General features: G+C 30.9%; 62 protein-coding genes and 1 pseudogene (2 of these 63 cut by a window edge). 12 read left to right on the plus strand and 51 right to left on the minus strand.

Features of this window, described 5'->3' with window-relative positions; all coding sequences use genetic code 11:
* The 19 genes in view from FVF61_RS13415 to FVF61_RS13505 are tightly spaced (at most 44 nt apart) and all read right to left on the minus strand, a layout consistent with a single transcriptional unit that may run on beyond the window.
* Positions 1 to 227, minus strand: the 5' portion of a protein-coding gene (locus FVF61_RS13415) for a phosphopantetheine-binding protein (RefSeq protein WP_148457259.1). 31 nt of this gene lie to the left of the window's left edge; only the first 227 of its 258 coding nucleotides appear in the window; it begins with the start codon at positions 225 to 227; its stop codon lies beyond the left edge, outside the window.
* A 1-nt stretch (position 228) separates the two neighbouring features.
* Complete coding sequence (locus FVF61_RS13420) at positions 229 to 846, minus strand: 3-oxoacyl-ACP synthase (protein WP_148457262.1); 618 nt, start codon at positions 844 to 846, stop codon at positions 229 to 231.
* A gap of 1 nt (position 847) precedes the next feature.
* Entirely contained in the window at positions 848 to 1,915 is a 1,068-nt protein-coding gene (locus FVF61_RS13425) for a methyltransferase (RefSeq protein WP_148457264.1), read from the minus strand.
* Positions 1,908 to 3,068, minus strand: coding sequence for a beta-ketoacyl-[acyl-carrier-protein] synthase family protein (locus FVF61_RS13430; protein WP_148457266.1), 1,161 nt, complete (start codon positions 3,066 to 3,068; stop codon positions 1,908 to 1,910). The genes FVF61_RS13425 and FVF61_RS13430 overlap by 8 nt, the downstream gene beginning before the upstream one ends.
* Positions 3,061 to 3,513 carry an acyl-CoA thioesterase gene (locus FVF61_RS13435; RefSeq protein ID WP_148457268.1) on the minus strand — a complete coding sequence of 151 codons (453 nt, stop codon included), beginning with the start codon at positions 3,511 to 3,513 and terminating at the stop codon, positions 3,061 to 3,063. Before FVF61_RS13435 ends, FVF61_RS13430 begins: the two co-directional genes overlap by 8 nt.
* Positions 3,491 to 4,756, minus strand: coding sequence for an ABC transporter permease (locus FVF61_RS13440; protein WP_148457269.1), 1,266 nt, complete (start codon positions 4,754 to 4,756; stop codon positions 3,491 to 3,493). Before FVF61_RS13440 ends, FVF61_RS13435 begins: the two co-directional genes overlap by 23 nt.
* Complete coding sequence (locus tag FVF61_RS13445) at positions 4,749 to 5,492, minus strand: ABC transporter ATP-binding protein (RefSeq protein ID WP_148457271.1); 744 nt, start codon at positions 5,490 to 5,492, stop codon at positions 4,749 to 4,751. Before FVF61_RS13445 ends, FVF61_RS13440 begins: the two co-directional genes overlap by 8 nt.
* Position 5,493: 1 nt before the next feature.
* Positions 5,494 to 6,492 (minus strand): BtrH N-terminal domain-containing protein, encoded by a 999-nt coding sequence (locus FVF61_RS13450; protein ID WP_148457273.1) that lies wholly within the window; start codon positions 6,490 to 6,492, stop codon positions 5,494 to 5,496.
* Complete coding sequence (locus FVF61_RS13455; RefSeq protein ID WP_148457275.1) at positions 6,482 to 6,892, minus strand: hypothetical protein; 411 nt, start codon at positions 6,890 to 6,892, stop codon at positions 6,482 to 6,484. The genes FVF61_RS13450 and FVF61_RS13455 overlap by 11 nt, the downstream gene beginning before the upstream one ends.
* Positions 6,893 to 6,898: 6 nt before the next feature.
* Positions 6,899 to 7,354, minus strand: coding sequence for an ABC transporter permease (locus FVF61_RS13460; RefSeq protein WP_148457277.1), 456 nt, complete (start codon positions 7,352 to 7,354; stop codon positions 6,899 to 6,901).
* On the minus strand, positions 7,354 to 7,785 hold the full coding sequence (locus FVF61_RS13465; RefSeq protein WP_148457279.1) for a hypothetical protein: 432 nt from the start codon (positions 7,783 to 7,785) through the stop codon (positions 7,354 to 7,356). The genes FVF61_RS13460 and FVF61_RS13465 overlap by 1 nt, the downstream gene beginning before the upstream one ends.
* A gap of 1 nt (position 7,786) precedes the next feature.
* Positions 7,787 to 8,920: a beta-ketoacyl-ACP synthase III gene (locus FVF61_RS13470; RefSeq protein ID WP_148457281.1), complete on the minus strand. Its 1,134-nt coding sequence runs from the start codon at positions 8,918 to 8,920 to the stop codon at positions 7,787 to 7,789.
* Between the two features lie 13 nt (positions 8,921 to 8,933).
* Positions 8,934 to 9,854, minus strand: coding sequence for a dialkylrecorsinol condensing enzyme DarA (locus tag FVF61_RS13475; RefSeq protein WP_148457283.1), 921 nt, complete (start codon positions 9,852 to 9,854; stop codon positions 8,934 to 8,936).
* Between the two features lie 4 nt (positions 9,855 to 9,858).
* A complete protein-coding gene (locus FVF61_RS13480) occupies positions 9,859 to 10,740 on the minus strand; it encodes an LpxL/LpxP family acyltransferase (RefSeq protein ID WP_148457285.1) in 882 nt (293 codons plus the stop codon).
* 20 nt (positions 10,741 to 10,760) lie between these two features.
* Positions 10,761 to 11,003, minus strand: coding sequence for an acyl carrier protein (locus tag FVF61_RS13485; RefSeq protein ID WP_148457287.1), 243 nt, complete (start codon positions 11,001 to 11,003; stop codon positions 10,761 to 10,763).
* A 7-nt stretch (positions 11,004 to 11,010) separates the two neighbouring features.
* A complete protein-coding gene (locus FVF61_RS13490; protein WP_148457289.1) occupies positions 11,011 to 12,228 on the minus strand; it encodes a beta-ketoacyl-[acyl-carrier-protein] synthase family protein in 1,218 nt (405 codons plus the stop codon).
* A 13-nt stretch (positions 12,229 to 12,241) separates the two neighbouring features.
* A complete protein-coding gene (fabG, locus tag FVF61_RS13495; RefSeq protein ID WP_148457291.1) occupies positions 12,242 to 12,973 on the minus strand; it encodes a 3-oxoacyl-ACP reductase FabG in 732 nt (243 codons plus the stop codon).
* A 44-nt stretch (positions 12,974 to 13,017) separates the two neighbouring features.
* Positions 13,018 to 14,145 carry a WG repeat-containing protein gene (locus FVF61_RS13500; protein WP_148457293.1) on the minus strand — a complete coding sequence of 376 codons (1,128 nt, stop codon included), beginning with the start codon at positions 14,143 to 14,145 and terminating at the stop codon, positions 13,018 to 13,020.
* Positions 14,146 to 14,157: 12 nt separating this feature from the next.
* Entirely contained in the window at positions 14,158 to 15,678 is a 1,521-nt protein-coding gene (locus FVF61_RS13505) for an HAL/PAL/TAL family ammonia-lyase (RefSeq protein ID WP_148457295.1), read from the minus strand.
* 108 nt (positions 15,679 to 15,786) lie between these two features.
* Between FVF61_RS13505 and FVF61_RS13510 the strand changes: the two genes are divergently transcribed.
* On the plus strand, positions 15,787 to 17,031 hold the full coding sequence (locus FVF61_RS13510; RefSeq protein WP_148457297.1) for an NAD(P)/FAD-dependent oxidoreductase: 1,245 nt from the start codon (positions 15,787 to 15,789) through the stop codon (positions 17,029 to 17,031).
* Positions 17,032 to 17,071: 40 nt separating this feature from the next.
* Here the strand turns inward: FVF61_RS13510 and FVF61_RS13515 are convergent, their stop codons facing one another.
* On the minus strand, positions 17,072 to 17,674 hold the full coding sequence (locus FVF61_RS13515) for a hypothetical protein (protein WP_148457299.1): 603 nt from the start codon (positions 17,672 to 17,674) through the stop codon (positions 17,072 to 17,074).
* Between the two features lie 139 nt (positions 17,675 to 17,813).
* The gene (locus tag FVF61_RS13520) at positions 17,814 to 18,773 is read right to left on the minus strand and encodes an NAD-dependent epimerase/dehydratase family protein (protein WP_148457301.1); all 960 of its coding nucleotides are present in this window, start codon (positions 18,771 to 18,773) and stop codon (positions 17,814 to 17,816) included.
* 157 nt (positions 18,774 to 18,930) lie between these two features.
* Here FVF61_RS13520 and FVF61_RS13525 point away from each other — a divergent pair, with 157 nt between their 5' ends.
* Both FVF61_RS13525 and FVF61_RS13530 read left to right on the plus strand, forming a co-directional pair.
* Complete coding sequence (locus tag FVF61_RS13525) at positions 18,931 to 19,437, plus strand: hypothetical protein (protein ID WP_148457302.1); 507 nt, start codon at positions 18,931 to 18,933, stop codon at positions 19,435 to 19,437.
* Between the two features lie 94 nt (positions 19,438 to 19,531).
* Complete coding sequence (locus tag FVF61_RS13530) at positions 19,532 to 21,628, plus strand: M13 family metallopeptidase (RefSeq protein WP_148457304.1); 2,097 nt, start codon at positions 19,532 to 19,534, stop codon at positions 21,626 to 21,628.
* Positions 21,629 to 21,697: 69 nt separating this feature from the next.
* Here FVF61_RS13530 and FVF61_RS13535 read toward each other — a convergent pair whose 3' ends face one another.
* Both FVF61_RS13535 and FVF61_RS13540 read right to left on the minus strand, forming a co-directional pair.
* Positions 21,698 to 22,396, minus strand: coding sequence for a tetratricopeptide repeat protein (locus FVF61_RS13535; protein ID WP_148457306.1), 699 nt, complete (start codon positions 22,394 to 22,396; stop codon positions 21,698 to 21,700).
* An 81-nt stretch (positions 22,397 to 22,477) separates the two neighbouring features.
* Entirely contained in the window at positions 22,478 to 24,775 is a 2,298-nt protein-coding gene (locus tag FVF61_RS13540; RefSeq protein ID WP_148457308.1) for a M28 family peptidase, read from the minus strand.
* Positions 24,776 to 24,889: 114 nt separating this feature from the next.
* Here FVF61_RS13540 and FVF61_RS13545 point away from each other — a divergent pair, with 114 nt between their 5' ends.
* Entirely contained in the window at positions 24,890 to 25,357 is a 468-nt protein-coding gene (locus FVF61_RS13545) for a CBS domain-containing protein (RefSeq protein ID WP_148457310.1), read from the plus strand.
* A gap of 4 nt (positions 25,358 to 25,361) precedes the next feature.
* Here the strand turns inward: FVF61_RS13545 and nadB are convergent, their stop codons facing one another.
* Together nadB and nadA are read right to left on the minus strand one after the other, a co-directional pair.
* Complete coding sequence (gene nadB, locus FVF61_RS13550) at positions 25,362 to 26,909, minus strand: L-aspartate oxidase (RefSeq protein ID WP_148457312.1); 1,548 nt, start codon at positions 26,907 to 26,909, stop codon at positions 25,362 to 25,364.
* A 4-nt stretch (positions 26,910 to 26,913) separates the two neighbouring features.
* On the minus strand, positions 26,914 to 27,873 hold the full coding sequence (gene nadA / locus FVF61_RS13555; protein WP_233586854.1) for a quinolinate synthase NadA: 960 nt from the start codon (positions 27,871 to 27,873) through the stop codon (positions 26,914 to 26,916).
* A gap of 94 nt (positions 27,874 to 27,967) precedes the next feature.
* On the opposite strand from nadA, the gene FVF61_RS13560 reads away from it, so the two are divergent.
* Entirely contained in the window at positions 27,968 to 28,450 is a 483-nt protein-coding gene (locus FVF61_RS13560; RefSeq protein ID WP_233586855.1) for an RrF2 family transcriptional regulator, read from the plus strand.
* Here FVF61_RS13560 and FVF61_RS13565 read toward each other — a convergent pair.
* The 13 genes and pseudogenes from FVF61_RS13565 to FVF61_RS13615 form a co-directional block, all read right to left on the minus strand.
* Complete coding sequence (locus FVF61_RS13565; RefSeq protein ID WP_148457313.1) at positions 28,439 to 29,764, minus strand: cbb3-type cytochrome c oxidase subunit I; 1,326 nt, start codon at positions 29,762 to 29,764, stop codon at positions 28,439 to 28,441. The genes FVF61_RS13560 and FVF61_RS13565 overlap by 12 nt on opposite strands.
* Positions 29,754 to 30,185, minus strand: coding sequence for a c-type cytochrome (locus FVF61_RS13570; protein ID WP_148457314.1), 432 nt, complete (start codon positions 30,183 to 30,185; stop codon positions 29,754 to 29,756). The genes FVF61_RS13565 and FVF61_RS13570 overlap by 11 nt, the downstream gene beginning before the upstream one ends.
* 1 nt (position 30,186) lies before the next feature.
* Entirely contained in the window at positions 30,187 to 30,423 is a 237-nt protein-coding gene (locus FVF61_RS13575; protein ID WP_148457315.1) for a cytochrome C oxidase subunit IV family protein, read from the minus strand.
* 1 nt (position 30,424) lies between these two features.
* Positions 30,425 to 31,012 carry a cytochrome c oxidase subunit 3 gene (locus FVF61_RS13580; protein WP_148457316.1) on the minus strand — a complete coding sequence of 196 codons (588 nt, stop codon included), beginning with the start codon at positions 31,010 to 31,012 and terminating at the stop codon, positions 30,425 to 30,427.
* Positions 31,012 to 32,781, minus strand: a complete 1,770-nt coding sequence (locus tag FVF61_RS13585; protein ID WP_199757315.1) for a nitric oxide reductase activation protein NorD — start codon at positions 32,779 to 32,781, stop codon at positions 31,012 to 31,014. Before FVF61_RS13585 ends, FVF61_RS13580 begins: the two co-directional genes overlap by 1 nt.
* Before the next feature lie 10 nt (positions 32,782 to 32,791).
* Positions 32,792 to 33,634 (minus strand): CbbQ/NirQ/NorQ/GpvN family protein, encoded by an 843-nt coding sequence (locus FVF61_RS13590; protein ID WP_233586856.1) that lies wholly within the window; start codon positions 33,632 to 33,634, stop codon positions 32,792 to 32,794.
* A gap of 123 nt (positions 33,635 to 33,757) precedes the next feature.
* Positions 33,758 to 35,101: a cbb3-type cytochrome c oxidase subunit I gene (locus FVF61_RS13595; RefSeq protein ID WP_148457319.1), complete on the minus strand. Its 1,344-nt coding sequence runs from the start codon at positions 35,099 to 35,101 to the stop codon at positions 33,758 to 33,760.
* Between the two features lie 7 nt (positions 35,102 to 35,108).
* Entirely contained in the window at positions 35,109 to 35,561 is a 453-nt protein-coding gene (locus FVF61_RS13600; protein ID WP_148457321.1) for a c-type cytochrome, read from the minus strand.
* Positions 35,562 to 35,860: 299 nt separating this feature from the next.
* Positions 35,861 to 36,109, minus strand: a pseudogene (locus FVF61_RS14440) (DUF302 domain-containing protein); the annotation flags it as partial.
* Between the two features lie 15 nt (positions 36,110 to 36,124).
* Positions 36,125 to 36,253, minus strand: a complete 129-nt coding sequence (locus tag FVF61_RS14445; RefSeq protein WP_317131669.1) for a hypothetical protein — start codon at positions 36,251 to 36,253, stop codon at positions 36,125 to 36,127.
* 94 nt (positions 36,254 to 36,347) lie between these two features.
* Positions 36,348 to 36,698 (minus strand): hypothetical protein, encoded by a 351-nt coding sequence (locus FVF61_RS13610; RefSeq protein WP_148457323.1) that lies wholly within the window; start codon positions 36,696 to 36,698, stop codon positions 36,348 to 36,350.
* A gap of 22 nt (positions 36,699 to 36,720) precedes the next feature.
* A complete protein-coding gene (locus tag FVF61_RS14200; RefSeq protein ID WP_158635218.1) occupies positions 36,721 to 36,873 on the minus strand; it encodes a hypothetical protein in 153 nt (50 codons plus the stop codon).
* Positions 36,874 to 36,883: 10 nt separating this feature from the next.
* A complete protein-coding gene (locus FVF61_RS13615; protein ID WP_148457325.1) occupies positions 36,884 to 37,162 on the minus strand; it encodes a GNAT family N-acetyltransferase in 279 nt (92 codons plus the stop codon).
* 165 nt (positions 37,163 to 37,327) lie between these two features.
* Between FVF61_RS13615 and FVF61_RS13620 the strand changes: the two genes are divergently transcribed.
* A complete protein-coding gene (locus FVF61_RS13620) occupies positions 37,328 to 37,660 on the plus strand; it encodes a single-stranded DNA-binding protein (RefSeq protein ID WP_148457327.1) in 333 nt (110 codons plus the stop codon).
* Between the two features lie 46 nt (positions 37,661 to 37,706).
* Here the strand turns inward: FVF61_RS13620 and FVF61_RS13625 are convergent, their stop codons facing one another.
* From FVF61_RS13625 to metG, 5 genes are all read right to left on the minus strand, one after another.
* Positions 37,707 to 39,830 (minus strand): Tex family protein, encoded by a 2,124-nt coding sequence (locus FVF61_RS13625; RefSeq protein WP_148457329.1) that lies wholly within the window; start codon positions 39,828 to 39,830, stop codon positions 37,707 to 37,709.
* Positions 39,830 to 40,462, minus strand: coding sequence for a class I SAM-dependent methyltransferase (locus tag FVF61_RS13630; protein ID WP_148457331.1), 633 nt, complete (start codon positions 40,460 to 40,462; stop codon positions 39,830 to 39,832). The genes FVF61_RS13625 and FVF61_RS13630 overlap by 1 nt, the downstream gene beginning before the upstream one ends.
* A gap of 82 nt (positions 40,463 to 40,544) precedes the next feature.
* Positions 40,545 to 41,246 (minus strand): OmpA family protein, encoded by a 702-nt coding sequence (locus FVF61_RS13635; RefSeq protein WP_148457333.1) that lies wholly within the window; start codon positions 41,244 to 41,246, stop codon positions 40,545 to 40,547.
* 4 nt (positions 41,247 to 41,250) lie between these two features.
* Positions 41,251 to 41,721, minus strand: coding sequence for a lipocalin family protein (locus tag FVF61_RS13640; protein WP_148457335.1), 471 nt, complete (start codon positions 41,719 to 41,721; stop codon positions 41,251 to 41,253).
* Between the two features lie 181 nt (positions 41,722 to 41,902).
* A complete protein-coding gene (metG, locus tag FVF61_RS13645) occupies positions 41,903 to 43,951 on the minus strand; it encodes a methionine--tRNA ligase (RefSeq protein WP_148457337.1) in 2,049 nt (682 codons plus the stop codon).
* Positions 43,952 to 44,024: 73 nt separating this feature from the next.
* Here metG and FVF61_RS13650 point away from each other — a divergent pair, with 73 nt between their 5' ends.
* On the plus strand, positions 44,025 to 45,041 hold the full coding sequence (locus FVF61_RS13650) for a S66 peptidase family protein (RefSeq protein ID WP_148457339.1): 1,017 nt from the start codon (positions 44,025 to 44,027) through the stop codon (positions 45,039 to 45,041).
* On the opposite strand, the gene FVF61_RS13655 is transcribed toward FVF61_RS13650, so the two are convergent.
* Positions 45,019 to 45,624, minus strand: coding sequence for a hypothetical protein (locus FVF61_RS13655; RefSeq protein WP_148457341.1), 606 nt, complete (start codon positions 45,622 to 45,624; stop codon positions 45,019 to 45,021). The genes FVF61_RS13650 and FVF61_RS13655 overlap by 23 nt on opposite strands.
* A gap of 11 nt (positions 45,625 to 45,635) precedes the next feature.
* Positions 45,636 to 46,196, minus strand: a complete 561-nt coding sequence (locus tag FVF61_RS13660; RefSeq protein ID WP_148457343.1) for a YceI family protein — start codon at positions 46,194 to 46,196, stop codon at positions 45,636 to 45,638.
* Between the two features lie 340 nt (positions 46,197 to 46,536).
* On the opposite strand from FVF61_RS13660, the gene FVF61_RS13665 reads away from it, so the two are divergent.
* Positions 46,537 to 46,902 (plus strand): YraN family protein, encoded by a 366-nt coding sequence (locus FVF61_RS13665; protein WP_148457345.1) that lies wholly within the window; start codon positions 46,537 to 46,539, stop codon positions 46,900 to 46,902.
* Here the strand turns inward: FVF61_RS13665 and mfd are convergent.
* Positions 46,899 to 50,255 carry a transcription-repair coupling factor gene (mfd, locus tag FVF61_RS13670; protein ID WP_148457347.1) on the minus strand — a complete coding sequence of 1,119 codons (3,357 nt, stop codon included), beginning with the start codon at positions 50,253 to 50,255 and terminating at the stop codon, positions 46,899 to 46,901. The two genes, FVF61_RS13665 and mfd, sit on opposite strands and share 4 nt — an antisense overlap.
* A 181-nt stretch (positions 50,256 to 50,436) precedes the next feature.
* Here mfd and FVF61_RS13675 point away from each other — a divergent pair, with 181 nt between their 5' ends.
* The gene (locus FVF61_RS13675) at positions 50,437 to 50,868 is read left to right on the plus strand and encodes a TerB family tellurite resistance protein (protein ID WP_148457349.1); all 432 of its coding nucleotides are present in this window, start codon (positions 50,437 to 50,439) and stop codon (positions 50,866 to 50,868) included.
* 69 nt (positions 50,869 to 50,937) lie between these two features.
* On the opposite strand, the gene fbp is transcribed toward FVF61_RS13675, so the two are convergent.
* A complete protein-coding gene (gene fbp, locus FVF61_RS13680; protein WP_148457351.1) occupies positions 50,938 to 51,945 on the minus strand; it encodes a class 1 fructose-bisphosphatase in 1,008 nt (335 codons plus the stop codon).
* A 122-nt stretch (positions 51,946 to 52,067) separates the two neighbouring features.
* Between fbp and FVF61_RS13685 the strand changes: the two genes are divergently transcribed.
* Genes FVF61_RS13685 through FVF61_RS13695 form a run of 3 tightly spaced genes read left to right on the plus strand, consistent with a single transcriptional unit; the run spans position 52,068 to position 55,653 of the window.
* On the plus strand, positions 52,068 to 52,547 hold the full coding sequence (locus FVF61_RS13685) for a GNAT family N-acetyltransferase (protein WP_148457353.1): 480 nt from the start codon (positions 52,068 to 52,070) through the stop codon (positions 52,545 to 52,547).
* A complete protein-coding gene (locus tag FVF61_RS13690) occupies positions 52,547 to 53,797 on the plus strand; it encodes an aspartate kinase (protein ID WP_148457355.1) in 1,251 nt (416 codons plus the stop codon). The genes FVF61_RS13685 and FVF61_RS13690 overlap by 1 nt, the downstream gene beginning before the upstream one ends.
* A gap of 23 nt (positions 53,798 to 53,820) precedes the next feature.
* Entirely contained in the window at positions 53,821 to 55,653 is a 1,833-nt protein-coding gene (locus FVF61_RS13695; protein WP_148457357.1) for a GNAT family N-acyltransferase, read from the plus strand.
* Positions 55,654 to 55,660: 7 nt separating this feature from the next.
* Here FVF61_RS13695 and FVF61_RS13700 read toward each other — a convergent pair whose 3' ends face one another.
* From FVF61_RS13700 to FVF61_RS13715, 4 genes are all read right to left on the minus strand, one after another.
* Positions 55,661 to 56,023 carry a DUF4870 domain-containing protein gene (locus tag FVF61_RS13700; protein ID WP_148457359.1) on the minus strand — a complete coding sequence of 121 codons (363 nt, stop codon included), beginning with the start codon at positions 56,021 to 56,023 and terminating at the stop codon, positions 55,661 to 55,663.
* Positions 56,024 to 56,086: 63 nt separating this feature from the next.
* A complete protein-coding gene (locus tag FVF61_RS13705; protein ID WP_148457361.1) occupies positions 56,087 to 56,473 on the minus strand; it encodes a VOC family protein in 387 nt (128 codons plus the stop codon).
* Between the two features lie 42 nt (positions 56,474 to 56,515).
* Entirely contained in the window at positions 56,516 to 56,971 is a 456-nt protein-coding gene (locus FVF61_RS13710; protein ID WP_148457363.1) for a DUF1801 domain-containing protein, read from the minus strand.
* 54 nt (positions 56,972 to 57,025) lie between these two features.
* A protein-coding gene (locus FVF61_RS13715) for a 2-hydroxyacid dehydrogenase (RefSeq protein ID WP_148457365.1) crosses the window boundary here: on the minus strand, positions 57,026 to 57,671 show its 3' portion. Its footprint extends 299 nt past the window's final position; the window shows 646 of its 945 coding nt (coding positions 300–945); its start codon lies beyond the right edge, outside the window; it ends in the stop codon at positions 57,026 to 57,028.

Here is a 57,671-nt window from a genome sequence, read left to right on the forward strand (position 1 = left end):
GCCATTGTATTGATAGATTCAAAAATAGCACGACCTTCTTTTGGGTCTGTTAATTTTATACCATAGTTTTTATCCAGCATAACAATAAGTTCTAAAGCATCAATAGAATCAAGTGCTAAACCATCTCCAAAAAGCATGTCATCATCTGCAATATCTTCTACTGTCATATCTTCAAGGTTTAATTGCTCGATAATGTTTTCTTTTAATTCTTGTTTTAAAGCTTCCATATTATGTATTATATAATGTTATTATGTTCTGTTTATTGTGTTCTAATGTACCTTCTTTTGAAACCAAATATAAAAAGGCTTCATAATTTTCTCCTTCTAATTCTACCCATCCACAAAGCACTGATTCTGCTTTATTTGTGTCTAACAGACTATTTGAATTTGCAATTAGATGTTCTGCATTAAAGTGTTCAAAGATAAAAAAACTATTTTCAGTATATAGTTTATATTTAATACTTATCTCACCAAGACAAATATTAGGTAAGGTATATACAAAAACAGCTGGACTTGGAAAATAATTATCTTTATGCTGTATGGCTTTTTGGTGCGATATATCTGTATCTAAACTTGAAGCTTTATTAGAAAACACCAATGCTATATTATTGTTGTTTTCCACATTTAAGTTTTGTTTTTTGAGTAAAATATCTGCTGCCAAAAAAGCTAACTTACTCAAGTTATCCATTTTAAAAAACTTTGGATATTTTGTATTTTGTGCTTTGTAAGCAGCTTTTATGAAATTTGTAAAAATTGAATGCTCTTCAATAAATATAACAGAACCATTTAAAGAAACTTGATTATTCTTTATATGAATATAAGATGATATGTTATATTTAGAATTCAATTTATAGTTCCTTTTTTTTACAAACTAGAATGGTATGATATTCTCCAACAGCTATATCTTCTTTTAATTCTAATCCAGCTTTATCAATTAACTTCATAAATACTTTTGCTGAATACATTTTAGAATTACCATTTGCCATAACTGTAAAGTAAAGTGATGTAGCTTCAAGAGCAAATTTGGCATTATCAAATCGTTGACGATCTGTAAATGTTTCCATGATTAGAATTTCACCATCATCTTTTATTGCTGCAGCACAAGCTTTTAAGATGGTTAAAATTTCTTCTTCAGAAAAACAATCCAAAAATTGACTCATCCAAATGGTATCTGCACCTTTTGGTAGTTGAGGATTTTCAGACAACCAATCTATTTCATGATGTGTTACTCGATCTTGAAAACCAGCTTCTTTGATATTATTTAAAGCAATTTTTAATTGTCCTGGTAAATCGACCATTTTTATAGAAACAGTATCGTTGTATCTACTACCGCTAATAGCAAATTTTCCAGTGTTTGCACCAACATCGTATATGGTTTTTGGGTTGTTTCTAAAAACGGTTTCTAAGGCTTCTTGAAACACATCGTCAGAATAATGATGATCAAATTCAAACCATGCTTTTTGAACTTCAGGTGTTAGTTGAGATAGACCTTCGTAAACCGTATTCCAATTCCCTAATACTTTTAATCCTGCTGGTTTTCCTGTTTTAATGGCTTCATTTAAATAAAATAAGCCTTGATAACAAACATCTTGAGTGAAGTTAATATTGACATCAACTGTTTTATGATAATTTAAATAATAACCTATAGTTGTTAATTCATAGTTATCATTTTCGTTTTTTGAAACAATATTAGAACTTTCAGAAATTTCTAGTAAAACACCTACTCCATATGCGCTAAGCGATAATTCTTTTGCAATTTCTTCTATAGAAATACCTCCTTTTTTTCTTCTTTCAAAAATTAAATCGAAAATACCAAGTTTACGTAATGAAACAACAGCTTGAAAGACAAATGGAGCAAAAGCAATTTTTTGTGCTTCTTGAATTGCATCTATAGCTTTAATTGAGTTTTTAGACATGATTTTTAGTTTGGTTTGATTTTTTAAATATGATGGCTGTATTGCAACCTCCAAAACCAGAAGCGGTTTTTAAAAAGGTATTCAATTCTTTTGATGTGGTTTTTTTAATAACATTGATTGGTTTTGAAACTCCTAATTTTTTAAATCCTTTCGAAGCGTAAAGCGTGTTGTTGTTTAAAGAGTGCATTCCAACGATGGTTTCCAATAATCCAGATGCACCTAAGGTATGACCGAAATAGCCTTTTAAACTATTTAATGGAACATCTTGTAACTCTAATCTGTTAATAGCAATGGCTTCCATTTCATCGTTGAACATGGTTGCTGTTCCATGAGCAGAAATATAATCGATATCTCTTGCTGTCATGTTTGCTTGAGTTAATGCAGCTATCATGCTTTTGTATAAACCTTCACCTGTTCTTGAAGGACCAGAAATATGGTTGGCATCGTTACAAGAACTTTCGCCAAGAATTTCAACGGCTTCTTTTGAAAGATTAGAACTATTAGTTACTAGAACACTTGCTGCAACTTCGCCAATATTAATTCCTGATCTATTTTTATCGTAAGGTTTACAAGGCTCATTACTTAATGCCTGAAACGAATTGAAACCAGATAGAATAAATTCAGTAACAACATCTCCACTTACAATAAAAACATGGTCATACATGTTTTGTTGAATATATCTTTTTGCAATGGCAACTGATAAAATACCAGAAACACAAGCGTTAGAAACTATAATAGCTTCGTTTTTAAAGCCAAAAAATTCTTTGATATTATTTCCTAATTCACTTAAATAAGCACGTTCTTTTGGAAATGGATTATTGTCATCTAAGGCATCTATATTGCCTTTAGTTGTTGAAATAATTAAGCCAACACGATCGTTTATTTCAATATTGGAAGTTTTGACAACTTCGTTTAAAGACGTTATCATCATCTTTTCTAATCTCGTATAATCTTCTTTAGGTTGAAGTTTTTTAAATGCTTCGTTCAGTTTTTTAGAATCAATTAAAGCTGAGTAGAAAGGTTCTGGAAGAGCTTGTGAATTTTCAATTAACTTTAAACCAGACACTTCGTTATGTACATTTTCAACAACAGTTTTGCTGTCAAAACCTAGTGACGAAATAATGTTGTTATATGATAGATATGTTCTATTCATCCAATAAACCTTCACTTTTTTTCCAATCCATAAAGAAAGAAGGAATGGTTAACCACAAATCACCTTCACCTATTTTATCTACAAACACCTGAATGGTTTCTCCAGTACAAACTAATTGTTCATTCTGATTATAAATTTCATAACGGAATATCATTTTAGCAGCTTGACTATCTACATAAATGGTTTTAATAGTAGCAATATCACCATATCTTAAAGGTAGTTTATGGTCTGTACTTGATTTTACAATAGGAGTTGCAAAGCCATATTTTTTTTGATCTAAATAAGAAATACCATGATGTCTTCCAAAAGCTTCACGACCATCTTCGAAATACTGTATGTAATTGCCATGCCAAACAATTCCCAAAGGATCTGTTTCTACAAAGCGAACACGTACTTGACTTGTATGCGTAATTTCTTTTGGTTTAGGCTGTGTTTTTCTTTTCATTATAAACTATGGCAATTGATGTGGTTGCTATAAAAAACAAGAATAGTAATGTAATTTCTGGTAAAATATCTAATAGAGAACCATGACGCAAAAATACATCGTAAAATGCATTTAAACCCCAATTCATTGGCGAAATATTAGAGAGTGTTTGCATGAATTTTGGCATAATAAATACGGGAACCCAAACACCACCAAGAGCTGCTAATATAACGACAAACGTTGCCCCAAAAGGAGCTGATTGTTCTTGTGTTTTTGCAATGGTTCCTAATAATAATCCTAAGCCAATAGCAGCTAATCCAGCAAAAATGGCTACTATAAAGAGGAGTGGTAATCTCCCAGAAATATCTAATGTTGGTAAGCCAATAGCTGGGAATAAATAGACTCCAACTAACAACATTAACACAAATTGAATAAGGCAAACTACTAGGTAAATAAGTGTTTTTCCACCTAAAACGGCTGCATAAGACACAGGATTTGTACGTAATCTAACAAATGTTCCTTGACTTTTTTCTTTAACAATGTTGATTGAAAGTGGTACTATTATAAAAAAGATGGCAAACAAAGTCCAAGCTGGAACGTTATGTTGAACCGAGTTTGGAATATATTCTTCGTTGTCTTTTTTAGGTAGTATCTCTTTAAATATGATAAAGTTTTCTGTTTCAAATATAGCTTCTGTTGGATCGTCGGTAATTTCTTCTTGAAAGGCTTTATAAATAGACTCTGTTTCTATTTTTGACACCATTTTATCAATGCCATTTTTCACAGAACTTTTAAAAGTCATTTGAGTAGCAGGATCGAAGTAAAGTTTCACTTCTTTACTTTCAATAGTTGCTTTAGGAAGACTATCTGATTCTTCAAGACCAAATTTTTCAATAATACCATCGACATTTTGTGCTACTTTTTGTTCCAATCCAGTCGTTAAGTTTTCAGGAATAATAATAGCTAATTGATATTTTCCTTTAAAGACAAGATCTTTTGCTATATCTTCGGAGTTTTTTATATTTACTTCAAATGTATTCGATTCTTCTAATCCTTTTAAGATGGTTTCTGAGACATTGCCTTGATCATTATTAACAACTAGAATAGGAATTTTAGCATCTGTAACCGTTTTAAACGTACTGTCTTGAATTAAAGTAATGGTTACAATTAAGACTAAAGGCATAACAAATAGGATGGCAATACCTCCAATATCTCTGATGAGTAATAAAAACTCTTTATATGCTGAAGCCATTAATTTATGCATGATCTCTTAAGGCTTTTCCAGTTATACTTATAAAAACATCTTCCAGATTGTGTGAACCTTTGCTAGTTTCAATTAACTCTTTTGGTTTCCCTTTAATAATTAATTTTCCGTGATCTATTATGGCTACTCGTGTACAAAAAGTTTCAGCTTCATTTAAGTGATGCGACGTGTAAATGATTGTAGTTCCATTTTTATTTAATTCTTGAAGGAATTCAATAATCACGTTTTTTGATTGTACATCCACTCCAACCGTTGGTTCATCTAAAAACAACACTTTAGGATTGTGAAGAATGCTTGCAATTAAATTAACACGACGTTTCATGCCTCCAGAAAATGTATCAATTTTCTTATTGGAAAATGATAGAAGTCCTAGATGTTCTAGAGATTTGTTTATTTTTTCGTCAAGAGATTTTCCTTTTAAACCATACATACTTCCAAAATATTTTAAATTTTCGAAAGCTGTTAACGAAGGATACAAAGCATACTCTTGAGGAACAATACCTATAAGTTGCTTCAGTTGGTTTTTATTTTTTTGATAAGTTAAACCATCAATAGAGAAGGAGCCTGATGTTGGTTTAATAAGAGAACATAAAATAGAAATCAATGTGGTTTTTCCGGCTCCATTTGGGCCTAATAAACCAAAAATTTCTTTTTCATGAATGAGCAGGTTTAAATCAGATAACGAGTAATTATCTGCATTTTTATATTTTTTAGATATGTGCTCAATGTTTATCATATTACTTAATTGCCAATTTTAATTTTTTAAAGAAGATTTCTTCTTTATCTGCAATTACTTCTAATTGAAGAGCTACATGGTTGTAAGCATCTTCTTTAGCACTTCGGTTTTTATAAATTCTTGAAGCATCTACAGCAAAATCACGCCATGAATCACCAATCAATGTCATTTCTTTTGACAGCTCAGAAAGGTCTGGCTTGTTTAAAATTTTGCTTGATTCTTGTAAGAATGCTGCAAAAATATATCTGAAACCTCCACCACCAGTTCCAATTTCTTCCTGCATTCTAACTATTTGACCCAAGTAATGATTGGCTTTTTTAACACCTTTCTTCTTTGGCCATTTTCTAATAAGTTTGGCAGTATGTCTAATACCTTTAACACCTAAAACAGGAATTGGAGCAAGCATATCTTTACAAGTATGCTTAATGCCTTTAACTATGGCTTTTTCTAAATCTAATTCTTTAGGGAAATCTACAGGATAATAAATATGTCCTTTAGGAGCAAAAGCACCTTTAGCAAAACGAACTTTTTCTAATTCTTTTTCTGTTAGTGTCGTTACCGTTTCCATAACTGGATCGCTAATTAAGTACGTATCGTTTTCTTTTCCGTAAACCACTAAATTATGCGCATTAAAGTGAAAACGATATTCGTCTGGGAAATATACCAAATTATAAACACCAACCTGAAGACCTACTGGATTGTTATTTTTTAAATTCTCATCTAATCTGGCTTTTGCTTGTTGTGGTTTTTTAAACTTTTCACGTTTAATTTTAATGCCAACACGTTTAGCAAAACGTTTAAAAATTATGCCAGGTAAGGCTCTATAAGTAAATGCTGGTGCATGATTAACCATTAAAAATGGAATGTAGCAAAAAAGTAATCCAGAACCTATACCAAAAGCCATAGGTTCGCTAACATTATAGCCATGATGTTTCATTAAATTAGAAATCACACCGTTTTCGCAATGTGCAGATTGATGATGTGTGAAATTAATTTCCATGAAGATTTATGTCTTTTAATTGTTCTATACTAATGTCGAAAACATCGGCATATTTTATTAATAAGTTGTTTGATAGTTTTTGAAATACTTTAGGTTTGAAATGTCTTTTTACACGCCATTTCCATAAACCAACATAACTAGATAAAATTGGAAGGTCCATTTTATGAAACTCCATATAATATTCGATAGGACTTGTTTTATTGTTTAAAACACGTTGCTTAGCATCTTCAACACGTTCATTGATGTCTTCAATAGCTTTATTTAATGCAATGGTTTTTGGGTCCCAACCAGAACTATTAACGGTTGTATATTCGCCATTTTCATCAACAGCATAGCATAATTCTTTAAAATTAGCCGACTCTAAATTGCTTTTATCTTGAGGGACTTCATCTTTTTTCATGAGAGATTATTTAAGTTCCTGAATAACCAAATTTAATTCGCAAGATAGTAATTCTTCTATATGGTGTATGGTTGTAGAGCATTCAATAGTACATAAACTGTAATTGTCTGTGTCAAATCGAGATTTTAATTTTGCACTAGTGATTATTGTACTACCTACTTTAGGACATGAATTAATTTTTACTTTTTTTATGGCACTAATAAAACCTATAAGTTTCACCCCTTTGCCTTCAAAATCATCTTCTTTAAAAAAGCTTTGTCCAACAATTGATGAACAAGTCTGAGCAGCATTTTCTACTAAGCCAACTTCATTAAAAAATCCATTATCATTGAAGATGCAATCTGGTTTTATAGTAAAAGAAGTTGAGACATGTTCTTTATCAATAGACAATACATTGTCCACCATTAAAAATGGTGACCTGTGTGGTAAGAATTTTGCAATATCTAAATTAGATAAATCCATTAGTTAGCAATAACAGTTTTCATTTCACTGGAAGCAATTTCTTCATTCTCTGTGTTAAATACTTTTACAGCAACCATAGTAACGCCATTGAATTCATGTAGAATATCTACTTTAGTAGTTATGATATCATTTAAAACAGGTAGTTTTAAAATGTCTACTTTTTTAATAGAGCCTATATATCCAGTTGGTGCTATTTCTTTTTTAAGAAAAAAATTGAAACCAGTATGAAGTGCTACAGTTTGTGCCATATTCTCAATCAATCCAGATTCCAATAAAAAATTGTCTTTTAAAAACAAATTATCTTCTTTTATTTTAAATGAAGAAGTTACTTTGTTTTCAGAAAAGCCTAATAAAGTATCCACCATTACAAAAGGTGTTTTTTGAGGAATTAAATGAGAAATATCAATTATTGGAAACTGTGGTAAAGCCATTTTAACAAACGGTTAATAATGCATAAGCATAAGCAAAACGAGCGCTTTCTGGAACAGAAAGTAAAATGTTATCTCCTTTTTTTAATTTCCCTGAAGAAACCAATTCATCTAGCATAATATAAATAGAAGCTGCGCCCACATTTCCTACTTTACTTAAATTCATAAACCAGTTTTTCCATGGAATTTCAACTCCTTGTTTTACCATTTCTTCATATAATTTTTCTTTAAAATAATATGAAGAAATATGAGGTAAATAATAATCTATATCATCTGGTTTCAAACCATGTTTTTCAATAGCCTTTTTTAGACTATCTACTCCCTTTACAAGAATATTTTCGCCTAAAAGCTTAACATCCTGTTTCATTGCGAATAATGATTTTTTACTCCATTGATCTGAAGGATATTCGCTCCAAGGTTTTAAAAATCCACTCTCAAGTTTGTCTGCTCCTGCATACATACAGGCATCTAGTTCATGAGCATAAGAAAAACCTTCCATCCATTCAATTTTTAAAGGAAGTTCTCCATTAGGTTCGTTTTCCAATAAAAAAGCTCCTGCACCATCTGAAAGCATCCAGCGCAAAAAGTCTTTATTAAAAGCTAGTATTGGGTTTTCTTCAAGTGTATTTAGATGTTTTAATTCTTCTTCAAATGTGTCTGACATCATCCAAGAAGATGTACGTTCGGAACCTGTACATACAGCATTTTTTGTTTGTCCAGACTTTACGGCTAAAAATCCATATTTTAAAGCATTCATGCCTGAGCAGCAAGCGCCAGAAGGTGAATTTATTTCAGTATTTCCATTTTTTAAAAATCCATGAACCATGGCTGCATGTGAAGGCAATATTTGGTCCGGACTAGAGGTACCACACGATAATAGTTCAATATCATTTGGTTTTAAGCGATTATCGTAAAGCTTTTCTACAGCTTCTTTTGTTAATTGAGCATTGTTATGGGTAATATTTCCATTATCATCAATAGCATAATATCTGGTTTTTATTTGATTGTTTCTTAAAACAATACGTCTTCCTTTAGAAGATTTTCCATCTATCATTCCCAATTTCTCTTCCATTTCGTCATTGCTAATGGGACGATTTGGTAAAAACTTTGATATTTTAGTAATATAAACTTCCTTCATTTTTAAATACCTTCTATTTTAATGCAACAGATGAGTAATAAATCTTATCCTTTTTTATTTTACCATAAAGAGGTAAATAAGTCAACAAAAATAAGATAAATACTATAGGAGCAATAATCCAAATGGCAAATAAAAGATAATAATTAAACATTTTAACGAATAATTGCCGTTTTGATTCATTTTTATGCCCTTTAGAAACAATTAAATGCGCCCATTTAGAAAATAAAATGTTTGCACGTTTATCTACTGTTATTAAAAAAGGATTGATTTTTACAGCTTCATTGTTTAAAAGTTCGTTTTGTAAGGTAGTATAATTATTATTTATAATATGATTTTTTATAACATGACCAAATTTAACAGATTCGTCTATATCTTTTTGGGAGACTCCTGGTTTTGGGAAGATTCCTAAGAAACGTTCTTTTTTGCCAGAAAACATCCATTGTGCAATGGTTATTACACTTATATGGTTGATGTGTCTATCTGCCAAAACAACATTTCCAACTAAATTAGCTTGAAGTTCCTGAAGTTTTTTCTTCATTTTTTCCTGAGCCATAATCCACATATTTCTACAACCAATAACTGTTATTACAGGTGTGTTTGCAAATATTTTTTTAGCGCTAGGAGAGTTTAAAAATGAAGTTGTTGGTAATGATGGAGTTAAATACCAAACAGAATATCCTAAAATAATTAAATCGAATTTTTTATTTAGTATAGCTTCAGGAATTGGTTTAGTTTTTTTAGGCAATTGTAGAAATGTTTCTGGAAAAACGCCAAAAAATTCTGTTTTATTCCAAGGAAATGGAAATGGATTTACCATTTCAATATTAAGAAATGTTAGTTTTGTTTCGTTAGAATTAATGGGTGAAACAATATTATTTACTATTTCTGTTAATTGACCAGATTGTGAATAATGTATAACAAGTACTTCTTTCATTTTATTATTTCATTACATTCCAAAAGTCGAAATAATTAAACCATTGCAATGGATATTTTTTCAGCATCCAACTTACACTTTCTGTATATTCTTTTAATAAACCCTGTGCGTCTCTATGTTTAGCTTGAGACTTTCTTGCATATAAATGGTAATGTTTTTTTGTTTCTTTCATTACATACACAAATAATACAGGAACATTAAGTCTTGAAGCTAATAAGAAGGGTCCAGCAGGAAATTTTGCTTCTTCACCCATAAGTTTTTCAGTTAGAAATTTAGCTCCTTTTATATAACGATCTCCTGTAATGCAAACTATTTCATTTCTAGCTAAAGCAGCATTTACTTCAAAGATATGGGATAAATCGTCCTTTATTAAAATTAATTTAATATTAGATTTTTTCCTAACACTATCTAAATATTCTTTTATAGCAGTATGTTCAATATCTGTTGTTAGTAAGCTAATAGAGGTGTTTTCTTCAAGTATCCCAAAAAAATATTCAGAAATTTCAAAATTACCAACATGAGCACTTATTAAAATTCCTCCTTTTTTTTCTTTTAAGGTTTCATTTATAAAATGAACACCATCAGATTCGTATGTAAACTTATGACTAAGATTTGATGAAATAGCAATCTTATCTAAAATAGTTTGACCAAAAATATAATAGCTTTTAAAAACGCTAATAAAGCTTTTAGTTTTAGAATATTTTAGTCTGTATCTTAGGTAGTAATAAATAGATTTTGTACTATCTTTTGAAAAGAAACAAAAGTATGTAGCTACAAAATATAAAACAAAATACGCTGCACCTATTCCTACTTTCTTCATAAAAAACACGAAGATTTTGTATCCTAGAACGGTTCCTCTGGATTTACCTTGCCATTCTGCAGCCATATATTATGAAGTCTAGTCTTTTAGACTAGTTTATTTTCGATAAGTGTGTAGAAGTCACTTAATGATTTTACATTGATAAAATCTTCCCCAACTAATTTAACGCCAAAATTAGATTCTACAGCAACAACAAGGTCAACAAAATCTAAACTATCTAATTCAAGAGTTTCTTTCAAGTTAGCATCTGGTGAAATATCTTCACTTTCAACTTCAAATTCATCGATAAGAAAGTCGTTTATTTTTTCAATAATAACCTCTTTATTCATTGCAACGCTATATTTTTTTAATTATTAAGGCTGAATTTGTTCCTCCAAATCCAAAAGAATTGGACAAAAATACATCAAATTTTTTATCTAACGTTTTGTTGACTAAATTTAATTTTGCAGCAGCCTCATCGGGTTCTTCTAAGTTTATGTTTGGTGCTATAAAATTATTTTGCATCATGAGTACAGAATATAATACTTCGCTTGCTCCTGCCATCCAACATTCATGTCCTGTCATAGATTTTGTTGAGCTAACGCAAGGTCCATTTTCTCCAAACACTTCAAAAATAGCTTTTGCCTCGTTAGCATCACCAACTGGAGTTGAGGTTGCATGAGCATTTACATATTGAATATCTGATGGATTAATTCCTGCTTGATTTATGGCCATTTTCATGGCTCTTGCAGGACCATCAACATTTGGTGTTGAAATATGATCGCCATTTGAAGAAAATCCATAACCTATTACTTCACCAAGAATGGTTGCGCCTCTTTTTATAGCAGATTCATAAGTTTCTAAAATTAGAGTAGCTGCTCCACCACTTGGCACTAAACCATCTCTATTTTTATCGAATGGTCGAGAAGATTGTTCAGGATTTTCAGTGTTTATAGAAAACACGCCTAACCCATCAAAACTTCCCATAGCTAGTTTATTAATTTCTTGAGCTCCACCACAAATAATACAATCCTGGAGGCCACTTTTTATTAATTGAAAAGCCATTCCAATTGAATGGGAGCCACTAGCACAAGCAGCACTAATGGTAAAGTTAACACCTTTTAATTTGAAGATTGTCGAAAGGTTCATAGTAACTGAAGAGTTCATACCTCTAAAAATAGCTCCAGAACCTACAAGTGTTGTGTCTTTTTTCTCTCTAATAATATCATTGGAATCAATAACGGCTTTTGCAGTACTATCATTCCCATAGATTATACCAATTTCATTTTGATCAAGAAAATCTTGAGACATGTTTGCGTTTTTAAGAGCTTCGAGAGTAGCTACATAAGCATATTCACCTTCTTCACCTAAACTAATTCGTTGTCTTCTTGAAAGCGATTCTTTTAAATTAGGAGCTTTAACCATTCCAGTTAATGGAGATCTATAACCAAATTCAATTCTGTCTGTATCTAATACTATTCCAGATTTCCCTTTGTATAGCGATTCTTTTACTTCATTTAAATTTTCTCCAATACAAGAATAAATTCCCATTCCTGTTATCACAACTCTCTTCATTCTTTAAAATAATTTACGAATAAATTCCTCCATTTATATTAATAACTTCACCTGTAATGTACGACGCTTTTTTAGAAGCTAAAAATGAAACAGCAAAAGCGACCTCTTCAGGCTCTCCAAATCTATTAACGGGAATTAGGTTTTTCAATTCACTTTCATTTAATTCTGAAGTCATATCTGATTTTATGAAACCTGGAGCTACAGCATTTACTGTAATTTTTCTTTTTGCTACTTCTTGTGCCAATGCTTTTGTTGCAGCAACTAATGCTCCTTTCGCAGCCGAATAATTGGTTTGTCCAGCTGTTCCTTTTACTCCAGAAACTGAAGCTACATTTATAATGCGACCAAATCTGTTACGCAACATTTTTTGAATTAAATGGTTTGTTACATTATAAAACCCATTTAATGAAGTATTTATGACATCTTGCCAATCATTTTGTGGCATCCACATAAATAAGCCATCTTTAGTAATTCCTGCATTGTTAACAATAATTTCTATAATAGCATCTTTATTTTTTTCTTGCCAAGTATCTAAAGTTGTCTTTACTTGATTTGCATCAGTTACATTAAATTGTATAATTTCACCAGTATTTCCTTCTGCTTCAACTTCCTTTAAAGTTTCTAAAGCAGCAGATTTGTTACTGTTATAATTTATTAATATATGATAGTCTGAATCTTTAGCTAATTGGACACAAATAGCTTTGCCAATCCCTCTAGATCCACCAGTAATTAAAGCACATTTCATAATAAGTTTAGTTTTTCTTAGTTAGTTTTGAGGAGTAAACTAATTTAATTGAATAGTTCTAAATTATCAAATTCCATATTTTTTAAAACTTCTCCTTTTGTATTTATATATACCCAAGATTTATTATCTTTTACTCTAGCAAGACCATTTAAAAATCCTTTAGGGTTGTTTTTTTGAAATATTGAAAATCCACCTGCTGTAATATCATATTTTTCTTCGATAACTAATTGTCCTTTAGTGTTTATAAATCCCCAATTTTTTGATGATTTAACAGGAGCTAAACCGTCTTCGCTAAAAATTTCAGCATCTTTATACTGAAACATGATAACAACTTCTCCATTTGTATTAATGTATCCCCAAGTTTTATCTTTCATGACAGGAGCTAATCCATTAATAAAAGCACGAGCTTTTTCGTAAGTTGGTTCAATTATCCATTCGCCTTTATTGTTAATGAATCCCATTTTGCCATCTTTTTTGGCGTAAGTGATTTCAGAATTATTTGAAAAATCCCAAATTTCTTCTGCTCCAGAAACTATTTTAAATTCGTTATTAATAATTAAACCATAGTTATCTCCAAGTTGAGCAACTACATTTCCATTATAGTAATTACTAACACCATCATATTCCGTTTTTACTAAATAGTTTCCAGAAGGATCTATTAAACCCCATTTTCCATTTTCTAATACTTTTGAATAACCATTTTCAAAATCGAATGCTTTGGCGAATTTAGGGGTTACAACAACTTCTCCTTTATTATTAATAAAGCCAACATTGTCTCCACTTCTAACAATAGCATAACCATCTTTGAAATCGTATAACTTATCTGTTAAAACATTAGTTAAAGCACGTTCTCCTTTCGGATTGATATAAATCCATTCTTTATCTTTTAGTACAACGGCAATACCTGAATTAAATTCTTTTGTTTTTTCGAATGAAGGCTCAATTACCCATTCTCCTTTACGATTAATAAATCCCCAAGTTTTACCATCGTTTGAAGCTTCAGCTAAATCTTCTGAAAAGTTTTTCGCTACTTCAAATTGAGGGTTAATTTGCCAGTCACCAGATTTTGTAATATAACCATATTTCCCACCTTGATTAGCAAGCGCAAGTTCTTGTGCAAAACCAGAAAAACTTAAGGTTAAGCACATAATTAATAAAATTTTTAATTTCATGATTAATAGCTTTTAATAATTCAAAATAAAGTCCTTAACCTTATTTACATAAGGGTACATAATGACATCTTTTGTAAAGATAGGAACTATATTTCTAATATCATCGTACATCTTTTTAGTTTTTGAAGAGACTTTTTCTTTTACATTTAAATATTCTATTGCTTGGACAATAGTAATCATTTCAATAGCCATTACTTCGAATGCATTTTCAATAACTTTTTTAGTAATTAACGCTGCATTTGTACCCATGCTTACAATATCTTGATTATCGTTATTGTTTGGAATACTATGCACATACATTGGGTTAGAAAGCATTTGGTTTTCAGCAGTTGTTGATGTAGCTGTAAATTGAACTCCTTGCATACCAAAATTTAAACCTAATTTTCCAAGATTAACAAAAGGAGGAAGCATATCGTTTAACCTAGCGTTAAGTAGATAGTTAAGCTGTCTTTCGGAAAGCATGCTTAATTTAGCAACAACAATTTTTAGTTTATCCATTTCTAAAGAGACATAATCTCCATGAAAATTTCCACCATGGTAAACGTGTTCTTGTTCTACATTAACAATAGGGTTGTCATTTGCAGAATTCACTTCTTCAATTAAAATGTTTTCAACATTGTTTAAAGTATCTAAAACAGGGCCTAAAATTTGTGGAACACAGCGTAAAGAATAATATTCCTGAACCTTATCTTCGAAAATTGAAACATCATCATTTTTAGAATATAAATGATGTTCTCTCTTCCTAGTTAAAGTACTATCCTTTAAATGTTCACGCATAGCTTCTGCAATTTTACGTTGCCCAATATGCTTTTTAGAATGATTTAATTCGAATGATAAATGGTCATCATAAGCTTTAACAATTTCATTTATTGCAGCTGATGAAGAAATCATCCAGTCTAATAACCTTCTTGTGTATATTACATTAACAATACCAATTCCAGTCATTACAGAAGTGCCATTCATTAAGGCTAAACCTTCACGTAATTCAACAGAAATTGGTTGTAATTTTTCTATTTTGAAAACGTCTTCTGTGTTTTTTCTTTCACCTTTATAGAATACTTCACCTTCACCAATTAATACTAATGCTAAATGGGCTAATTGTACTAAATCACCACTAGCTCCAACACCACCATGTTGATAAATAAGTGGAGTGATGTTTCTATTAATAAGCTCTGCCATTAATTTAATTACAGAAACATGAACTCCAGAATTACCTAGTGATAAAGTGTTTAATCTGGCAAGCATAGCTGCTTTAACATACATTGGAGCAATAGGCTCTCCAGTACCAGAAGCATGACTTCTTATTAAATTATATTGAAGTTGAATACGTTCAGAATCTTTTATTTTGTATTGTGCCATGGGTCCAAAACCCGTGTTAACACCATAGATTACTTTATCTTCAGAAAATTTTTTTAAAAAAATAAAACTCTTTTCAACAGTCTCTAAAACTTGATTGCTGACTTGTATTTTAGAGTTTTCAAAAATAACTTTATAAAAATCTTCTATTTCTAATTTTCCGTTAAATGTTAGCATCTATATTTTATTCTGTTATTTTTTTAATTTATTTTTATTAACTAAAACTAAAGTAGTTATTTTGGACTGCAAATTTATAATAATAAATGAATTAATACTACAAAGACCATGAGTGATATACATGTTGATGTTTTAATAATAGGAGCAGGACCATCTGGCTGTGTTGCAGCAGCTTATTTAAATAATAAAGGTTTTAATATTAAAGTTGTTGAAAAAAGTGTATTTCCTAGATTTGTAATTGGCGAGAGTTTATTGCCTAGATGTATGGATCATTTTGAGGAAGTTGGTTTGTTAGATTGCTTAAAAGAAGCAAATTTTGAAATAAAAAGAGGCGCACGTTTTTTGCGAGAGGATATTGTTTGTAATTTCGATTTTAGTAAAAAACATACTGAAGGTTGGAATTGGACCTGGCAAGTACCACGTGCTGATTTTGATCATATTTTAGTTAACGATATTATTAAAAAAGGGGTAGATGTTTCTTTCAAGCATGAAGTGGTGGATGTTTCTTTTGCTACAGATGGAACTTCTACAACATTAATAAAAGATACAGAGGGAGAAGGCTATAAAATTAAAGCAAAGTTTATAGTTGACTCAAGTGGTTATGGTCGTGTGTTACCACGTTTATTAGATTTAGAAAAGCCATCATCAATACCTGAACATTCATCCATTTTTGGGCATGTAAAAGATATAAATAGACCAAAAGGAGAAGAAGGAACTCTTATTACTTTTGATGTGTTGGATAAAGATACTTGGTTTTGGGTCATACCTTTTTCAAATGGTAATACTAGTTTAGGATTTGTAGGTAAAAATGAATTTATAGACTCTTTTGAAGGAACAACTTCAGAGCGTCTTCAAAAGATGCTTAAAACATCTGATTATTATTATGAAAGATTTAAAGATGCACCTTTATTATTCGAGCCTAAAAGCATTAGAAACTATTCGAAAGCTGTCAAACAGTTTTATGGGAAAGGGTTTGTTTTAACGGGAAATTCTGCCGAATTTTTAGATCCTGTTTTTTCGTCTGGTGTAACTTTTGCCACAGAATCTGCTTTAAAAGCTGCAAAATTAATAACCAAAGAATTGCAAGGTGAAACAGTTGAATGGGAAGAGGACTATACTAATTACATTAAATATGGTGTAGATGTTTTTGCAACCTATGTAAAAGAATGGTACACAGGAAATTTACAAACTTTATTTTTTCACAGACCTGAAAATCCAGAAGTAAAAAAACAAATTTGTGCTGTTTTAGCTGGATATGTTTGGGATGAAACTAATCCGTTTGTTAAAAAGCACGACAGAATAGTTAGAACACTTGCGCATTTAATTAATATGGAAACAGAAAAAAGCGAATAGAATTTTTTATTCGCTTTTTTTATTAATTCAACACTAAATTTTATTTATTGTTTTTGTACATATCTTTTACTAAAGCTCTTGCAAGTATAATATAAGCATCTGCAATTCGTTGACCTGAATTAAAATCGTATCCAGCATTACCTGCACCTTCAACTTTGGTGTAGTCTACAGAGAAAATAATAGTATCAGGACTATCATTCTTATAAACTGATATAGTGGTTTCAATTTTAGAATTGTGTCTAACAACACCTACATTGTATCCAGGATACATAAACGTTGTGTGGATTTTCATAGTATATTCAGCACTTCCTAAGTCACTATCTACTTTTACTAGACCATCTTTATATCTATCATTAAAAGTTTCAATAAATCTTGGCTCATAATAATTTTCTCTATCAGAAAACCAAGATTCTTTGAATTTTTCTCCAGTTCCTGGCTCTTTTTCATCTCTTTTAGCCATTTTGTCTTCTAAAAATTCTTCTTCAGAATCGTATTTTGGAATTTCTAAATCAGAATAGTCAAAAACAAGAGTATACTCAGAGATGCCTTTTAAATTGTTCCAATTTCCTTTGGTAACATTATCTTTTTGAGAAAACATTAAAGAAGTTGAAAATAATAAAGTAAATAATAATAATTTATTCATGATAATAAGGTTAATTGATTTTGAAGCTAATATAAAGCATCTTTATTAAATGGAACATACGATAAACAACGTATTTTTAACAAATAAATATAATTACAGTAATTATTATTTAAAATAAGGAAAGTTAAAATGTAATAGATTAAACTGTTTGTTCTGCTTTGGCTTTTAGGTTTGTTAACATTTCATTAGTTATATCATCTAATGAAAAAGCGTGTTTCCAGTTCCAGTCATCACGAGCTCTTGAGTCGTCTATACTTTTTGGCCAAGAATCTGCTATTTTTTGTCTGAAATCAGGATTATATGAAATAGTAAACTCTGGAATGTGTTTTTGAATGGATTCAGCAATTTCTCTTGGTGTAAAGCTAACAGCTGATAGATTATAAGAAGATTTAATTTTCACATCGTCTTTTTTGGCGTCCATAATATCTATAGTTGCTTTTATAGCATCGTCCATAAACATCATTGGAAGTTCTGTTTCTTCAGATAGAAAACATTCGTATTTTTTTTCTGCAATGGCTTTGTGGTAAATTTCTACGGCATAATCTGTAGTTCCTCCTCCAGGCATTGTTTTCCAGCTTATTATTCCTGGATAACGTAAACTTCTAACATCTACCCCATATTGCTTGTGGTAATACTCGCACCAACGTTCGCCCACTTGTTTAGTAATACCATAAACTGTAGATGGTTCCATAATAGTATATTGAGGCGTATTTTCTTTAGGTGTCGTGGGTCCAAAAACAGCAATACTTGAAGGCCAAAACACTTTTTTTATAAAGCCTTCTTTTGCTAAATTTAATACATGAAACAAAGAATCCATATTTAAATCCCATGCTTTTCTTGGAAATTTCTCTCCTGTAGCGCTTAACATAGCAGCCATTAAATAAATGGTATTTATTTGGTATTTTTCGATGCAAATTTTAACTGAAGTATAATCTTGCGCATCTACTCTTTCAAAAATACCAGAATTAACTAATTCTACATTGTTATAACTAATGTCACTTGCAATAACATTTTCTGCACCATGGATGCTTCTTAATTTTTGAGTTAATTCTGATCCAATTTGACCACTTGCACCAATTATTAATATTTTTGGAGTCATTTTTTAGAGTAAGTATTAATGTCTTCAAAAATAACAAGTTTTTTACAGTTGTTTTATAAAATTAACTTAAAAATGTTAGTTAAATATTAAACATGTGCTAAACAATAGGATATAAAAAACCGAAATCTATATATTTGCTAATCTTTATCAATATCACATGAAATTAATTCTAAATGTCTTGCTAATAGTATGTTTGTTCTCTTGTAAAGAGAATACAGATAATTCTCTACAAACAGAAGATAATGCAACCATTTCAATTTCTAAAAAAACTCTTCAAAAACTTAATTATACAGATTATGTTTTAGACACAAAAGTTAAAAAAATCACAAGAAACTGGGAAAAATATACAGAATTAGAACGTGTTATAGTAAATTTAAAACAAGGTGACTTGTCTTATTTTAAAGGAAATCAGGAGATATTAGAAGCCTTAATTATTGAACTAAGACAAAACATACCAGAGAAACTAAATTCTCCTGCTATAATGTCGAGGCTTATTACTTTAGAAACAAAAATGTATAAGCTAGAAAGTGTCGTAAATCTTTCTAATTCTACAACAGAAACTTTAATAAATTCTGTAAAAGAAGTACTTGTCTCTTTTTCAAATTTAAACTTTCAAATGAATAAAAAGATTGAAAGAGACTCTCAAAAAATAAAGAAGCCATAGTTTATAGTAGTAAAATATTAAGATTTTGTTAATGTATCTTTCTAAATAATTAATTACTAGTAATTTTCGCCTTTTAAAATTCAATCCAGTCCCTATGAACAAAAATTTTATGAGGCTATCGCTATTTAGTGCTTTAGCTTTTGTGAGCTTAAATGCTTGTAAAAACGACCAAAACAAAGACATGGCACAACTTGAAGTTGAAAAGGTTCCAGGAATCAATTTAGATTTTATGGATAATTCTGTAAAGCCAAACGATGACTTTTTTAATTATGTTAATGGAACATGGTTAAAAACAAACGAAATTCCTGCTGATAGAACTAGATGGGGAAGTTTTGATGAACTTCGTCAAAAAACAGATGAAGACGCTTTAGCTATATTAAGTGCTGCTATGGCAGATAATAAAGATTTTGAAAAAATTGAAGTGCTACCTGGCTCAGATCAAGAAAAAGCCGTGAAACTTTTCCAAACTATTATGGACACAATTTCTAGAGACAATCAAGGAATTGATCCAATTAAACCTTATTTAGATAAAATTAATAACATTAATAACCTTGAAGATTTACAAACTTATTTAATAGAAATGGAGCCTCAAGGAGGAGCTGGTTTTTATGGTTTTGGAGTTGGCTCTCACCCAAAAAATAGCGATTTAAACGTTGGTTATTTAGGAAATGGCTCTTTAGGTTTAAGCAGAGATTATTATGTAGATCAAGATGAAGACACCAAAGAAAAGAGAGAAAAATATCGTGCTCATATTGCTAGAATGCTTCAATATATTGGAGAAACAGAAGAATCTTCTAAAATAAAAGCAGATCAGATTTTAGAATTTGAAACTAGAATGGCAGAATCTACAATGACAAAAGAAGATAGAAGAGATGCAAGGAAAAGATTCAATCCAAAATCTATAGAAGATTTAAATAAAATGACATCTTCTGTAAATTGGGATGCTTACTTTAAAGGAATCGGAATTGAGTCTATAGACACTGTTATAGTTTCAGATCCAGGATATTTTAAAACATTAGATGTTTTATTAAAAGAAAATAATGTTGATGTTTGGAAAGATTACTTAAACTGGACGCTAGTAAGAGGTGCAGCTGGTAAACTTACTACCGAAATGGAAACTGCAAATTGGGAGTTTTATAGTAGAGATTTAAGAGGGTCTAAAGAACAAAGACCTAGAGATGAAAATGCATTAAATACTTTAAATGGAACTGTAGGTGAAGCTTTAGGAAAGTTATATGTAGATAAAATGTTTCCACCAGAAGCAAAAGAGAAGGCAGAAAAAATGATAAAAAACATCATGATTGCTTTTGAAAGCAGAATCCAGGATTTAGAATGGATGACACCTGAAACTAAGGAAAAAGCTATTGAGAAACTTCAAAAAATGACCATTAAAATAGCTTATCCAGACAAATGGAAAGATTATTCTGCTCTTGAAGTTAAAGGAGTTGAAGAAGGTGGTTCTTATTTTGTTAACTTAAAAAATGTGTCTAAATGGAGTTTTAATAAAGATTTAGATAAATTAGGAAATCTAGTAGACAAAAGCGAATGGTTTATGGCACCACAAGTGGTAAATGCATATTTTAGTTCGTCTAATAATGAAATTGTATTTCCAGCAGCTATTTTACAACCACCATTTTATAATTATCAAGCAGACGAAGCTGTAAACTATGGTGGAATAGGAGCCGTAATTGGTCATGAAATTTCACATTGTTTTGATGATTCTGGGTCACGTTATGATGCAAATGGAAACTTAAACAACTGGTGGACTGAAGAAGATTTAGAGAAATTTACTGCTTTAGGAAAACAACTTTCTGATCAATATAGCAGTGTTAACGCTTTTTCAGATGTTAAATTAAATGGTGATTTTACTCTTGGTGAAAACATTGGAGATTTAGGAGGAATTAACGCAGCTTATGATGGGTTACAATTATATTATGCTGAAAATGGCAGACCTGAAAATATTGATGGGTTTACTCCAGAAGAGCGTTTCTTTATGAGTTGGGCAACAATTTGGAGAACTAAATATACAGACGACGCTTTAAGAAATCAAATTAAAACAGATACTCATTCTCCTGGAATGTATAGAGCAGTCATGCCATTACAAAATGTAGATGCTTTTTATGAAGTGTTTCAAATTAAAGAAGGAGATAACATGTATATAGCACCAGAAAATCGTGTTAAAATATGGTAATCTAAATAGATAGATAAAAACAAAAAGCCAGCAATAAATGCTGGCTTTCTTATTATAATATATAGTTAGTTATTCCTTTGTTTTTGGTTGAGGTTTTTGCCCTAATAAAGCAGTTCTACTAACATAAGCTAAATTGAAATTAGGAGCCATAGTTAGTGCTTGTTCTAGGTATGAGACAGCTATGTCAATATTAGTTTCTTTATTTTCATTAAAAACTATAAGTCCTTTTAAATATAGAAATGCTGCTTTAAGCGGAACTTGATAAGGTTGCTGAGATTCATAATATGTTTTTTTCATATTGTCTTCAGCATGTAGAATTCCATATTCTACATTTTTAGATGCTTCAGCTATATTTTGAGTTTGTAAATATAATTCTGCTAATTCGTATGAAAGAGTTACATTTTGTGTTCGTTTAAATAATTCTTCAAACTGTGGAATAGCTAATTTTGGTTGACTTAATCCTTTAAGTGAAACAGCTTTTACTTCAACAGCAATATTAGAGTCAGAGCTGTTTACTTCAACACCAACAGTATTAATTGCTTGAACAAATTTACCTTCATTCATATAAATATAAGCAAGAGTGTCTTGTCTAGCAGTTGAAGGAGAAAGCACATTTAAATGTGTAAGCCCATTAATAATGCCTTGAATATCTGCTTGAGATTTCATTTGCTTATAATATGCTTCGTAATGTTTAAGTAATTCTTGATTGGTTTGAGCATAAGAATTAAACCCTAATACCATGACAATTATCAATATAAATTGTTTCATAATTTTTCTAATTTTTTAAGATGTGCCAAAACTATAAAAATTATATATTTATATACTTAAAACAATACTAATTTAATAGCACTATTCTAAAACTATGGTTTTTTTAACCATAACGGCATCATTAATCACAAAAGGTTTTGGAATCATATTTTTAGGTCTTTCAGGAACTCTAAACAAAGAGTTGTCTAATAAATTAAAAGACATGTCATAAAACTGTAAAGTGGTTTTTTGGTTTTTAGGAACACTAAATTCTAGTTCTAAAAATTCATCATCTACAACATAGTATTCGAACAATCTATTAAATACTCTTTCAGAGAATACTTGACCATTTTGGTCTTTTGCAATTTCTAGACCATTAATATTAAATGCATTAAACACACTTGTAGAATCTGCATATAGATCCATTCTATTTACTTGCCTTTGAGGTGAAATAAATATTTTAAAGAATCTGTTTTCTCCAATAATGGTATCTTTTTGGATGTCTATATATGGATGTTTTATAGGTTTAATATTAGCTTTTTTACTATATGTAAAACCTGTATTATATTTACTTCCAAAGGTTGTTTTTTTAATATCATGGCTTGAATCTGGTTCATTAGAGAGATAAGCTTCAGTCCAAGGATCTAATATGTTGTCGTATGTTGCCCAGACAGCTTCGTTTTTATCTGTATCTAAATAATAAACTAAACTATTTGGTTTTGGATTTTCATCATTAAAACCAGAATTTAAATGAGCCGAAACAAAGCAACAAATAGCTATAATAAATAAAACATAAGACCATCTGTTTTTATGCCTAAAAAAGCCAAAAACTCCAATACAAAAAGAGAAAATTAATGACACTAATAAAGTTGTAGCTAAAATGGTTTTTAAACCTAAACCAACTGGAAACATTTTTACAAAAGGAGACAAGATTAGTAAAGCTGGGAATAATAAGATGGTCATTAAAATTAAACTTGGATGTTTCTGTCTAACTAAAACAAACAAACTGATAAGTCCGAAGTAAATTGGAATTATAAAGAAACTTGCACCTTTAAGTTGGAATGCTACAACACCACAAATAACAATCCATAAAAACAATGGAGGAACTACCAAACTTGCAGTGTTTTCAGGCTTATATACCTTATTGTAAAGCCACATACAAATAGCAGCAGAAAGTAAGCTAAATGCTAAAATGTAGGTATAACCATTATAGGTAAATCCATGAAGCATTTCTTTATATTGAGGGTAAATGGCAGTTAAAACTTGCCATCCAAAGTAGCCAATAGCTCCATTAATTAGTAATGCAGCAATTCCTGGTAAAAAACCAATAGCTATATGTTTGGAGTTTAAAGTTCTTTTATTTATGCCGTAAAAAACCAATGCAATAAAGAGCAAAATGGCTAGTATTAACATTGGTAAAACCCATGAAAAAGGATAACTAACGGTTTTAAAAAGAGGTACATTAAAATAGATATCGTCTGTATCACTTTTTAAATTGTTAAGGTTTGCATCTGCAAAATAATTTAGCAAAGACATTAAATAACTACCTTGATGTTCTAAAGTGTTTCTATCAAGTCTTTCGTAATTATCTAAAGATGTGTGATAGTCAAAATGATCATCTATAAAAGCAAAGTTGAATCCATCAATGTTTCCTACTTCTCTAAAGCGAGTTAAATCGGTATCATTTGGTAATTTTTTATAAACACTATAAGCTAAAGAATTTGCAACAGGATATTCTGGATTAGCTTCCATAAATCCAGAAATTAATTTATGATTTCCACCATTAGTTTCCATAAGCATGTAGCTTGGACCACCAGATCCACGAGCTTCAAAATTTAAAACTAAACCAACATCTTTAGCCCAAGGATGCTTATTTACAAAGAGCGATGCTCCATTAAGGCCTAATTCTTCTGCATCAGAAATTAGAACAATAATATCATTTTTTGGAACTTTGTTTTCATGTAAATAGGCTCTTAATCCTTCAAGAATGGTTACAACACCAGATCCAGCATCACTAGCCCCAAAAGAAGCATGAGATTTACTGTCGTAATGAGAAAGTAGCATAAGCGCTTTCGTGTTATCAGACCCTTTAATTCTGGCAAGTATGTTTTTAGGTTTAGTTATAGTTCCCCAATCTGTTAAAATATAATCTTCTTGAACTTCAGTTTTTAAACCTAAATTTTCTAAAGCTTTTATAATGTAATTTTTAACTGTTTCATGCTCAAGACTTCCAACATAATGTGGGTTTTTAGAAATTTCTTTTAAATGAACTAAGGCTCTTTGTGTAGAAAATGTATTATCAGGAGCATCAATAGATGAAATGTTAGTTGGCATTAATGCTGAAAAACTCCAATAAATAGCTATTACAATAAGTACAATAGAAATTACTTTTTTTAACATGACAGGAAGAAGTTGGTTAGTTTTATAAAAATAAGAAAATATTCTTAGCTATTTGCTTGTTAGGAAAACTCATTAATAATAATTATATTTAGAGTTAATATAATTTGATTAATCATGGCAATAAAAAGTTTTCAAGGAGCTAGAAAGCAACAACAAAACAATACTGAAGAGATACCCTTTAAAGTAAGTGATATTATGTGTACAGATCTTATAACTTTTAAACCAGAACAGTCTGTTGAAGAAGTTATAGAAACTCTAATTAAAAATAAAATATCAGGTGGTCCAGTAGTGAATGATAAGAATGAATTAGTTGGTATCATTTCTGAAGGAGATTGCTTAAAACAAATTAGCGAAAGCAGATATTATAACATGCCAATGGAAAACGATAATGTTGAAAAGCGCATGATTAAAGATGTTGAAACCATTGATGCGAATATGAATGTTTTTGATGCTGCCAACAAGTTTTTAGACTCTAAAAGAAGACGTTTTCCTATTGTTGAAGAAGGAAAATTAATAGGTCAAATAAGCCAAAAAGACATATTAAAAGCTGCTATGGAACTTAAAGGACATAATTGGAAATAATTATCTATAAATTATCAATGTTATAATAGCCACCTTTATTTTCTTTTCTATTTAAAGACTGTCCGATAATTAAGTGAGCTACATTTATCATATTTCGCAACTCACAAAGGGTTGTGCTAATTTTTGAGACTCTGTAAAGTTCTTCAACTTCTTTATAAATAACATCTAAATGTGTAATCGCTTTATTTAAGCGATAGTTACTTCTAACAATTCCAACATAATCTCGCATTAAAGATTGTAATTCCTTTAAGTTGTGTTTGATTACAATATGTTCTTTTGGAATATTTGTACCATCATCATTCCAACTTGGAATAATTTGTTCCTTATATATCATAGAATTTCCACAATGATATTTGTAAATATTATGTGCATAAACCAATGCTTCCAATAAGGAGTTTGAAGCCAATCTGTTTGCGCCATGAAGTCCAGTTCTAGTACATTCACCACAAGCAAATAAATTAGTAATTGATGTTTTTCCTTGTGCATCAACCTCAATTCCACCACACAAATAATGAGAGGCTGGAACGACTGGAATCCAATTTTTAGAAATGTCAATATTATTTTCTAGACAAGTTTGATAAATATTTGGGAAATGGCATTTAAAAGCTTCTAAATCCAGATGTGTACAATCTAAATATACACAAGATTCACCAGATTTTTTTAATTCGTTATCAATGCATTGGGAGACAATATCTCTGGAAGCTAATTCGGCTCTATCATCATAAGTTAGCATAAATCTATTTCCATTTTTGGTTCGTAAATAAGCACCAAAACCTCTAACAGCTTCCGAAATTAAAAATGCTGAACCTTCTTGATTGGAATATAATGCTGTTGGATGAAACTGAACAAATTCCATATCCTTAATTCGTGCTTTCGCTCTGTAAGCCATGGCAATACCATCTCCTGTGGCAATTGTTGGATTTGTTGTATGGCCATACACACGACCAATGCCACCTGCAGCTAAAACTGTACTTTCTGCTTGAATTGTTAGAATCTCTCCATTTTTCTGATTCAATACATAAGCACCATAACAAGTTATGTTTTTAGATACTTGTTTAAGTTGATGTTCGGTAATTAAATCTATAGCAAAATGATGAGGTAAAAGAGAAATGTTTTCCAACTGATGCACTCTAGACAACAAAGCTCTTTCAATTTCGTAACCAGTAATATCTTTATGATGCACTACACGATATTGACTGTGTCCACCTTCTTTTCCTAAATCGAGATTTCCAGTTTTGTCAACATCAAATTGAGCTCCCCAAACCATAAGCTCTTTTAAGCGTTTTGGACCTTCGGTAATGACCATATCCACAACAGCCTTATCACACAAACCATCACCAGCAATTAAGGTGTCTTCAATATGTTTTTGAAACGAATCTGTTTTCTCATCTAAAACAACAGCTACACCACCTTGAGCGTATTTGGTATTAGATTCGTCTGCATCTCCTTTGGTAACAATCGTGATTTTTTTCTTCGGAAATCTTTCTGCAAATTTTACAGCTAAAGTTAAACCTGCAACACCAGAACCAATAATAAACAAGTGGGTTTTCATGTATTTATTTTGAAAGTTCCAGCATGCGTTCAATAGGAATTAGAGCTTGCTTTCTAATCGCTTCTGGAACGTCAATTTGAGGAGATTCATTCAATAAACAATCATATAATTTTTGAAGGGTATTTACTTTCATAAAGGCACATTCGCTACAAGCACAAGTATTATCTTCTTCTGCAGGAGCAGGAATTAAGAGTGTATTTGGTACCTCTTGTTGCATTTTATGAAGAATGCCAGCTTCAGTTGCTACAATAAATTTTTCCTGTGGATGTTTTTTTACATAATTAATCATTCCAGCTGTGGAACCAATATAATTTGCAGCATTAAGAATATGAGCTTCAGATTCTGGATGTGCAATAATTTTTGAATCTGGATTTTCTTTGTATAGATTTAAAAGTTTGTCGATAGAAAAAGCTTCATGTACAATACAAGCACCATCCCAAAGCACTAAATCGCGACCAGAAATTTTACTGATGTAATGCCCTAAGTTTTTATCTGGAGCAAAAATAATAGGAATTTCTTTTGGAACAGATTCAACAATTTTCAAAGCATTTGATGAGGTACAAACAATATCACTCATAGCTTTAATTTCAGCCGAACAATTAATATAAGTAATTACCAAATGGTCAGGATGTTGTTCTTTGAAAGTTTTAAAAGCGTCAGGAGGACAGGAATCAGCCAAAGAACAACCAGCTTTTAAATCTGGCAAAACAACCGTTTTTGATGGATTTAAAATTTTAGCAGTTTCAGCCATAAAATGAACACCTGCAAAAACTATCATATCTGCTTCTGTTTCTGCTGCTTTTTGAGATAGTCCCAAACTATCTCCTACATAATCTGCGACATCTTGTATTTCAGGAATTTGATAATAATGCGCTAAAATAACAGCATTTTTTTCTTTCTTTAAACGGAGTATGTTTTCTTTTAAAGTCAACGTATTTAGGTGTTTACGAAATTTATAAAACACAAAATTATTATTTAAATAAGAGATAAATTATGATATAAATCATAAACCCACTTAATGTTAATTTATATAAAACAAAAACATCTTTTTTTTATATTTGAAAAAAAATATTGTGTTATCAAATGCTTGTCAATATGCCATCAGATCTATTTTCTATTTAGGCATGTTTTCTGATGAAAACTACAAAATAGGCGTAAAAATAATTTCAGAAGAATTAGAAGTGCCGCAACCTTTTTTAGCCAAATTACTTCAGCAGCTAAATAGAAACAATTTAGTAACTTCAACCAAAGGACCATATGGAGGGTTTTATTTAAGTGAAGCGAACAAAAATTTTACTGTTTGGGATATAGTTTTAGTCATTGACGGTAAAGATAAATTTAATCAGTGTTTTTTAGGGCTATCAAAGTGTGGAGATGAAAACCCATGTCCTGTACACTTTACTGTTTCGGCTTTCAAGCAAAAATTGTTTCAGGATTTTAAAGGAAAATCCATAGCAGAATTTGTAGAAGAAATACAACTTAAAGGGAGATTTATTTCATTAAAATCTTTCGATATTCTAAAGCCAGATTCAGATTCTTAAATAGTTTATTAATTTTTTTAGAATTGGCAATCCTATGATACTAATACTTGTAGTTAAAGCCATTCCAAAAACAAAAAACACCATATAAACCCAAAACAAACTGTCTTGCATGCTTGAAAATGAGGTGTCATTTCCAGCATACATCCAATGACTTCTTCTAGCTCCTGCTATCAATAGAGAAGTGAAGAATAAGAAAAGTGTGATATTAAATCCCCAAAGACCTCTTTTTATAATTTTTTCCTGTTTTTTAGTAAATATAGAAATTTTTGAAATTATAAATAGAAGCGAAGCAAGTAAAATGGTAGTGTTTATTCCAATAGTTGTTCCCATAGAATGAGCCACAGTAATATGCGTTCCATGTGTAAAGAAATTTATGGCTGGAATAGAAAATAACAAGGCTAAAATTAAATTAATAAAGATCCAAAAATCAGTTGTTACTAAAAATTTGTATGTTAATGGATAACTTTCTTTTTTAGTCTGACTTAAGTTTTTCTTCCATTCGTAAATCATATAACCTAGAATAATCCATTCTGTCATACTAACACCATAAGCAACAAAACGAATCCATGGTAAAGTTGGAACAATATAAGTATGATGAGCCCATCCAAACATAAGATTAGTAAGTCCTAAAAAGTAAAAGAAGAAAGAGAGTTTATTTCTTCCTATGGAATCGTCTCCTTTAATTTTTGACATCAGATAAATAGAAATTCCATAAACCAACATATTCCAAGAACCAACAAAAGAACCATAAGATTTCCACTGAACCGTTAAATCTTTAATTACATGTTCTCTAAAATATGGGAACAACCATAAATGAGCTTCGGTTAAATGAATAATCATAAAAACAATTCCTGTTCCCCACATCCAATAATATACTGGCCAGTTATTAATCTGTTTCAGCATGGTTTTAAAATAGTTAATTCCAAAAAGTAACCAGCCAAACAAAATAGGAATGGTTAAAATGTGTGTAAAAGCCAAATATTCTCTTCCATCCATTTTTCCAAAAATATAAGATAAATAAATGCCCAAACCTGTAATGAGGAAAATACCTAAATGAAGTTTCATTAATTTGTTAGAAAATAACTTAAGTTTTTCAACTTGTGTTAAATAAAAATAAATACTACCTGTTGCAGAAAGTACAATCCATGTAATAACTGTAGTAACATGAAAGGGTCTCATTTTATGAAACGGAATTATTTCTTTTAAAAATTCTGGGATAAGATATTGTAAGGCAGCCATCAAGCCAAAAAACACGCCAATCAGTAGTGCTAAGAGTGCTGTAATTAAAAATATAATTGCTGCTTTATTTTTCATTTTTATATTCTAATTCTACCCAACCGTTAGATTTGAATTTTGCCTTATAATTTGGATAATAACCTGTACTATCTATAAATTTTAAATAAGTGACTAATGCATTCTTTTCTTCTTCCGAAAAATTAAATTTAGGCATGGCTTTTACTCCACTATTTAGAAAAGCTTTTATGTAACTGGGACCTTTGTTTTCAGCACTATATATATTGGTTAAATCTGGGCCTAAATAACCACCTAACCCATAGGTTTGATGACAAGACCAGCAATTATTTTCTTGCCACAAGCGTTGTCCATGCATGGCTTGTTCGGTTAATTTTACAGGGTTTTCATTTTCATTAGATGTGTAGATGAACCCATTGAAAACTGCAAAAAAAGTTATTAAAATAGTGATGATTAAAAAGTTATATGTCGTTTTTTTTGTCATCTTAAATAATCAAGATTAGATTGATAAAAATGGTTAAACCACCTATTAATAGAACTTTCCAGAATACATTAGCATGACGTAAATCCATAAAATAAAAAGCTACTAATAATAATTTAAAAGCCGCTAAAATCATGATAATTTCTGTGGCACTTTCTAATTGTGAATTTGAAACAAAAGCTGATATTATGGTTAAGCCAATAATTAATAACAAGACATATAAAAACGATTTCTGTTTCATACTAAAAAACTAAATAAATTACAGGAAATAGTAACAGCCAAATAAGATCGCACATGTGCCAAAAAGTAGCACTGGCTTCCACATCTTCTAAAATGAGTTCTTCAGGTTTTTTAATCATTGCTCTTAAAACAGAAGCCAAAATTACCAAGCCAACCAAAACATGAATGACATGAAAAAGTGTTAACATCCAATAGAACGAGAAAAAAGTGTTGTAACCCATGGTTAGTCCAGCTTCAATCTTATCTAAATATTCAACCGTTTTCAATCCTAAAAAAAGCAAACCACCAACCATTGTTAGTTTTAAATATATTTTCGATTTGGTGATATTTTGAATTTTTAAAGCACCAACCGTTAGCGCCATAAAGTAACCACTAACTAACAAGAATAACGTATTTATAGCACCAAAGGTGGTGTTTAATTGTATTCTGGATTGGTGAAAAAGTTCAGGTTCGTCTTTGCTATACCAAACCATAGCAATCAAAACAGCTCCAAAAGTTAGCAACTCCAGATAAATAATAATCCACATTAAAATGCCTCCAGGTGGATATAAAATATCTTTAGTTTGATGTTGTTGAGTAATTGTTGACATTAACTTTGATGCTTAATTTTTTCGTAGAGTTTTACTAACGATTGTAATAATTCTACAGGAGTTGTTAATATTTGATAATGATTTTGCCCAAACATTTGAGGTAAATAATATTTAGCTTGTGCTTCAATGGCCAAAGCATAAGAATTAATGTTGCGTTGATTCAACTCACGAAGGGCTTGCTTCACATCGTTAATGCCATATTTTCCTTCGTACTTATCGTAGTCGTTTGGTTTCCCATCCGAAATTAAAATCACCCATTTATTTTTGGTGTCTCGTGCATCTAACAAGGCTCCAGAATGACGTAAAGCTGCTCCAATTCTTGTGTAACCACTAGGTTCTATAGCACCAATTTTGTGTTTGGCTTTATTCCAAGAATCATCAAATCCTTTTAATGAAAGATAGGTCGCGTAATTTCTGGTTTTTGAATAAAAACAATCGATTGAGAAATCGACATTGAATTCATTTAAGATTTCACCAAAAATTATAGAAACTTGTTTTTCAACATCAATTACTTTATTTCCTCCAGCATAACCATCACTGGAAAGACTGACATCTAATAAGATTAGAATAGATAAGTCTTTATCTTTTTTACGTTTTGAAAGATAGATTTTTTCTGAAGGTGTGTGTTCAGAATGGATATCTACATATAAATCTGTAATAGCATCTAAATCGAAATCTTCACCTTGCGTTTGTCTGCGTTGTTGTTGATATTTATTGTTAACCGAAGTCAGCATTTTGCGTAAACCTGCTAAAGTAGAAGCGTTTGTTTGAAGTGTTTTTTTGTAATAAGCAGGATTTGTTTCTATTTGATTTTTTGGATAGACTTTACAGAAATCAGGCTTGTATTCGCGTTTTGAATAATCCCATTCGTCATAAGCAATATGAGGAGCTTCTGTGTCTAATTCGGCACTTTCTGAAATAGTAGTATTTTCAATAAATTCTGCTTGATAGATGGAGTGAACAGGATCGTCTACACGAACTGTGTGTTTCATGTTGAGGTCTTCCAAAGCATTGGCATGATCGTCTAAATCATCGTCGCCATCAAAATCTCTCCAGCCACCTTCCCATTCTTCAGCAGTTTCAATTTTTTCAAAATTATGTGTCATCACATAATCTTCCTGTTGTTTTTTATCAATTTCTAAAGAGGTAATTTCTTCAACAGCATTAGCTTTTAAAATGGTATTTATTTCGTGTTCTATAGCTTTTTTTACCTGTTCAGAAATATTATTCAGAACAGATTTTTTTAAAATATCAGGATCATTACGCATCCATTTTCCATAAATAAAACTTAAATCTTCAGGTGTTTTTTCAGTTGCAAATTTGAAATAATGAGAAACAAGTTCTTGATGAATATGTTTTGTTATTGGGAATTGCTGAAACATTTCATTTAGAATTAACGTTGAAGTTTCAACGGCTTTTTCGCGAGCAGATTCTAAAGTAAATTCGTCTTCAGCATTAAAATTTAAGTTTAAGTTTTTTTGAACAGAGAGATATACAATTCTGAAAATATAGAATTTGGTATTTTGTTCAATGGTTTGAAATTCGGCAAATCGAGTAGGTAAGAAGAAGCTATTATTTTTATATCCACCTTCACGTTCTGCTTCAAAAATCTCAATTGCTTGACCAGTTATGGCTCTAGAGAAAATAGTTAAACGTTGTTTGATGTCTTCTAACTTAACTGCATGTTCTAGTGTTTCTTCAGCGTTTTTTTTACGACGCTTTAAGAATTTTACAATTTTAGAATAGATAAATTCATCTGGTTCGAACATGATTTTTTCTTTAAATCATTAAATCACATAAATCTGATAAAGCTTCAGTAATTTCGATGTCGTCTGTTAATGGTTCTACAACAGCTACACGTACAGCGAGACGTTTACCTAAACCTGTATGTATTAGTTTTGCGGCATCCACTAATAAACGAGTTGACACTGTTTCAGTTAAACCAAGCTCTGTCAAGTTTCTAATTTTATTAGCTATGGAAACTAATTTTTTAGCTGTAGATGCATCAATTTGAGTTTCGTTTACTAAAATTTCAGCTTCATCTTTTTCATTCGGATAATTAAAAGCTAAAGCAATAAAACGTTGTCTGGTTGAAGGTTTTAATTCTTTAAATCCTTTTTGATAACCAGGATTAAACGATGCTACCAGCATAAAATTTGGGTGTGCTTTAATAGTTTCGCCTAACTTATCAATATATAATTCTTTTCTGTGGTCAGTTAAAGAGTGAATAGCAACAATAACATCTGGTCTTGCTTCGGCAATTTCATCTAAATAAATTACGGCACCTTCTTTTACAGCTTTTGTAAGTGGTCCATCTATCCAAACGGTTTCGGCTCCTTTAATAATATAACGACCAATTAAATCGGTAGAAGAGGTTTCTTCGTGACAAGAAATAGTAATCAATTCCTTATCTAATTTATAGGTCATATAATCTACAAAACGTGTTTTTCCAGTTCCAGTTGGACCTTTTAACAATACAGGAATTTTGTTTAAATAAGCCTGTTCAAACACCTCAATCTCTTTTGCTATTGGCTTATAGAATGGTTTTGTCGAATTTGTTTGTTGGGTTTCTGTTTTCAAAATAATTGTATTTAAGTCTGAATTAACTAACGTTTTATTCATGATTTTTAAATTTAAAAGGCCCTTTAGTTAAAGATTTTGAAGTATGGTATAATTTTCAGGTATGAGAATGTTTAACTTCATTGTCTTTTTACTAACTAAAAGGCCATTTTTTGCTATTAATTGTTATAAATCTGATTCTAAATCTAATTCTTCATCAGTTGGTTTACCATGTTTTATAAAGTCCATGATATACATAATAATTCCAACTGTAAATAGAGTTGCACATAAAATTAATACTACAAAGTGAATGCTTATTTCTGCTTGAACTTCCATGAAATCCATTTTGAATTTACGCTCTAAATATACTTGAGCCACACCAGCTACACCAAAGGCGACTGTCATTCCTATCATACCAACATTTGCCATCCAGAAGGCTGCACGACCTACACTGCTATCATACAATTTTCTACCAGTCATATTTGGCAACGCATAACTTATAATTGCAAGAACAATCATAGCATAAGCTCCCCAAAACGCCAAGTGACCATGCATAGCGGTTACTAAAGTTCCGTGTGTATATAAATTGGTTTGAGGTAATGTGTGAGCAAAACCTAATAATCCAGCTCCAACAAAGGATACAATGGCAGAACCTAAAGTCCAGAACAAAGCTATTTTATTAGGATGTTTCTTTTCACCTTTTCTATACATATTTACTGCAAATAGTGCCATAGCTAGGAATGCTAAAGGCTCAAGAGCAGAGAAAATACCACCAACTATTAACCAGATGTTATTTACACCAATGTAGTAGTAGTGGTGACCAGTACCTAAGATACCTGATAAGAAAGTTAATCCAACAATCACGTAAAGCCATTTTTCGATAACTTCTCTATCTACTCCAGTAAGTTTTATTAATAAGAAAGATAAGATACCTCCCATAATTAATTCCCAAACACCTTCAACCCATAAGTGAACAACCCACCATCTAAAGAAAGAATCTGTTACCTGACTGTCGAAAGGAAGCATTCCAGGAAGATAAAGTAAAGCAGCAAACAATAATCCCATAGTTAGAACCAAGGCAGTTGTTGTTTTACGTTTTCCTTTAAAAAGTGTTGCTAAAATGAGACCTAAAAACAACAGTACATTTACAACAACCAAGTAATCTAATTGTCTTGGGATTTCTAAAAATTTACGTCCTTCCCACCAGTTGAAATGGTAACCTATTACAGCAGCAACACCAACAACAGCAAGAGAAATTAGTTGAACATAAGCCCATTTAACACTTACTAATTCGCGTTGTGCTTCTTCAGGAATAATATAATAAGCGGCTCCCATAAAACCAGAAAGTAACCATACCACTAATAGGTTGGTGTGTACAGCTCTGGCTGTGTTGAAAGGAATAAATTCATGTAGTCCATCGAATCCAATACGAGCAAAACCCATAATAAATCCGTAGGTAATTTGTAAAACGAGTAGTAGCATTGAAAAGGCAAAAAACCAATAGGCTACTTTTTGTGATTTATATTTCATCTGTTAGTTAGTTTTTAGTTTGTCTTTCAATTTTGTCTTTAGCTAAAGGTGATACAACAGTATCAAATCCGTTAAGGTCAATACCACCAATCCAATCGAAGAAAGCGATTAAATCATCTGCTTCTTCTTTTGTAAATCCGTAAGCAACCATTTGTCTTCCGTTTGGATTCCAAGGAACAGGAGACATTAAAACAGCTTTAACATAACCTTCGCCTCGACGGTCTAGTACTTTGGTTAATTCTGGAGCATAGTAGGCTCCTTCACCTAAAATGGTATGGCATCCCATACAATTGTTTTCTTCCCATAAAACTTTTCCTCGAACAACTTGTTCTGTAATGCCTTCATGGTTGGTTTGATCTTGCCCTTTACTCAAAGAGAAAATGGTTAATCCTATAAAAATTAAGAATGTAACCACTGTACCTCCAAGGAAAAAAGCTCGTGCTTGTTTTTTTGATAACATGAGATTAAAAGTTAAGTTTGTTTAAAAGACCTTTTTATCTTTTATACAAAAATAGAGCGACAATTGCTCTTAAAACATGACTTAAATCATAAAATGGAAAAAACTAAGATTGAAAATATCCTAGTAAGAATGCAAGTGTATCTAATTTCAATTATAGCTTAATTAATACGTTCAAATTGTCTCCAGACCGAAGATGTCTATTAAAAAAAAGATTTAAAAGGTTCTTTTTAGTAGTTTATAAATAGGTGAATTAGATATAATTGTAGTTTATTTTTGAAGTAAATAGATATGTGTAATTTTTATTTTAGACGTTCAATTACGTTTTTAAGTTTACATTCAACATCTTTGGCCACTTCGCCCAATTTTTTGTTTTCTACGGCTCCCATAGAAGCAATAGGGTCGACAGCTGCTATTTCAACGCTGTTGTTTTTCAATTGTTTAACAATGACATTACAAGGTAAAAAGACACCTATATTGGGTTCAGTTTTTATTGCTTCGTAAGCATGTTTTGTGCTACAGGCTCCTAAAATAGTATATGGATCTAAATCAACATCTAATTTGTCTTAAAGAGTATTTTTTATATTTATTTCGGTTAATACACCAAAGCCTTCATCTTTTAAGGCTGCTTTTGTTTTATTTATAGCCTCTTCAAAAGTGATATTTTCTATAATGGCAGTAAAAAAATAAGTCATAATTACATTTTAATATATATCTTAAAAATACAAAAATTCTATCAAATGTAATTATGAGCTTGCAGGTAAAAAAGTTATAGAATTAAGAAAATTTTTAACTTTCTCGTTTTACTAATGCATAATAATCACCTTCAATAGGTAAGTAGCCTTGATCGTAAACAAAGTAATAAACGGTTCCTACTTTGGTTGTATATATACTAGTGAAATAATTAAAATCAAAACCTTTTTCTATAAGTTTGGCTCTAGATGTTTTAGTTTTTTGATCTGGATTGAGTTCTTCTAAAACTCTGTAATTTTTTCTTAATCGGTTGTTAGTATTTCTAATAAGGTTTTTAGAATCTTTATTTACACGATTATTAAAAGAGTTTCTACAGGCGTCACTGCAGAATTTTTTATCTATTCTACCTACAATTTTTTCACCACATTCTAGACATTGTTTTTTCATCTATTTAATTTTTGAGAAAAGTTTATTCAGAACTTTTCATTTTATACCAATGTAAATTTACTTGCTCTTGTTCAAAATAAAAATCTTCAACATAATGTAATCTAATTTTTAAAAGTGCATTATGAAATGCCTTATTTCCTAGCTCTGTTGTAGCAAATAATTCAGGAAGTTTCATAATATTTTGTTTAGCAATTCATATTGTATTCTGTATTAAAGCGTATTCCAGACCAGCCAACAAAATCTCCAGACGACTTTTCTATTACTGCAAACCTACCAATACCTCGTTCTTTATATTGATTAAAAACACTCTCTAGAATTCTTATAGATTCTTCTCTTGTTTTTACAGGTTTGTTTCCTAAATATTTATGGACATCTAAATCTGAGTCTAATTCAAACAAACCATCTAAGTCTAAAGACCTTAGTTCTCTGAGTATTATCCGATTAGTTTCAATATGGTATTGCATATAGCAATATACAAAATATTCGTTTACAAACGACTACAAGCATTTACAAACGAATTTAATTAGTTAACAACCGAATAATATTTCTAAGTGGTTGCATCTTTGCCTTGTTGAATTGACCGAACGATATTCAATAGTATTAACTGTTTAACATTAAAATTTAAAATTATGAACACGCTTAGAAACAAAGTACAGTTGATTGGAAGATTAGGGCAAGATCCTGAAATTATCAATTTTGAAGATGGTAACAAAATGGCTAAATTTTCGTTAGCCACAGACGATAGTTACAAAGACAAAAACGGACAAAAAGTGGAACGTGCTTATTGGCACAACATTATTGTTAAAGGTGGTTTGGTTAAGGTAGTAGAAGAGTATATAACCAAAGGGAAAGAAATTGCTGTTGAAGGTAAATTAACAAACCGTTCTTGGGAAGATAAAGAAGGTAAAAAACATTATACAACCGAAATATTGTGTAATGAATTATTAATGTTAAGTAAATAAAAATAAACTAGATTTAATTTTTAAGGCTCGCATTTGTGAGCCTTTTTTATTTATGTAATTTAAGTTGAATTCTCTTTCTTGGAATATCAACTTCAAGAACTTTTACAATAACTTGTTGATGTAAAGACACATGCTCATTCACATCACTTACAAAACTATCTGATAAATTTGAAATATGAATTAAACCACTTTCTTTAATTCCAATATCTACAAAAGCCCCAAAATTAGTTACATTATTTACAATTCCAGGTAATAATTGCCCTTCATGTAAATCGATAATCGATTTGATATTCTGATTAAAAGTAAAAACTTTAGCTTGCTCTCTAATATCTAAACCAGGTTTTTCTAATTCTTTTATAATGTCTTGAAGTGTTGGTAATCCAACAGTTTCTGAACAATATTTTTGTAAATTTATTTTTTGTAGTTCAGTTTTGTTTCCAATTAAATCGGAAACATTTTTGCCCAATTCTTTAGCCATTTTTTCTACAAGCACATAACTTTCTGGATGCACTGCAGAATCATCTAATGGATTTGTAGCTTCTTTTATTCTTAAAAAAGCAGCACCTTGTTCAAAGGTTTTTTCACCTAAACGAGGGACTTTTTTTATGTCATTTCTTGATTTAAAAACACCATGTTCTGCTCGATAATTAAAAATATTTTCCGCTAATTTTGGCCCAATTCCAGATACATAACTTAATAAACTTGAGCTTGCCGTATTGATATTTACACCAACGGCATTTACACAACTTGCTACAACGATATCTAATTCGCTTTTTAGTTTGGTTTGATCCACATCATGTTGGTATTGTCCAACACCAATAGATTTAGCATCAATCTTCACCAATTCAGCTAAAGGATCTTGTAATCGTCTTCCAATAGACACTGAACCTCTAACTGTCACATCATAATTAGGAAATTCATCACGAGCAATTTTTGATGCTGAATAGATACTCGCTCCAGCTTCACTAACTACAAATACTTGAATATCATTTTTAAAACGTATTTTTTTAATGAGTGCTTCTGTTTCACGAGATGCAGTTCCGTTTCCAATGGCAATGGCTTCAATTTGATAGGCTTCAGATAAAGTGCTTATTTTTTTCATGGCTCCAATAGCATCATTTTTTGGGGGATGGGGATAAATAGTTTCGTTGTGTTTTAAATTACCTTGTGCATCTAAACACACTATTTTACATCCTGTTCTAAATCCTGGATCGATGGCCAATACACGTTTTTCTCCTAAAGGCGAACCTAATAACAACTGCTTTAAATTTTTTGCAAATACAGTTATCGCAGATTCATCAGCTTTTGTTTTTGCGTTTTGAAGCGCTTCGTTACTTAACGATGGTAATAATAATCGTTTATAAGCATCTTGAATGGCCGTTTGAATTTGTTCGGAACAATCATTTTTATAGCGAATCATGCGATCTTCGATTTTTGCTAATACTTTATCATCATCAATTGAGATTTTAGTTTTAATAAAACCTTCAGTTTCGGCACGTAAAATAGCTAATAATCTATGTGAAGGAATGTGGCTTAACGATTCTTCCCATTCAAAATAATCTCTAAATTTTTGAGCATTTTCATCATCTATTTTAGCCTTTACAACTTTCGTAGAAATCAAGGCGAAGCGTTCTAACTGATAACGTATACGATTTCTAACATCTGTACGCTCGTTAATCCATTCAGCAATAATATGTCGAGCACCTTCTAATGCATCTTCAACAGCAACGACATTACCTTTTACGTATCTAAAAGCAATAGATTCAATATCATTTGCATTTTGAGACATGATGATTTTAGCTAATGGTTCAAGACCTAGTGATTTAGCTTTATCTGCTTTTGTTTTTCTGCTTTTTTTGTAGGGTAAGTATAAATCTTCAAGTGTGGTTAAATCTTCAGCACATTCAATTTTTTGTTTTAGTTCTGGATTTAATGCTTCTTGTTCCTCAATAGCTTTTAAAATAGCATTTTTTCTTTTTTCTAAATTTTCAAATTGATCTTTATATTTTACGATATCTCCAATTTGAACTTCATCTAAATTTCCTGTACGTTCTTTTCTGTAACGGGAAATAAATGGAATGGTACAATCTTCATTTAAAAGTTCAACGGTATTTTTTACTGAAGATTCTGGTAATTGCGTTTGAGAAATTATATATTTTAATAACTGCATTATTGTTTTTGAAAAAGGGTGTAAACATAAGGACGTTCACCTCCAAATGGATTAATAAATGTATGATTAAAGCTGTCAATAAGTTTAAAATTGCTGCCTAATTCTTGCTGTAACATATCTACATTGTAGCGTTTTAAATCTAACCCACAACATTTTGGCACTCCTTCTAAAGAAAAAACAGCAATAAGTACAAAACCATTTTTTGCTACAACTTTTTTGATGAGGTTAAAATATGCTTTTTGCTCGTCGTCTTTTAAAAAGAAATGAAGTACAGCTCTATCTATCCATAAATTTACAGAGTTAAGATATTGTAATTCTGATGGATTTATTAAATCGTCTACAATACAATTTAAGTTATAATTATGTGAATTCTGGATACGTTCTTTTAGCTTTTGTAGCGCTAAATCACTCAAATCGTTGGCAATAAGATTGGTATAGCCTTCGTCTAAAAGTGTTTCGATTAAAGTGGTAGTTCCCACACCTACATTTAGAATGGTTGCATCTTTTACTAAATTGGTTTTAGCAATTAGATTCATGGTTTGAGTTGGGCTTTCTTCAAACCAACCTAATTGATTATCTTCCTTTTCATAAGCTTTGTTCCAATGGATTTTTAAATTTTCAGAATCTATCATTAGTTAGGCTTTTTAAATAAAGAAAAACTCGTCTTCAAAGAAACATTGAAAACGAGTTTTAAACAAACTTTATCTTATAAAATTAATTACCAGCTTCCTTTTTAGCTTCGTCAATCATTTTTTCATTTGGTAAAATAGCAACATTAACCCTTCTGTTTTTAGCACGACCTTCTACTGTAGAATTATCATGCATTGGTTGCGTTTCCCCAAACCAATTGGTAGTAAAACGGCCAGAACTTAAACCTTTTTCAGTTAGATAATTGGTTACAGCATATGCTCTGTTCTTAGAAAGCGTCATGTTATAAGATTCTGCGCCAACACTGTCAGTATGACCAACAATCAAAATATTTGTATCTGGATATTCTTTAAACACATTTGACAATTTGTTTAAGGTTTCTTGTGATGCACTATTAATGTTGTACTTGTCTGTAGCAAAATACACACCACTATTTTCATCGAAAGTTACAACAATACCATCATCTACACGTTCTACTTGAGCTCCAGGAATTTCTTCCTCAATTTTTTGGGCTTGTTTGTCCATTTTGTTGCCAATAAGTACACCTGCTCCACCACCAACGACGCCACCAATAACAGCTCCTAATTCGCCATTACCACCTTTGCCAACATTATTACCAATAATGGCACCTAAAATAGCTCCACTTGTAGCACCAATAACAGCTCCCTTTTGTTTGTTATTTGCATTTTGGACAGACTTACAGTTTGTGAAGATTAATAATATTCCTACTAATGTGAAAAATTTAAATTTATTTATAGATAATTTCATAATATTAAAGTTTAGAAAAATTCATAGTAATGGTAAAAGGACTATTGTTAACAGCAACTGTTTGTTGCCATTGCATAGTTGTTTCAGACAAAGCTGTTAATTGTATTCGAAAGCCTTTATTGGTTACTGATTTGTGTTTTTCATTGGTAGGCTTCAAAAGAAAATCATATAAACCCGTTGTTTCATCAACCTCTTGAATGGTAAATATAAAATGGCGTTCACCTATAGAACAAGAAGTATCATTAATATTATAAAGACCTGTATTGTTATTTGGAATAAACCGCCAAGTGCTTCCTTCAAAGCAAACTTTAGAAGCATCATCAAAAAGAGTTACGTTATAAGTTCCTGTTTCACTATAACTAATAGAATTAAGTGTCCAGTCTCCTTTAATAACTTTTTTAGATGTTCTTACTGTTTTTGATGTACCACATGATATAAACAGAATAGTAACTAACAGTAAAAGTACTTTTTTCATAGTTGTAAAATTAGTTGTTGTAGGAATAGTCCTTATTTAATGTACGAATTTAAAACTATAAATAGATGTTAAAGAAGTATTAATGTTATTAGAATAAAATGAATTTAAATTTTAAAAAGGATGTATTGAATAATTATATTAATATAAAACTGTATTATTACAAGTAATTCCGATGGAATATTTATGAAATATGTAAACCATTATTTACATTAGCATCATCAGGATTCACAAATACCAATTTACCTTCTGGAGTTTCTGTCATTAAAATCATACCTTGACTTTCTACACCTCGTAAAGCTCTTGGAGCTAAATTAACTAAAACAGTTACTTTTTTACCAACTACCTCTTCAGGAGTAAAACTTTCAGCAATACCAGAAACTATGGTTCTAACATCAATTCCAGTATCCACTTTTAAGATAAGTAGTTTTTTAGCTTTTGGCATTTTTTCTGCCTCTAAAATGGTTCCAACTCTCATGTCTAGTTTTGTAAAATCATCAAACGTAATTTCTTCTTTTTGAGGCTCTATTGTTTTGTTGGCAGCTTCGTTTGCCTTTTTACTAGCTTCTAATTTATCAAGTTGTTTTTGAATAGTCTCATCTTCAATTTTTGAAAATAATAATTCAGCTTGTCCTATTTGATGCCCAGCTGGAAGTAAAAAGTCTTTTGAAGAAACTTCGTTCCATGTATTGTTTTCAAAATTTAAAATCCCTATTAATTTATCTGAAGTAAACGGTAAAAAAGGCTCGCTTAAAGTGGCTAATGCCGAAGCAATTTGAAGTGTTACAAACATAATGGTTTGAGTTCTGGCTTCATCTTCTTTAATGACTTTCCAAGGCTCTTCGTCTGCTAAATATTTGTTTCCTAGTCTAGCTAAATTCATTAATTCCTGACTGGCTTCACGGAACCTGTAACGTTCGATAGAACTTGAAATAACTGCTGGATATGCTTTTACTGCAGCAAGTGTTTCTTCGTCTATTTGAGAAAATTCAATTGGTTCAGGAACTTTTCCATTGTAGTATTTATTGGTTAAAACTACCACACGATTGATAAAGTTGCCAAAAATAGCAACCAATTCGTTATTATTTCTTGCTTGGAAATCTTTCCATGTAAAATCGTTATCTTTTGTTTCTGGAGCATTTGCTGTTAAAGCATAACGCAATACATCTTGTTGGTTTGGAAAATCTTCTAAATATTCAGGTAACCAAACAGCCCAGTTTTTAGAAGTTGAAAGCTTGTTTCCTTCTAAATTTAAAAACTCGTTCGCTGGAACATTATCTGGTAAAATATAAGAGCCTTCAGCTTTTAACATAGCTGGGAAAATAATGCAATGGAATACAATGTTGTCTTTCCCAATAAAGTGAACCAATTTGGTGTCTTCGTCTTTCCAGTAAGGTTCCCAATCTTTACCTTCACGTTCTGCCCATTCTTTAGTAGCAGAAATGTAACCAATTGGAGCATCAAACCATACATAAAGTACTTTACCATCTGCATCTGGAAGTGGCACTGGAATTCCCCAATCTAAATCTCTAGTTACTGCTCTTGGTCTTAAACCATCGTCAATCCATGATTTAACTTGTCCGTAAACATTTGGTTTCCAGTCTTTTTTATGTCCTTTTAAAATCCATTCTTTTAAGAAAGCCTCATGCTTGTCTAAAGGTAAAAACCAGTGTTTGGTTTGTTTTAAGGTTGGTACATTTCCAGTGATAGCAGATTTCGGATTGATTAAATCGGTTGCATTATGACTGGTTCCACATTTTTCACATTGATCACCATAACTTTCTTCGTTGCCACATTTTGGGCAAGTTCCAATAACAAATCGATCTGCTAAAAACTGATTGGCTTCTTCGTCGTATAATTGTTCGGTTACTTCTTCAATAAATTCTCCCTTATTGTATAGAGTTGTGAAAAATTCAGAAGCTGTTTCATGATGAATTTTAGCCGTAGTTCTAGAGTAATTATCTAAAGAAATTCCAAAATCTTCAAACGATTTTTTAATAATTGCATGATATTTATCAACAATATCTTGAGGTGAAACCCCTTCTTTTTTAGCCTTAATGGTAATTGGAACACCATGTTCGTCGCTTCCACAAATAAAGGCAACATCGTTTCCAGTTAAACGCAAATAGCGAGCGTAAATATCTGCTGGCACATAAACACCTGCCAGATGGCCTATATGGATTGGTCCATTAGTATAAGGTAAAGCAGCTGTTATGGTATATCTTTTTGACATTATTAGAACTTTTTAGAATCCACAAAAGTACACATTTTAAAAGGGATTTGTAAAAAAAATGTACATTTACCATATGACAAAAAACACTTTAATATTAAGTTTGTTCTGTTTGGTTTTTTTCTTCGAAAAAACAATACTTTCAGCACAAGAGGCACTAACATATAAAACACAAGTTTTGATACAACCACCATATTTAAAAGCTGGCGATACAGTAGCTATTGTTGCACCTTCAGGAATTTTAAAAAATAAAACTAGTGAAGTCCAACAAGCCGAAGATTTACTTAAAAGTTGGGGACTGAATGTAGTTGTAGGAAAACATGTGTTTAGTCAAGATAATCATTTTGCTGGAACAGATGCAGAGCGTTATGAAGACTTCCAGAAAGCCTTGGACGATCCTACAATTAGTGCAATTTGGTGTGCTAGAGGAGGATATGGAACAGTTAGGATATTGGATAAACTAAACTTTTCTAAGTTTAAGGAAAACCCAAAATGGTTGATAGGTTATAGCGATATTACAGCTTTACACAATCAGTTTCACAATGAAGGGTTTGAAACAATCCATGCACTTATGTGCACCAGTTTGACAGATAATTTAGAGGATATTTCTGAATCTGTTTCTACTTTTAAAATGGCCATTTTTGGAGATAACTTAATTTACACCCTTAAGGGATCTAAGGATAACAGAATTGGAACAGTTTCTGCGCCTTTAATAGGAGGAAATTTAACCATGTTGCATACCATGTTGGGTTCCAAAACAAGTATTGATACCAGTGGGAAAATATTGTTTATTGAAGAAATAGGGGAATATAAATACCATATTGACAGAATGCTTCAAAGTTTAAAACGTGCAGGTTATTTTGACAATTGTGCTGGTTTATTAGTCGGTGATATGAGTAAAATGCGAAAAAACACCACGCTTTGGGGAACTTCTGTTGAACAACTGATTTTAGATGCATTATCTGATTATAATTTTCCAATTGCCTTTAATATGCCAGCAGGACATGAAAAAGATAATCGTGCGATGATTTTAGGGAGAATGGTTAAAATGACTGTTACGAAAGACGAAACTATTGTTGTTTTTGAGAATTAATTTGATTCTCACAAACATCTATTCTAAGTGTTACCTCATCCAGTGTATTCCAAACATCATCCTCAAAAGGCTTTGGTGAAAATTTAAAATAGATGATTCTTTTCTTCTCTTGTGAACAATAATGAGTCTCTACAAGCACATTTAAGGTCAAAGGTTTTTTAGTGTAGCGTGTATCAAATGTTTTAACCTTACCAATATAATGTGAATTGTCTTTTTTAATAAACACAGTATTTGTTTTTCTCACATGTTTATCGTCTATTTTATAAAGATCAAGACCTAATAATCCATCAAAATAATATTGAATATTGGTTTCTAATTCATTTTCTGTTACTTCACCAATATCCTTAATTTTCCAAGCCCAAACGTACGACCAGAAGGTATGACTTTCTTCTTTTGACCAACCTTCTGGAAACCGTAAATCTTCAAAACCTTCATAGTTTATGTTTTGAGCAAAACCTATTGGAAATTCTATAATTTCTTTGATCCAGGTGCTGTCTGTTTCAAATATTTCAATTTGTTGTTTATCTTGACCAAAAGCAATTATAGAATAAAACATTATAAGCACTGTAATAGTAAGTTTCATAGTTTTTTAGTTTAAAAATATAATTCAACTTCAAATTCAATTGCATCAGAAATAGCGTAATCTTTTACACTAACTTTATCTTTAGATCCATATCTAATATTCCATTCAGTTCGATCAATTTTAAATTTCGCTATCATTTTGGTATTATCTATTAATTTAGCATCAAACATTATTGGTTTCGATATTCCTTTAATTGTAAGGTTAGCATCCATTCTTAAACTTCCATTGTCATAATAGCTTACTTTGGTTATGACTAAGCTAGATATTGGATGTTTTTTCACATCAAAAAAATCTTCATTTTTTAAGTGGTTTATTAAATCTTCACTGTAATTTCCATCTGTATTTACAATGGTATTCATGTCAACTGTAAAAGTTCCTCCTGTAATCTTATTATTTGATTTTGTTATTTTGCCTTCTTTAAACTGTGTTGTTCCATAGTGCTCGCCAAAGTTAAACAACATAGATCCTTTCCAGTTTATAGAGCTTTTTGAAGTGTTAATTGGCATTTCGGTTTGTGCGTTAATTGTAATTGAACATGCAAAAATGATAAATATGATAACTTTTCGTTTCATGATGATTTGTTTTTTTTGGTAAAACTAGATTGGTGATCGAAGAAAAATGTCAAAAAAAAGTAAAAGAAGTGTCAATAGTTGCAAAAAGTTGTGAAATTGTCTTTTTTTACATATGTTATGTGAAGGAAGAAGATGTATAGTGGTTTCATTATTATTGTGTTTAGCATGGATGTTTTCAGCTTCTGAAGAAGAGCATTAAATATTTCCTAAAACCTTAAAAATTGTGGTAATTTATTATCTTAATTAATACAAACAAAAATTGCAGGATGAGATTCCTGTTTTACTTATTGTTGAAAATATTATATTAAATTATTCGTGAATCATTGATTTACCAGGAATTATGGCACAACATAACGAGCTTGGAGAATGGGGAGAACAATTTGCATCTGAATACCTTTTAAAAAAAGGCTATGAGATTTTGGAGCGTAATTATTTTTATGATAAAGCCGAAATAGATATTATTGCTAAAAACAAAGCTAGAGATAGCCTTGTTTGTGTTGAGGTTAAAACCAGAAATTCAGATATGTTTGGAGATCCACAAAGTTTTGTAAGCAAAGGAAAAATCAAACTTCTTGTTAAAGCTATGGATGCTTATGTAACTGAAAATGACATTTCATTAGAAACACGTTTCGATATTATTGCTATAATAAAAAACAAGTCTACAGAAGAACTTACACATTACGAAAATGCGTTTTATCATTTCTAGTTAACAATAGGTTTCAAAACTGCCAAAGCCTGTTTTACAGTTTTAATATTCTCGAAAGTAAGCAATAAACGTAAGCCATTTCTAGTTTGTTTTTCTTTCATTTTACAAGCAGCAGGATGAGATTGTACATATTGTAAAACCTTAGTAAATCCATTGCTTTGATAAAAACCACTTTTCTGGTCGTTAATAAAATAGCCAATCAGCTTGCCTTGTTTCATTACTACTTTTTCAAGTCCCATTTTATTAGCAATCCATTTAATTCGAACACTATTTAATAAGTCGACTACTTGTGTTGGTAATTCACCAAAACGATCTACAATTTCAGTTTCAAATTTTTCAAGCTCTTCTTCGGTTTTTATGTTGTTTAATTGTGTGTAAAGATTTAAACGTTCAGAAATATTATTGACATAATTGTCTGGAAAAAGTAATTCAAAATCGGAATCTATGGTAATATCTTTAACGTATTCTTTTTCTTTTCCATTGTCTTGATATAAATCTTTGAATTCATTTTCTTTTAATTCTTCAATAGCTTCATTTAATATTTTTTGATAGGTATCAAAACCTATATCATTAATAAATCCACTTTGTTCACCACCAAGCAAGTCTCCAGCACCACGAATTTCCAAATCTTTCATAGCAATGTTAAAACCACTTCCAAGCTCAGAAAATTGTTCTAAAGCTGTAATTCGTTTTCTAGCATCATCTGTCATTGCAGAATATTCTGGAGTAATAAAATAACAGAATGCTTTTTTGTTGCTTCGTCCTACACGACCACGCATTTGGTGTAAATCGCTTAAACCAAAATTATTAGCATTATTAATAAAAATGGTGTTGGCATTTGGCACATCCAAACCACTTTCAACAATAGTTGTACTTATTAAAACATCAAATTCACCATTAATAAAAGCCAACATTAAATTTTCGAGTTTTTTGCCTTCCATTTGTCCATGACCAATACCAATTTTGGCATCTGGAACCAAACGTTGAATCATTCCAGCAACTTCCTTGATATTTTCAATGCGATTATGAATAAAGAAAATTTGGCCACCTCGTTGAATTTCGTAAGTAACAGCATCTCTAATTGTTTCTTCAGAAAAACGAATCACGTGACTTTCTATTGGATAACGATTAGGAGGAGGAGTGGTTATAACCGATAAATCTCTTGCAGCCATTAAACTAAATTGAAGCGTTCTTGGAATTGGAGTAGCAGTAAGAGTTAACACATCTACGTGCTCTTTGAGTGTTTTTAGTTTTTCTTTAACTGCAACACCAAATTTTTGTTCTTCATCAACAATCAATAATCCTAAATCTTTAAACTTGACATTTTTATTAACTAATTGATGCGTTCCAATAATGATATCTACGTTTCCTTTTTCCAAACCTTCTAAAGTTTCACGTTTTTCTTTGGCAGTTCTAAAACGGTTTAAATAATCTACAGTAACGGGAAAATCTTTTAAACGTTCTTTAAAAGTCCTGGAATGTTGGTAAGCTAAAATGGTTGTTGGTACTAAAATAGCGACCTGTTTGCTATTATCTACAGCTTTAAAAGCAGCACGAATAGCTACTTCTGTTTTACCGAAACCAACATCGCCACAGACCAATCTATCCATAGGTCTTTCGCTTTCCATATCTGCTTTAATATCTGCAGTTGCTGTGGTTTGGTCAGGCGTGTCTTCATATATAAATGAGGACTCTAATTCCAGTTGCAAATAACTATCTGGACGATATTGATAACCTTTTTCTAGTTTACGTTTGGCATAAACCTGAATCAGGTTAAAAGCAATTTCTTTAACTCTGGATTTAGTTTTTTGTTTCAGATTTTTCCAAGCAGCAGAACCTAATTTGTAGATTTTTGGTGGTTTGCCATCTTTGCCATTAAACTTGGTGATTTTATGTAGCGAGTGGATGCTTAAATAAAGCACATCACGTTCGCCATAAACCAATTTTATAGCTTCTTGTTTTTTACCTTCAACATCAATTTTTTGTAAACCACCAAACTTGCCAATCCCATGATCGATATGTGTAACATAATCTCCAATTTCAAGATTAGTAAGCTCCTTTAAAGTTATGGCTTGTTTTTTAGCATAACCATTTTTTAAATGAAATTTATGGTAACGCTCAAAAATTTGATGGTCTGTATAACAGGCTATTTTAGCATCGTTGTCTATAAACCCTTGATAAAGCGAAAGCACAACGGTTTTGTAGTGTACATCTTCATCTACGTCTTCAAAAATATCATGAAATCGCTTGGCTTGTTGTTCGCTAACACAAGCTATATAATTGGTATAACCATTTTCATGATTGACATTTAAGTTTTCTATTAATAAATTGAATTGTTTATTGAATGAAGGTTGTGGTGTGGTATTAAAAGCAATGATGTTAGATTCTTCACTACGTTCTGAATGACTAAATACGCTTTGCGTTCCAAATTCAACAACTGTATATTCCAATAATTGTTTTTTTAGTAAAGAAGAATTACAGAATAACTCTACAGGTTCTGCATGCTTTATTTCTGATGATAAGTTTTTAAAGGCTTCTATAGCTTTTTCAAAAAAATCATCGATTCTAGAAAATAACAAGTCACTGTTTTTGGTAAAAACCACTGTTTTTGAAGCGATATAATCTAAAAAACTCTGTCTGCTTTCTTCTAAAAATTTGTTGGCAACATTTGGAATGATATTTATTTTCTTGATTTGCTCTGTTGAAAGCTGTGTTTCTACATCGAACGTTCGAATACTATCTACTTCATCGCCAAAAAACTCGATTCTATAAGGTTCATCATGACTAAATGAAAACACATCTACAATACCACCACGAACTGAGAATTCGCCAGGTTCTGTTACAAAATCGACACGTTTAAATTTGTATTCAAACAACACTTCGTTTACAAAATCGATTGATAGTTTGTCGTTAACAGAGACTTTTAAAGTGTTGCGTTCTAATTCTTTTCTGGTAACTACTTTCTCGAACAAAGCATCAGGATAAGTAACTATTATGGCTGGTTTTTTACGAGAATTAATTCGGTTTAAAACTTCAGCTCTTAAAAGTACATTGGCATTATCAGTCTCTTCAATTTGGTAAGGTCTTCTGTAACTTCCAGGATAGAAAAGAACATCTTTATCATTCAATAAAATTTCTAAATCGTTTAAGTAAAATGCAGCTTCTTCTTTATCATTAAAAACAAGAAGAAAAGGCTTGTCTGTTTGCTTAAATGTTTCGCTTAAAACAAAAGAAAGCGATGATCCGATAAGTCCTTTTAAATGTGTTTTACTTTGGGATTTGGCAATAGCAGTTTGCAGATTTTGCGTTTGCAAAGCCTGTGCAAATGTTTGCGAGAAAACAGTTTTACTCAAGACAATTTATTTTAATGAATCGATGATTCTAAGATTTGCAAATATAAAGGTTAGTATTTAAAAATTAGTTGAAATTTTACCTGAAAGCCTCCCTTTATATAAGTTCTAAAAAAAGCAAAATTTATATTTTAAAAGGTAGTATCTTTGTCTATATTTGCACGACTTTTAAAAACAGAAAGATATGTCATTTTTAGATTTATTCGATAGTGGATTTAAACAACGTAACGAAGATCATTTTGCAGCAATTGTTAGAGTTGCTATGGATGATGGAATTATTTCTAATGAAGAAAAAGCGTTTTTAGATCGTTTGGCACGTAACTTAGATATTAGTGAGGAAACTTATAAAGAAATCCTTAAAGATTATAAATCTCATCCTATTAATCCACCTACATCTTATGATAGACGTCTAGAGCGTTTATATGATTTGTCTAGAATGGTTTATGTAGACCATATAAAAGGAGAACATGAAGAAATTGTACTTAGAAAGATTGCAGTTGGATTAGGGTTTTCGCCAGACAATGTTAGATACGTGGTAGATAAAGCATTAACTTTAGTAAGTAATGGTGTAGATTTAGATACATTTACTGAAGAAATAAAAAATATGAATAGATAATAATGAACTATTCATAAATAAAAAAAGCGAGCTATTTAGCTCGCTTTTTTTATGATTATAATTTTTAAGTTATTTAACATCACGCATAAATTCTTCAAGCTTTTCTACCATGTTTTTGCTTCCACAAATAAATGGTACGCGTTGGTGCAGTTCTGTTGGATCAATGTCCATGATTCTGTTAAAGCCATCACTAGCTTTACCATTTGCTTGTTCAGCAAGAAAAGCCATAGGATTACATTCGTATAACAAACGTAATTTCCCATTAGAACTTTTTGAGCTTTTTGGATACATATATATGCCACCTTTTATCATATTTCTATGAAAATCTGAAACCAAAGAACCTATATACCTACTTGTATAAGGTCTATCGCCTTCTTCCATTTGACAATATTTAATATAATTTTTAACTCCTTGTGGAAAATGAATATAATTCCCTTCGTTTACTGAATAAATAGTTCCATCTACAGGAAATTCCATTCTAGGATGTGATAAGTAAAATGTTCCAATTGCAGGATTTAATGTAAATCCGTTAACACCATCACCTGTAGTGTAAACCAACATGGTTGATGTGCCATAAACTACATATCCAGCTGCAACTTGTTGACTTCCTTTTTGAAGAAAATCATCAATCGTTACAGGAGTCCCAACAGGAGTAACACGTCTATAAACCGAAAAAATGGTTCCCACAGACACATTAACATCAATATTTGATGAACCATCTAATGGATCAATCAATACAATATATTTATTTTGGTTGTTTTCGTCTCTACTATTTATGCTTATAAAAGTATCTTCTTCTTCACTTGCAATACCACAAACGATGTTTCTGTTTTTAAGTGTTTGAATAAACTTATCGTTTGCATAAACATCTAGTTTTTGCTGGTCTTCACCTTGAATATTAGTGTCACCTGCAGTGCCAATAATATCAACTAAACCAGCTTTATTAACTTCGTGATTAACCACTTTTGCAGCTAGACGAATGGAATTAATTAGTCGAGATAATTCTCCAGAAGTATATTTAAAAGATGCTTGATTTTCAATTATAAATTCTCCTAAAGTTTGATTTTTTCTTGACATGAAGTTGTATTGTATTGTTAGTAATGCAAATATCGTATTTTTTGACAAACTACCACGTTTTCGAAATAGATAAATAATGCAGAATAGGCAACTTTAAACTATCTTTACGCCAAATTTTTTATATGAAAATTTCCATTAGAAAAGCTAAAAAGAGTGATATGACTGCTGTTCTTAACTTAATTAAAGAATTAGCTGTTTTTGAAAATGAACCAGATGCTGTTGAAGTTTCAGTTGAAGATTTAGAACATGATGGTTTTGGTACTAACCCTCAATTTATTTGTTTTGTTGCAGAAATAGAAAATAAGATTGAAGGAATTGCTTTAGTATACAAAAGATATTCTACTTGGAAAGGATCTGTCTTACATTTAGAAGATTTAATTGTAAGTAAGCATATGAGGGGAAATAATATTGGAACAAAACTTTTAGACGAAGTTGTGAAATATGGACATCAATTAGGTGTAAAGCGAATTAGTTGGGAAGTGTTAGATTGGAATGAATCTGCAATCACATTTTATGAAAATAAAGGAGCCAATGTTATGAGAGATTGGGACGTGGTTCAATTAAACGAAAAAGGAATAAAAACATATTTATCAAAATTATAATGCAAGTATTTAAATTTGGAGGAGCTTCTGTAAAAGATGCTAATGGTGTTAAAAATTTAGTAAACGTTTTAAATATAACGGGATATAAAAACACGCTGGTTGTTGTTTCTGCTATGGGAAAAACAACCAATGCGTTAGAGGTTGTAATTGGTAATTATTTTAAAAATAAAAGTGAATTACAAAGTTCTCTTCAAGAAGTTAAAAAATTTCATAATGCCATTTTATTAGATTTGTTTGAAAACGAACAACATCAAGTTTTTAAAAAAGTAAAAAATCTGTTTAATGAGTTAACCTCATTTTTAAACACCAATAAATCTCCAGATTATAATTTTGTTTACGACCAGGTTATTGGTTTTGGTGAATTAGTATCAACAACTATTATCAGCGAATATTTAAATGATGTAGGATTAAAAAACAACTGGCTAGATGTAAGAGAGTATATTAAAACAGACAATTATTATAGAAGTGCAAATGTTAATTGGGAAGTTACTCAAGAGCAAATTTCAAATCAATTTAAAAAGAAAGTTTTAAATATAACTCAAGGGTTTTTAGGAAGCGATTCTAACAATTTCACAACCACCTTAGGCAGAGAAGGTAGTGATTATACAGCTGCTATTTTTGCCTATTGTTTAAATGCTGAAAGTGTTACCATTTGGAAGGATGTTCCAGGAGTTTTAAATGCCGATCCACGATACTTTGAAAATGCTCAATTAATAAATAAAATTTCTTATCGCGAAGCCATAGAATTAGCATTTTATGGAGCTTCTGTTATTCATCCAAAAACATTACAACCTTTGCAGAGAAAGGAAATTCCATTACATGTAAAGTCTTTTTTAAATCCAGAAAAGAAAGGAACTACTGTTTGTAAGGAAGTTGGTCTAGATCCAGATATTCCTTGTTTTATAGTTAAGAAAAACCAGGTGTTAATTTCATTATCATCCTTAGATTTTTCATATATCGTTGAAGATAATATAAGCGAGATTTTTAAACTCTTGCATTTATACAAAATGAAAGTTGATGTTATACAAAACTCAGCCATTAGCTTTTCTGTTTGTGTCGATAATATATATCAAAATTTAGATCAATTATTACAACATTTAAAAGCAAAATTTAAAGTAACTTGTAATGAAAATGTGTCTCTATATACTATTAGACATTACAACGAAGCAGCTATTATTCAATTAGAAGAAGATAAAGAAGTGCTATTAAAGCAATTAACACAAGAAACTATGCAAGTTGTTACTAAATAAACAATTTCATTACATTTGTATTCATGAGCCACCAACCAAACAAAGGATTAGTAACAGCTAAAGAAGTTTCTAAAGCCATACAATTAGATTCCTATGGTTTTATAGGGACTTTTGTTGGTTGGATACTAATGAAAGTTTTAAAAATATCTACTCTAAATAGCATTTATAATAGAAACAAGCATTTAGAAAAATTAGAATTTTTAAATGGTATTTTAAGTGAGTTTCAAATTAAATTCGAAATTCCTGAAGAAGACTTAAAAAGATTACCAAAAGATGGTGCTTATATAACAGTTTCTAATCATCCACTTGGTGGAATAGATGGCATTTTACTATTAAAATTGATGCTTGAACAGAGAGAAGATTTTAAAATTATAGCCAATTTCCTTTTGCATAGAATCGAGCCACTCAAACCGTACATTATGCCAGTAAATCCTTTTGAAGATAGAAAGGATGTTAAATCTAGTATTACAGGTTTTAAAAATGCCATAAAACATTTACAAGAAGGACATCCATTAGGTGTGTTTCCAGCTGGCGAAGTTTCAACCTATAAAGATGGAAAATTATTAGTAGACAAACCATGGGAAGAATCTGCAATGAAACTTATTAAGAAAGCTGAAGTTCCTGTTGTACCAATTTATTTTCATGCAAAAAATAGTCAGTTATTCTATAAACTATCTAAAATTAGTGATACGTTTAGAACAGCTAAATTACCTTCAGAATTATTAACTCAAAAAAGAAGAGTTATTAAAGTTAGAATTGGAAAACCTATTTCAGTTGCTGACCAAAAGGAGCATCAAAGTTTGGAAGAATTTTCAGAATTTTTAAGAAAGAAAACCTATATGTTATCTAATTCTTTTGATGAAAAAGGAAACTTACTAAGTAATATTTCAACTTCACTTAAAGTTCCAAAACCTCCAAAAAGAATTGTAACTCCAATATCTAAAGACCTCATGAATAAAGAGGTTGAAACCTTAAGGAAAGGAGATTTTAGATTGTTACAAAGTAAAAATTATGAAGTGTTTTTAGCAACATCTAAAGATATTCCTAATATTTTAAGAGAAATTGGAAGGCTTAGAGAAATTACTTTTAGAGAAGTTGGAGAAGGCACAAATGAAGCCATTGATTTAGATACCTTTGACACCTATTATCATCATATGTTTCTTTGGGATAGCGAACAAGAATTAGTAGCTGGTGCTTATAGAATGGGCTTAGGCTCACAAATTTTTGCCAAACATGGCATTGATGGATTTTATTTGCAAGATTTATTTAGGTTCGAACCAGAATTATTTAAAATGATGAGCGAATCTATAGAAATGGGAAGGGCTTTCATTATTAAAGACTACCAACAAAAACCTATGCCATTGTTTTTACTTTGGAAAGGTATTGTACACACAACTTTGCGTTACCCAGAACATAAGTTTTTAATTGGAGGTGTTAGTATTAGTAATCAGTTTTCAAATTTCTCAAAATCGTTAATGATTGAGTTTATGAAATCTCATTATTACGACCCATATATTGCTCAATATGTACATCCCAAAAAGGAATTTAAAGTAAAACTGAAGGATGCAGACAAAGACTTTGTGTTTGATGAAACAGAAGCAGATTTAAACAAGTTTGATAAAATCATCGATGAAGTAGAGCCAGGAGCTTTACGCTTGCCTGTTTTACTTAAAAAATATATCAAACAAAATGCCAAATTGGTAGCTTTTAATGTAGACCCATTGTTTAATAATTCGGTTGATGGCTTGATGTATATTAAAATTGCAGATTTACCAGAAAGCACTGTAAAACCAGTAATGGAAGAGTTTCAAGCTGAATTAGAGCAGAAACTTTCTGAACAAAATGGGGAAACTTAAATTGTATTTATAATGATTTAAACCAATCTTGAAATTGACTTCCTAAAAATGGAATGGGTTTCATTTCTCCACTTAAAGAGCCTACTAAACTAATAATCCATAATATTAAGATTCCAACATTAACAAACCAACCAATAATAGGAACAAAACTTAATATTACAAAGCAAAGCATGATACCTAATACTTGCCTGATATAGTATGAACCAAATTCGCTTTTATTATTATTGTTCATAATAAAAGCTATAATCCAACCAATTATTGTCATGTGAGCAATAATGGCTATGGTTTTGCCATCTTTAAAGCCATCATCATGAAAATCTCGAGTTTTTTCTTGAGTGCCTTTTTCAAAATTTTTATTTTCTTCAGACATGATTTTAATATTTAAAAAATATTATACTAAAGATAATGAAAATTAAGAAGTAACAAATGTTTATTATTGGAAAGCACTATCAATTGGTTCCCAGAGTTCTATTTTGTTGCCATCATTATCAAGTATCCAACCAAATTTTCCATAGTCGTATTCTTCAATTTCTCCAACTATAGTAACACCTTCTTCTTTTAATGCAGCTATTAATTCATGTAAATTTTCAACACGATAATTAAACATAAAGTCTTTTTTCGAAGGATGGTAGTATTTGGTGTCCTCAGCAAATGGACTCCATTGAGTAGAGCAATCTTTACCATCTTTATCTTTCCACCAAAAAGTACAACCATAATCATCTGTGTCAAAACCTAAATGTTTCTTGTACCAATCTTTTGTTGCTTTTAGATTTTTGGTTTTAAAGAATAAACCACCAATTCCTGTAACGCGTTTTTTCATTGAAAATTTATTTTCATTTCCACGAAAGTGGAAATCTTATTATTATTTTTTAATAGCAGATTCATAAATATCGATCCATTCTTCAACAGTCAATTTCTTAGAAAGCTCTGCAATTAGTTCAAAAGGAATATCCTCAACTTTTTTAAATCGAACACAGCTTTTTCCCATATCTAATTTGCGTTTAGAATGTTTTGGGAATTCATTTACAAACCAATCATGAATTTTTGGCACTGCATAAATACCACTATGATATAAATTAATGGAGTTTTTTTGAGAAGCAAAACTCATAAAAGGCAAAGGTTCTTTAGGTGTGCAATGGTATCCATCAGGATAAATACTATGTGGTACAAAATAGCCAATCATGCCATATTGTATGCCTTCTTCGAAGCCTTTAGGGAGATTTGTTTTAATCGTTTTTCTAAGCTTATTTAAGGCTTCTTTGCGTTCTTCTGGAACTTGATTTATGTAGTCTTCTGGAGAATTAGCTTTGTATTGCATGATAATTGTTGGTTTTAATACAAAGACTAAGATATAAAAAGATTACTAAGTTGTTTAATTTCTTATAGTAACAAAAGATTTTATCTTGTTAACTATGGTTTGTGCTAATTTCTCTTTGCTTTCTATAGTCCATCCAGCCACATGTGGTGTTAGAATTACATTGTCTGATTTTATTAAGAATTGAAAAGATTCAGGCATTGTTGAAGAAAACATATCTTCAAAAGAGGATTTTTCATATTCTAACACATCTAAACCAGCACCTAATATTTTGCCAGATTTTAAAGCAGATACCAAATCTTTTGTAACCACACTTTTTCCACGAGCTGTGTTTATTAACCAAAAAGGCTTCATGAAATTATTAATAAATTCCATGTTTATCATATTTCGGGTTAAAAGTGTTTCTGGTGTATGTAGACTAAGAACATCAGCTTCTTGATAAATTACATCTAAGGTAACTTGTTCTGCATGTATGTCTCCAACGTTGGGTTTAATATCGTAACACAACACGTCGACTTCAAAACCATTTAATTTTTTTGCAAATGCTTTTCCCATGTTTCCATAGCCAATAATACCAATGGTTTTTCCATCTAGTTCAATTCCTCTATTGTCTTCACGTTGCCATTTTCCTTCTTTAACTTCTTGGTTTGCTTTATTGAGTTTGTTTAATAGTGAAAGTAACATTCCTAAAGTATGCTCTCCA

Source organism: Xanthomarina maritima, assembly GCF_008084905.1.
In the GTDB taxonomy this organism is placed as follows: Bacteria; Bacteroidota; Bacteroidia; order Flavobacteriales; family Flavobacteriaceae; genus Xanthomarina; species Xanthomarina maritima.

Excerpts from the sequence above, each read along its gene's own strand:
- FVF61_RS13425 (WP_148457264.1), bottom strand. The coding sequence starts at position 1,915 with ATGTCTAAAAACTCAATTAAAGCTATAGATGCAATTCAAGAAGCACAA.
- FVF61_RS13430 (WP_148457266.1), bottom strand. The coding sequence starts at position 3,068 with ATGAATAGAACATATCTATCATATAACAACATTATTTCGTCACTAGGT.
- FVF61_RS13435 (WP_148457268.1), bottom strand. The coding sequence starts at position 3,513 with ATGAAAAGAAAAACACAGCCTAAACCAAAAGAAATTACGCATACAAGT.
- FVF61_RS13440 (WP_148457269.1), bottom strand. The coding sequence starts at position 4,756 with ATGCATAAATTAATGGCTTCAGCATATAAAGAGTTTTTATTACTCATC.
- FVF61_RS13445 (WP_148457271.1), bottom strand. The coding sequence starts at position 5,492 with ATGATAAACATTGAGCACATATCTAAAAAATATAAAAATGCAGATAAT.
- FVF61_RS13450 (WP_148457273.1), bottom strand. The coding sequence starts at position 6,492 with ATGGAAATTAATTTCACACATCATCAATCTGCACATTGCGAAAACGGT.
- FVF61_RS13455 (WP_148457275.1), bottom strand. The coding sequence starts at position 6,892 with ATGAAAAAAGATGAAGTCCCTCAAGATAAAAGCAATTTAGAGTCGGCT.
- FVF61_RS13460 (WP_148457277.1), bottom strand. The coding sequence starts at position 7,354 with ATGGATTTATCTAATTTAGATATTGCAAAATTCTTACCACACAGGTCA.
- FVF61_RS13465 (WP_148457279.1), bottom strand. The coding sequence starts at position 7,785 with ATGGCTTTACCACAGTTTCCAATAATTGATATTTCTCATTTAATTCCT.
- FVF61_RS13470 (WP_148457281.1), bottom strand. The coding sequence starts at position 8,920 with ATGAAGGAAGTTTATATTACTAAAATATCAAAGTTTTTACCAAATCGT.
- FVF61_RS13475 (WP_148457283.1), bottom strand. The coding sequence starts at position 9,854 with ATGAAAGAAGTACTTGTTATACATTATTCACAATCTGGTCAATTAACA.
- FVF61_RS13480 (WP_148457285.1), bottom strand. The coding sequence starts at position 10,740 with ATGGCTGCAGAATGGCAAGGTAAATCCAGAGGAACCGTTCTAGGATAC.
- FVF61_RS13485 (WP_148457287.1), bottom strand. The coding sequence starts at position 11,003 with ATGAATAAAGAGGTTATTATTGAAAAAATAAACGACTTTCTTATCGAT.
- FVF61_RS13490 (WP_148457289.1), bottom strand. The coding sequence starts at position 12,228 with ATGAAGAGAGTTGTGATAACAGGAATGGGAATTTATTCTTGTATTGGA.
- fabG (WP_148457291.1), bottom strand. The coding sequence starts at position 12,973 with ATGAAATGTGCTTTAATTACTGGTGGATCTAGAGGGATTGGCAAAGCT.
- FVF61_RS13500 (WP_148457293.1), bottom strand. The coding sequence starts at position 14,145 with ATGAAATTAAAAATTTTATTAATTATGTGCTTAACCTTAAGTTTTTCT.
- FVF61_RS13505 (WP_148457295.1), bottom strand. The coding sequence starts at position 15,678 with ATGCTAACATTTAACGGAAAATTAGAAATAGAAGATTTTTATAAAGTT.
- FVF61_RS13510 (WP_148457297.1), top strand. The coding sequence starts at position 15,787 with ATGAGTGATATACATGTTGATGTTTTAATAATAGGAGCAGGACCATCT.
- FVF61_RS13515 (WP_148457299.1), bottom strand. The coding sequence starts at position 17,674 with ATGAATAAATTATTATTATTTACTTTATTATTTTCAACTTCTTTAATG.
- FVF61_RS13520 (WP_148457301.1), bottom strand. The coding sequence starts at position 18,773 with ATGACTCCAAAAATATTAATAATTGGTGCAAGTGGTCAAATTGGATCA.
- FVF61_RS13525 (WP_148457302.1), top strand. The coding sequence starts at position 18,931 with ATGAAATTAATTCTAAATGTCTTGCTAATAGTATGTTTGTTCTCTTGT.
- FVF61_RS13530 (WP_148457304.1), top strand. The coding sequence starts at position 19,532 with ATGAACAAAAATTTTATGAGGCTATCGCTATTTAGTGCTTTAGCTTTT.
- FVF61_RS13535 (WP_148457306.1), bottom strand. The coding sequence starts at position 22,396 with ATGAAACAATTTATATTGATAATTGTCATGGTATTAGGGTTTAATTCT.
- FVF61_RS13540 (WP_148457308.1), bottom strand. The coding sequence starts at position 24,775 with ATGTTAAAAAAAGTAATTTCTATTGTACTTATTGTAATAGCTATTTAT.
- FVF61_RS13545 (WP_148457310.1), top strand. The coding sequence starts at position 24,890 with ATGGCAATAAAAAGTTTTCAAGGAGCTAGAAAGCAACAACAAAACAAT.
- nadB (WP_148457312.1), bottom strand. The coding sequence starts at position 26,909 with ATGAAAACCCACTTGTTTATTATTGGTTCTGGTGTTGCAGGTTTAACT.
- FVF61_RS13565 (WP_148457313.1), bottom strand. The coding sequence starts at position 29,764 with ATGAAAAATAAAGCAGCAATTATATTTTTAATTACAGCACTCTTAGCA.
- FVF61_RS13570 (WP_148457314.1), bottom strand. The coding sequence starts at position 30,185 with ATGACAAAAAAAACGACATATAACTTTTTAATCATCACTATTTTAATA.
- FVF61_RS13575 (WP_148457315.1), bottom strand. The coding sequence starts at position 30,423 with ATGAAACAGAAATCGTTTTTATATGTCTTGTTATTAATTATTGGCTTA.
- FVF61_RS13580 (WP_148457316.1), bottom strand. The coding sequence starts at position 31,012 with ATGTCAACAATTACTCAACAACATCAAACTAAAGATATTTTATATCCA.
- FVF61_RS13585 (WP_199757315.1), bottom strand. The coding sequence starts at position 32,781 with ATGTTCGAACCAGATGAATTTATCTATTCTAAAATTGTAAAATTCTTA.
- FVF61_RS13590 (WP_233586856.1), bottom strand. The coding sequence starts at position 33,634 with ATGAATAAAACGTTAGTTAATTCAGACTTAAATACAATTATTTTGAAA.
- FVF61_RS13595 (WP_148457319.1), bottom strand. The coding sequence starts at position 35,101 with ATGAAATATAAATCACAAAAAGTAGCCTATTGGTTTTTTGCCTTTTCA.
- FVF61_RS13600 (WP_148457321.1), bottom strand. The coding sequence starts at position 35,561 with ATGTTATCAAAAAAACAAGCACGAGCTTTTTTCCTTGGAGGTACAGTG.
- FVF61_RS14445 (WP_317131669.1), bottom strand. The coding sequence starts at position 36,253 with ATGACTTATTTTTTTACTGCCATTATAGAAAATATCACTTTTGAAGAG.
- FVF61_RS13610 (WP_148457323.1), bottom strand. The coding sequence starts at position 36,698 with ATGAAAAAACAATGTCTAGAATGTGGTGAAAAAATTGTAGGTAGAATA.
- FVF61_RS14200 (WP_158635218.1), bottom strand. The coding sequence starts at position 36,873 with ATGAAACTTCCTGAATTATTTGCTACAACAGAGCTAGGAAATAAGGCA.
- FVF61_RS13615 (WP_148457325.1), bottom strand. The coding sequence starts at position 37,162 with ATGCAATACCATATTGAAACTAATCGGATAATACTCAGAGAACTAAGG.
- FVF61_RS13620 (WP_148457327.1), top strand. The coding sequence starts at position 37,328 with ATGAACACGCTTAGAAACAAAGTACAGTTGATTGGAAGATTAGGGCAA.
- FVF61_RS13625 (WP_148457329.1), bottom strand. The coding sequence starts at position 39,830 with ATGCAGTTATTAAAATATATAATTTCTCAAACGCAATTACCAGAATCT.
- FVF61_RS13630 (WP_148457331.1), bottom strand. The coding sequence starts at position 40,462 with ATGATAGATTCTGAAAATTTAAAAATCCATTGGAACAAAGCTTATGAA.
- FVF61_RS13635 (WP_148457333.1), bottom strand. The coding sequence starts at position 41,246 with ATGAAATTATCTATAAATAAATTTAAATTTTTCACATTAGTAGGAATA.
- FVF61_RS13640 (WP_148457335.1), bottom strand. The coding sequence starts at position 41,721 with ATGAAAAAAGTACTTTTACTGTTAGTTACTATTCTGTTTATATCATGT.
- metG (WP_148457337.1), bottom strand. The coding sequence starts at position 43,951 with ATGTCAAAAAGATATACCATAACAGCTGCTTTACCTTATACTAATGGA.
- FVF61_RS13650 (WP_148457339.1), top strand. The coding sequence starts at position 44,025 with ATGACAAAAAACACTTTAATATTAAGTTTGTTCTGTTTGGTTTTTTTC.
- FVF61_RS13655 (WP_148457341.1), bottom strand. The coding sequence starts at position 45,624 with ATGAAACTTACTATTACAGTGCTTATAATGTTTTATTCTATAATTGCT.
- FVF61_RS13660 (WP_148457343.1), bottom strand. The coding sequence starts at position 46,196 with ATGAAACGAAAAGTTATCATATTTATCATTTTTGCATGTTCAATTACA.
- FVF61_RS13665 (WP_148457345.1), top strand. The coding sequence starts at position 46,537 with ATGGCACAACATAACGAGCTTGGAGAATGGGGAGAACAATTTGCATCT.
- FVF61_RS13675 (WP_148457349.1), top strand. The coding sequence starts at position 50,437 with ATGTCATTTTTAGATTTATTCGATAGTGGATTTAAACAACGTAACGAA.
- fbp (WP_148457351.1), bottom strand. The coding sequence starts at position 51,945 with ATGTCAAGAAAAAATCAAACTTTAGGAGAATTTATAATTGAAAATCAA.
- FVF61_RS13685 (WP_148457353.1), top strand. The coding sequence starts at position 52,068 with ATGAAAATTTCCATTAGAAAAGCTAAAAAGAGTGATATGACTGCTGTT.
- FVF61_RS13690 (WP_148457355.1), top strand. The coding sequence starts at position 52,547 with ATGCAAGTATTTAAATTTGGAGGAGCTTCTGTAAAAGATGCTAATGGT.
- FVF61_RS13695 (WP_148457357.1), top strand. The coding sequence starts at position 53,821 with ATGAGCCACCAACCAAACAAAGGATTAGTAACAGCTAAAGAAGTTTCT.
- FVF61_RS13700 (WP_148457359.1), bottom strand. The coding sequence starts at position 56,023 with ATGTCTGAAGAAAATAAAAATTTTGAAAAAGGCACTCAAGAAAAAACT.
- FVF61_RS13705 (WP_148457361.1), bottom strand. The coding sequence starts at position 56,473 with ATGAAAAAACGCGTTACAGGAATTGGTGGTTTATTCTTTAAAACCAAA.
- FVF61_RS13710 (WP_148457363.1), bottom strand. The coding sequence starts at position 56,971 with ATGCAATACAAAGCTAATTCTCCAGAAGACTACATAAATCAAGTTCCA.